This window comes from Citrobacter sp. Cpo091 (assembly GCF_030332645.1).
GTDB lineage: Bacteria > Pseudomonadota > Gammaproteobacteria > Enterobacterales > Enterobacteriaceae > Citrobacter > Citrobacter portucalensis.
The window spans coordinates 1-57,671 of the sequence record NZ_JAOWHL010000017.1; the positions used below are offsets into that span (position 1 = coordinate 1).

The following is a 57,671-nucleotide window of genomic DNA, read 5'->3' on the forward strand; positions in this document are numbered from 1 at the left end:
GCTTGTAATCCGTTGTTCCGTGTCAGTGGAGGCGCATTATAGGGAGTTATTTCAGGCTGACAAGGGGAAATTTAAAATAACTTTCCGAGTGCGTGTTTTTTCACCAAAACAACCATTAACATGCCATAAAATAAGCAAATTGCCGTTTTTGCAGCCGCAATCACACTTCCAGGTGGCATACTAATGAATAAGAAAAAGAGTAAGGAAGAACATTCATGCCGTTAAATGCCCAACAGCTAGCCGCACAGAAAAACTTGTCCTACGTTCTGGCCGAAAAGCTGGCTCAGCGAATATTAAAAGGTGAATACGCGCCGGGTGCGATATTGCCTGGCGAAATAGAGCTGGGCGATCAGTTTGGCGTGAGTCGCACCGCGGTAAGAGAGGCGGTAAAAACATTAACGGCAAAAGGTATGGTATTACCGCGCCCACGTATTGGCACACGCGTCATGCCGCAAGCAAACTGGAACTTCCTTGACCAGGAGCTACTCACCTGGTGGATGACGGAAGATAATTTCCCGCAGGTCATTAAACATTTTCTGGTGATGCGTATCAGCCTGGAGCCTCAGGCGTGCTTACTGGCAGCGACCATAGGTACGGCTGAACAGAAAGCGCACCTCAACACGCTGATGGAAGAGATGGTCGAGCTGAAAAGAAACTTCAGACGCGAACGCTGGATTGAGGTTGATATCGCCTGGCATGAGCACATCTATGAAATGAGTGCGAATCCGTTCCTTATTTCCTTTGCATCTCTGTTCCATTCGGTTTACCAGACCTACTTTACCTCTATTACCTATAACGATGTGGTGAAACTGGATTTGCACCAGGCCATTGTCGATGCAATAAATGATAACGATGGCGATCGCGCCTTTGCTGCCTGTCAGGCATTGCTGATAGCACCGAACGTGCTACCGGATAAATAATATGTCAGAAAAGAAATCTCGCAGTATGGCCGGGCTACCGTGGATAGCAGCCATGGCCTTTTTTATGCAGGCACTAGACGCCACGATCCTCAATACCGCCCTACCCGCAATAGCACATAGTCTTAACCGCTCTCCACTCGCCATGCAGTCGGCCATTATCAGCTATACCCTGACTGTCGCGATGCTGATCCCGGTAAGTGGTTGGCTGGCAGACCGATTTGGTACCCGACGCGTCTTTATGATTGCCGTTAGCCTGTTTACGTTGGGATCGCTGGCCTGTGCGCTGTCCAGTTCCTTAAGCGAGCTGGTGATTTTCCGTGTCATTCAGGGGATCGGTGGCGCCATGATGATGCCCGTTGCCCGTCTGGCGTTATTGCGTGCTTACCCCCGCAGCGAACTGCTTCCCGTGCTTAACTTCGTCACCATGCCAGGACTTGTGGGGCCGATTTTAGGTCCGGTATTGGGCGGTGTACTGGTTACATGGGCCAGTTGGCACTGGATCTTCCTGATTAATATTCCAATTGGCATTGCCGGTATCTTCTATGCCCGCAAATATATGCCGAACTTCACCACGCCACGCCGCGGTTTTGATATGACCGGTTTCTTTCTGTTTGGTTTGAGCCTGGTGTTGTTTTCCAGCGGCGTTGAATTGTTCGGTGAGAAGCTTGTCGAGACCTGGGTCGCACTCGGTATTATTCTTGCCAGTGTGTTGTTACTACTCGCCTATATTCGCCATGCGCGTCGCCACCCAACGCCGCTGATATCGCTTCCGATATTTAAGACTCGGACCTTTTCTGTTGGGATCGCCGGAAACCTCGCCACTCGCCTGGGCACAGGCTGCGTGCCCTTCTTAATGCCGCTGATGTTGCAGGTAGGATTTGGATATCCGGCTCTGATAGCCGGCTGCATGATGGCGCCAACAGCGTTGGGTTCAATTCTGGCAAAATCCATGGTGACGCAGGTTCTGCGCAAACTCGGCTACAGGACCACATTGGTGGGTGTTACGGTATTTATCGGCCTGATGATTGCGCAGTTCGCTTTGCAATCTCCTGTCATGCCGATCTGGATGCTAATCCTGCCGTTGTTCATTTTAGGTATGGCGATGTCCACCCAGTTTACTTCAATGAATACCATCACTCTGGCGGATCTGACCGATGAAAATGCCAGCAGCGGCAACAGCGTATTGGCTGTTACTCAGCAGTTATCAATCAGTTTAGGGGTTGCCATCAGCGCCGCCGTTCTGCGTATCTATGAAGGTATGGAAGGAACCAATACGGTCGAACAGTTCCACTACACCTTTATGACGATGGGCGCTATCACGGTAATATCCGCGCTGATGTTCATGCTGCTAAAAGCCAAAGATGGACGTAACCTGATCAAAGATCGGCACAAACCTAAACCGACCCCCGCTCCATCAGAACAGGAGTAAGCTGCAAACGCTGTTGCTGTAATGCGGGCTGCGCCATCCGGTGAATTAATACATCGATGGCCAGTTCGCCCAATTCATCTTTTGGTTGGTGGATGGTCGTCAGGGGCGGCGTCATATAGCGCGCCAGCTCGATATCATCGTAACCCACCACAGCCATATCCTGCGGAATGCGCAATCCTGACTGGTACAGAGCCTGATACGCGCCAACTGCCATTGCATCATTGCCGGTAAAAACGGCCTGCGGTCGCTGTTTATGCGACAGCAACGTTTGCATAGCTTCAAAGCCGCCGCCGAACTCAAAGTCACCGGTAATCTCATAGCCTTCCGGGACAGGCAACCCCGCCCGCTTCATTGCTGCCCGATATCCTTCCAGACGCAAACGCGCCGGGGTTTTATCCAGCGGCCCGGTGATGCAGGCAATGCGCGTAAACCCTTTTTCGATAAGATGTTGCGTGGCTAAATCCCCGCCCAGCAAGGAGTTATCCTGAATCAGATCGCTTTCACCATCAAAAGGCGACCAGTCCATCATCACGGTCGGTATAGAAGGATAACGCTGCATTATCTCTCTGGAAGGCTGATGTGTTTCGGTGCAGAGCAGCAACAAGCCGTCCACACGTTTTTGCATCAGAGTTTCCAGGTTACGGTTCATGCGCTGTTCATCGCCTTCGGTATTGCACAGCACCAGGCTGTAGCCGCGCTCAAAACAGCTACGTTCAACGCCGCGCACTAGTTCAGAATAGAAGGGATTGGTACTGGCAGTGATTAACATGCCAATCGTGCGGGTCTGGTTTAACTTGAGGCTACGCGCCAGCGCGGAGGGCGCGTAGTTAAGCGCTTTAATTGCAGCTTCTACTTTGTCAGTGACGGACTCACTGACAAAGCGATCTTTATTAATGACGTGAGAAACCGTCGACGTGGAAACACCCGCCAGGCGGGCGACGTCCTTCATTGTAGCCAAGCGTTACCTCTGTTGACTTAAAAACGCTTCTATTTCTTCGCGCCACGGAACGGAAGGCTGTGCGCCTTTACGGGTAACCGCAATCGCCGCAGCGGCATGCGCAAAGCGGATCGCTTCAGGCAGCGGAGTCTCTTCCAGCAACGCTGTAATTAACGCGCCATTAAAGGTGTCTCCAGCGGCAATAGTATCAACGGCTTCCACTTTAAAACCGGGCACACGCTGACCTTCACCATTAACGCTGGCCCACACACCGCGACTACCTAAAGTAATCAGTACAGTATGGATACCTTTAGCGTGCAATGCCTGCGCCGCTTTGGCCGCGTCTTCATCATTTTCGACCCGGATCCCCGTCAGCTTTTCAGCCTCGGTTTCATTCGGGGTAATAATATCCACCAGCGCCAGCAGTTCATCAGAAAGTTCACGAGCCGGTGCCGGGTTCAGGGCGACCATGGTCTTATTTTGATGTGCAATCTTTGCTGCAGTCAGTACGCTTTCGATCGGCGATTCTAACTGCATCAGTAAGGCGGAGGCCTGCGCAATGCGATCGCGCTGTGCTTCCACCAGCGCTGGCGAAAGAGCTGCGTTTGCACCGGCGTGAATGCCGATAACGTTCTCACCTTCACCATTCACAAAAATCAGTGCCACACCGGTCGATTCCCCCGAAATTACGCTAATCGGCGCAATATCGATGTTGTCTTTGGCTAACTGTTTACGCACACTTTCGCCAATATCATCATCGCCCGTACAGGCAATGAATGCGATATTCGCGCCACTACGACCCGCAGCAACAGCCTGATTCGCGCCTTTACCGCCAAATGCGACCTGATAATGGCTACCTGTTACGGTTTCGCCAGGTGTCGGGAAAGAGTTAAGGTTAAGGATGTGATCGGCATTGATACTGCCAAGAACAACGAGGTTGCCTGCGGTTTTCATATTTGGTGTTCCAAGTCAAAGTGCGCCACCGGGTTAGGGTGGCGCGTGCCCTGCTTTTCTTTTTACGCTTTCATCCCCGAAACCAGATACGGGGATAGCGTATTTATGTCTCCATCAGGCCGCGAGCGACCTGAATCGGTATTACTGCTTGATGACCAGCTTCAGGTCAACCGGATATTTAGCCTGAACCTTCTCGCCTTTCAGGACTTTATCTGCAGTCTCAACGCCTTTCGCGCCGATCTGATCCGGCAACTGAGCAATGGTCGCAGCCAGTTTGCCATCATTTACTGCTTTTTCGCCATCTGGAGTGCCGTCAAATCCAACCACCATCACATCAGATTTACCCGCGGTTTGCAGTGCGCGCAGCGCACCCAGCGCCATTTCATCGTTCTGGGCAAATACGGCCTGCACATCAGGATGAGCGGTCAGCAGGTTCTGCATGACGTTCAGACCTTTGGTGCGGTCGAAATCTGCCGGCTGGCTGGCCAGTACGTTAAATTTGTGTGCCGCAACGGCCTGCTGGAAACCTTCGCCACGCTCACGCGCCGCTGAAGTTCCGGCAATCCCTTGCAGTTCGATAACTTTCGCGCCTTCACCTGCTTTCTTCGCGATGTAATCACCCGCAATTTTGCCACCCAACACGTTATCAGACGCGATGTGGCTTACCACTTCGCCTTTGGAGGCAACACGGTCAAGGGTAATAACCGGAATTTTTGCCTGGTTAGCCATCTTCACAGCATTACCAACGGCATCAGAGTCAGTCGGGTTGATCAGCAGAATTTTAGTTCCACGAACCGTTAAGTCCTGAACGTTAGCCAGCTCTTTCGCCGGGTTGTTCTGCGAGTCCAGAATCACCAGGTTGTAACCCAGCTTATCCGCCTCTTTTTGCGCCCCATCCTTCAGAGAAACAAAGAACGGGTTGTTGAGGGTGGAGACCACCAGCGCAATGGTATCTTTCGCCATCGCATTCGCGCTCACGGTGGCGCTCAGCGCAACAGCAGAAACCAGGGTAGCCAGTTTTTTCATGTTCATATTTAAGATGTCCTGTAATCGTTGTTACTGCTTTTTGTTGTCTACCAGTACCGCCAGCAAAATCACCACCGCTTTGACGATCATCTGGTAATAGGAGGATACACCTAACAAATTCAAACCATTATTGAGGAAACCAAGAATCAATGCGCCGATCAGCGTCCCAACAATACGTCCTTTACCACCCGACAGGCTGGTACCGCCTAACACCACCGCTGCGATAGCATCCAGCTCATAGCCAGTACCTGCCGTCGGTTGTGCGGAGGAGAGTCGCGCGACTTCAATGATGCCCGCCAGCGATGCCAGAAGACCGCACAGTGAGTAAACGATAATTTTGATTTTACTGACGCTGATACCAGACAAACGCGTTGCCGCTTCGTTACCGCCCAGCGCGTAGATATAACGGCCCAGACGAGTGTGGTGCAGCATGTACCACGCCGCGAGGAAGACAATCCCCATGATCCACACTGGCGTAGGGATGCCTAACGGACGACCAATACCAAACCAGCCAAACAGATCGGCATTGTCAGTAAACCCGGTATTAACCGGACTGCCGTTGGTGTACACCATGGTCACGCCGCGCAGCAACAGCATCATCACCAGCGTTGCAATAAACGCCTGCACCCGGCCTTTCGCAACAATCACCCCGGTGACTGCGCCAATGGCAGCGCCGAGCGCCAGGGCTGCAGCAACAGCCACCAGCGCATTGACCTCAATCCCTACAATTGAAGCCGCAACCGCGCCGGTAAGCGCCAGCAAGGAACCGACGGACAGATCGATACCCGACGTCAGGATAACCAGCGTCATGCCAACGGCCATGATGGCGTTCACCGACGTTTGCTGGAGAATGTTGAACAGGTTATTAACGGTAAAAAAGTTAGGGCTCATGGTGGAAACAATCGCGATCAGCACTAACAGAGCGATGAGCGACTTTTGCTCCAGAAGCCATGCTTTAGTGAAATAACGGCGACCAGAAACAGCCTGGGTAGTCATCTTTTTTACTCCTGATTCACGCGATTAAGCTTGCCCACAGCGGCAGCCATTAATACTTCCTGAGTGGCCTGCTCGCGAGTGAACTCACCGCCGAGATGCCCTTCATGCATAACGATAATTCGATCGCTCATGCCCAATACTTCTGGCATCTCAGAGGAGACCAGAATGATACTCAGCCCGTCAGCCTTAAACTGGTTGATAAGCTGATAGATTTCTTTCTTGGCTCCAACGTCAACGCCGCGCGTTGGTTCATCAAGGATCAGCACCTTTGGCCGGGTCATCAGACCGCGCGCAATCGCCACTTTCTGCTGGTTACCACCGGAAAGCAGGCCGATAGCCTGTTCCATTGATGGTGTTTTAACATTGAACAGACGAATAAAATCACCCACCGCCTGCTGCTCATCTTTATGTTTCAGGCTTCCACCGGCGCGGCTGAAATAACGCAGCGCGGTCAGTGACATGTTCTCTTTCACCGACATACCCAGCACTAAGCCATCGCGTTTACGGTCTTCAGAAATATAGACGATGCCGTTAGCCAACCCATCCTGCGGCGAACGGGTAACCACTTCATGGCCATCAAGCGTGACGTAACCGCTGGTGCGCGGCAATGCGCCGTACAACACTTTCATCAGTTCGGTACGTCCGGCCCCCATCAGCCCGGATACGCCAAGGATCTCGCCTTTACGCAGCGTGAACGAAACATCGTTTACGCCAGGACCGCACAGGTTATCGACCTTCAGGCGAATATCACCCGGCGCTTTTTCCAGGCGCGGGTACTGATCTTCCAGCTTACGTCCCACCATCATTTCAATCAGCGAGTCTTCAGTCAGCGAGGCAACTTCACGTTCGGCAATAAACTGCCCGTCACGGAAGACGGTTACGTCGTCGCAAATCTCGAAAATCTCTTTCATACGGTGAGAAATATAGACAATGCCGCGTCCCTGGGATTTCAGTTCGCGGATGACGCGGAACAGGGATTCGGTTTCGGTATCGGTGAGGGCATCCGTCGGTTCATCCATAATGATGACCTTCGATTCAAAGCTCAGCACTTTGGCAATTTCGACCATCTGCTGATCGCCAATCGACAGCTCACCAACCAGTCTGTCGCTTTTAAAGCGCAGATTCAGTTTGGCGAGCAGCAGATCGGCTTCGGCGTACATCTTCTTCCAGTCAATTTTGCCAAAGCGATTCACAAACTCACGGCCAAGAAAAATGTTCTCGGCGATAGTGAGTTGCGGGATCAGGTTCAGCTCCTGGTGGATGATACCGATTCCGGCTTCCTGGGAGGATTTCGGGCCGTTAAAGGTGGTCTCTTTCCCCAGCCACAATAAAGAACCGGCATCACGGGTATAGATCCCGGTCAGCACTTTCATCATGGTGGATTTGCCCGCGCCGTTTTCGCCCACCAGCGCCATTACGCGGCCAGGGTAGACATTCAGCGCGGCGCCGGATAGCGCTTTTACGCCCGGGAACGCTTTATCGATCCCTTTGAGTTGCAGTAATGCGTTCATGATGGCCTCAGAACGTGACGCCAGCACAGAGAATGATATTCGCATACGGAGAACATTCTCCGCTGCGAATTACCGCCTGACTGTCTGCGGTTTGTTTTTTGAATTGTTCATGCGTGGTGTAACGAATTTCTATGGTGTTTCCCTGGTGTTGTTGCAGTTGCTCAATGTGGCTGAGCAACGTTTCGTGGAGTTGCGGATTATGTTGTTTAATTTCCGACGCGAGAATGGCTGCCTCGACCTGCATTTCACGTGTGACCACATCCAGTACCTGCATAAAAGAAGGTACGCCCTGGGTTAATGCCATATCAATACGCGTTGTGCTGTTCGGGATGGGTAAACCTGCATCACACACCACCAGCGTATCGGTATGCCCCAGACGGGAGATCACCGTTGAAATTTCAGAGTTGAGTACCGTGCCTTTCTTCATTTTCTTTCCCCACTAGCGAAACGTTTCGCTGGAGATAAGTGTAGTGCGAAGAGTGGACAGAAAACCACCGCGACGTTACGAAAATGTGATCGCCATCGAAACGTTTCGCAAGGATTATCATTTGATGAAATGAAAACTGAGAGGGGCAAAACAAAACGCCCCCTTTCGCGATGAAAGAGGGCGTCGATGAGATTAAATCTCTACCTGAGTACCAAGCTCAATAACCCGGTTCGGTGGGATTTCAAACTGGTCCGGCGCGCGCAGCGCGTTGCGCTGTAGCAGCAGATACAGCTTGCCGCGCAGACGCAGGTACCATGGCCGCTTGCCTACAATCAACGACTCATGCGACATGAAGAAGGACGTTTCCATCATCCGACAGCTTAAGCCTTCCAGACCGCAGCGATGGAACACTTCCTCCACGTTCGGCGTTTCGCGCCAACCGTAGCTGGCCACCACGCGCCAGAAGGTGGGCGATAACTGCTCAATCTGCACCCTACGCACGTTGTGAACATAGGGTGCATCTTCCGTGCGCAGCGTCAGCAGAATAACGCGCTCATGCAGCACCTTGTTATGCTTGAGGTTATGCAGAAGCGCAAACGGGATGACGTTCAGTGCGCGGGACATATACACCGCCGTTCCCGGCACGCGTACCGGTGGCGATTTCTCCAGAGAAGCAATCATCGCCTCCAGAGAGTTACCGTGCTCATGCATGCGACGCAGCAGACGGAAGCGTTCGCTTTTCCAGGTGGTCATGATGGTGAACATCACCAGACCCAGCGTCAGAGGCAGCCAACCGCCGGAAATAAGCTTATCGAGGTTCGCAGAGAACAGCGGAACATCGACGCACAAGAACGCCACCAGGATCAGGAAGACGAAGTATTTATTCCAGTGCCAGTTTTTGCGCGCCACGGTGGTAGACAGAATAGATGTCAGTACCATCGTCCCCGTTACCGCAATCCCATACGCCGCGGCCAGATTACTGGAGTGTTCAAAGCTCACAATCACGATAACTACCGCAAAATAGAGCATCCAGTTAACGAAAGGAATGTAAATCTGGCCCGATTCCATTTCCGAGGTATGGATGATACGCATCGGCGATAAATACCCCAGACGTACGGCCTGACGCGTCAGCGAGAAGACGCCGGAGATAACCGCCTGAGAGGCGATAACCGTTGCCAGCGCGGCGAGGATCAACAATGGAATTAATGCCCAGTCCGGCGCCAGCAGGAAAAACGGGTTTTTGATCGCTTCAGGATGCTTTAACAGCAACGCGCCCTGCCCAAAATAGTTCAGCACCAGTGAAGGCAATACCACGGAGAACCATGCCAGACGAATCGGCAATTTACCGAAGTGGCCCATATCCGCATACAGCGCTTCAACACCGGTAATCGACAGCACCACCGCACCCAGCGCGATAAAGGACAGCGTTTTGAATTCGAGGAAGAAATGCACCGCCCAATACGGATTGAGCGCCTGCAGCACTTCCGGATTGCCAATAATACTGCGCACACCTAATACCGCGAGCGTCAGGAACCATAGCAGCATAATCGGCGCAAACAGCTTACCGACCATGCCGGTACCGTGTTTTTGAATCAAAAACAGCAGGGTCAGCACAATTATTGAGAGCGGAACAATCCAGGTATCCAGTTGCGGGGCAACTATCTCCAGACCTTCAATTGCAGACATCACCGAAATAGCTGGCGTAATCACCACTTCACCATAGAAGAAGCTGCCGCCTATCAATCCCATAATGACCAGCATGGAGGTTGTTCGCGCCGAGGTATTGCGCCCGGCCAATGACATCAGCGTCAGGATCCCGCCTTCTCCGGCGTTATCTGCGCGCATGACAAACGTCAGGTATTTAATGGAGACAACAAAGATCAGCAGCCAGAAAATCAGCGAGAGAAAACCAAATACGGCATCACGTTCAACGCCAAAACCAAACTGGCCGGACAAACATTCACGAAGCGTATAAAGTGGGCTGGTACCAATATCACCGTAGACAACCCCAATGGCCGCAAGGGTAATCGCAGACAATGATTGTTTATTATCAGTGCTCATAGACTCGTCTTTCGTTTATACACATCATCTCTCAAGCCACTCCGTGTGGGCTGCATTCGTTATTCCCCCCATCCCAGAAGAAAACTCCATTGCCGCCTTGGTGCAGCTTGATTGATTTGGTGTATATATAAGAAATGTGTGCGTCGTCCCTTGGCCCACAAAAAGGCGCACAGTATGCACGATTAATCACAAAATCGTACCCCTAAATGAGACCAGATTAATCTGGCTCAAAGAAAAATAAGCGCACCTTCAGTCTATTACTGCAATGGTGTGAAGCATCTATACTCGCAGTTTATGCAGTACATTTGGCGAAAGGACGCCACTTCATTATGGCTCACCCACATTTATTAGCGGAAAGAATTTCCCGTCTGAGCAATGCGCTGGAAAAGGGACTTTATGAACGTAGCCACGCCATTCGTCTGTGTCTGCTGGCAGCACTCAGCGGCGAGAGCGTTTTCTTATTAGGCCCCCCGGGGATCGCAAAAAGCTTAATTGCCCGCCGACTGAAGTTTGCCTTCCAAAACGCACGCGCCTTTGAATACCTGATGACGCGCTTCTCTACGCCCGAAGAGGTGTTTGGTCCGCTGTCCATTCAGGCATTAAAAGATGAAGGTCGCTATGAACGCTTAACGGCGGGCTATCTTCCTGAAGCTGAAATCGTTTTTCTCGATGAAATCTGGAAAGCAGGCCCGGCAATCCTTAACACCCTGTTGACCGCCATTAACGAACGTCACTTCCGTAACGGCGCGTATGAAGAAAAAATTCCAATGCGTCTGCTGGTGGCGGCTTCCAACGAACTGCCTGAAGCCGACAGCAGCCTGGAAGCGCTGTACGACCGTATGCTGATTCGTCTGTGGCTGGATAAAGTTCAGGACAAGGCCAATTTCCGCTCCATGCTGTTAAGTCAGCAGGATGAAAGCGACAATCCGGTCCCGGCATCATTGCAGGTGACGGATGAAGAGTATCACCAGTGGCAAAAAGACATTGGTGCCATCAAGCTTCCCGATCGCGTGTTTGAGCTCATTTTCACGCTGCGCCAACAGTTGGACGTGTTACCGAATGCTCCTTATGTGTCCGATCGTCGCTGGAAAAAAGCGATCCGCTTACTCCAGGCCAGCGCTTTCTTTAGCGGACGCGATGCGGTAGTACCTATCGACCTGATCCTGCTGAAAGATTGCCTGTGGTACGACGCACAAAGCCTGAATCTGATGCAACAGCAGCTTGAAATATTGATGACCGGACACGCCTGGCAACAGCAAGCCATGCTGACGCGCCTGGGCAGCATTGTGCAGCGCCGCATTCAGCTCCAGCAGCAGCAAAGCGATAAAACGGCGTTCACGGTGATCCGCCAGGGCGGAATGTTCAGCCGTCGTCCTCATTATGATTTACCGCCAGAAGCCTCGTCTTCTGTCGTGACATTACTGCTGCAAAAGCCTTTAAAACTGCATGATATGGAAGTTATCCATATAGCTTTCGAACGTGGTGCGCTGGAACTGTGGCTAACAAAAGGCGGTGAGATCCGCGGAAAACTAAACGGGATCGGCTTTGCCCAAACGCTGAATATGGAAGTCGATAGCGCACAGCATCTGGTTGTACGCGATGTCAGTTTACAAGGTTCTCGCCTGGCGCTGCCGGGTGCTTCGCAAGAGAGTATGCCCGCAGAGATAAAACAGGAGCTTGAAGCGCTCGATAATGAGTGGCATCAGCAGCACAGCGCATTCAGCGAACAGCAAAAATGCCTGTTTATTCATAGCGACTGGTTAGGCCGCATTGAGGCCAGCCTGCAGGATGTCGGGGCGCAAATCCGCCAGGCGCAACAATGCTGACCCTTGATACGCTCAACATCATGCTGGCAGTCAGCGAAGAGGCAATGATCGAAGAGATGATCGTCGCCCTGCTGGCTTCCCCAAAGATGGTGGTATTTTTTAAAAAATTTCCTCGCCTTAAAAAAGCGATCACTGACGACATTCCCCGCTGGCGTGAATCATTGCGTAGCCGCCTCAAAGATACCCATGTACCGCCGGAGCTGATGGAGGAGGTTATGTGCTATCAACAAAGCCAGCTCCTCTCTCATGCGCAGTTTATCGTTCAGCTACCGCAAATATTATCGCTATTGCACCGCCTTCATTCGCCTTGGGCCGGGCAAGCGCAGCAACTGGTCAATGACAACAGCACCTTTACGCCCGCACTACATACGCTTTTTCTCCAGCGCTGGCGCCTGAGCCTGGTGGTGCAAACCACAACGCTAAATCAGCAACTGCTGGAAGAAGAGCGCGAGCATTTGCTCAGTGAAGTACAAGAACGGATGACCCTCAGCGGGCAACTGGAACCTGTACTGGCAGAAAATGACAACGCAGCAGGCCGGTTGTGGGATATGAGCGCGGGCCAAATCAAGCGCGGTGATTATCAGTTGATGGTGAAATACGGCGAATTTCTGACGCAACAACCCGAACTCCAGCGCCTGGCCGAGCAGTTAGGTCGTTCCAGAGAGGCGAAATCCGTGCCGCGTAAAGATGCGCCAATGGAAACCTTCCGTACCCTGGTGCGCGAACCGGCAACCGTCCCGGAGCAGGTGGATGGCATCCAGCAAAGTGACGATATCCTGCGCCTGCTACCGCCAGAGCTGGCCACGCTGGGCATTACCGAACTGGAATACGAGTTCTACCGACGGCTGGTGGAAAAGCAACTGCTCACCTACCGCCTGCACGGCGAAGCATGGCGTGAGAAAGTAACGGAACGTCCGGTGGTGCATCAGGATTTTGACGAGCAGCCGCGCGGGCCTTTTATCGTCTGCGTTGATACCTCGGGATCGATGGGCGGATTTAATGAGCAGTGTGCGAAAGCCTTTTGTCTGGCGCTAATGCGCGTCGCCCTTGCCGATAACCGGCGCTGTTTCATTATGCTGTTTTCAACAGAAGTGGTGCGCTATGAGCTTTCCGGTCCGGAGGGCATCGAACAGGCGATCCGCTTTTTAAGTCAGCGCTTTCGTGGCGGCACTGATATTGCCAGCTGTTTTCGCGCCATAATTGAGCGCATGCAGGGTCGGGAATGGTTTGATGCAGATGCGGTGGTAATCTCAGATTTTATCGCTCAGCGATTGCCCGATGAGGTCGTCAATAAAGTGGGTGAATTACAGCGGGTGCACCAGCACCGTTTTCACGCGGTGGCGATGTCAGCACATGGCAAACCCGGCATCATGCGCATTTTCGATCATATCTGGCGCTTTGATACCGGGATGCGAAGCCGCCTGCTCAGACGCTGGCGGCGTTAATTGTTACAGCAGAGATGCGACGCTTTCACGTACCTGGGCTGGCCATACGCCACACTGAACCTGACCAATGTGAGGTAATTGCAGCAACAGCATGGTCAGACGCGACTGCCCAATGCCGCCACCAATTGTCTGCGGCATTTCACCGCGCAGCAGCGCCTGGTGCCACTCCAGACTCAGGCGATCTTCATCACCGGTCAGAGACAGCTGGTGTTTCAGGGCGTCAGCATCCACACGAATCCCCATAGAAGACAGCTCAAACGCATCTTCCAGAACCGGGTTCCAGACCAGAATATCACCGTTCAGACCGGCATGACCCAGCTCGGACGCTGAACTCCAGTCGTCATAATCCGGCGCACGTACGTCATGACGGTGACCGTCACTGAGCTTACCGCCGATCCCCACCAGGAATACCGCACCCAGCTCTTTAGCGATCGCACGTTCACGACCTTTTGCATCAAGATCCGGATAACGAGATAACAGCTCCTGGCTATGAACAAAGTGGATCTGCTCTGGCAGGAACGGTGCCAGACCAAACTCTTTGCTAACCGCAGCTTCGGTGGCCTTAATTCCCGCCCAGATAGCCTCTACCGTGCTTTTCAGAGTGGAGAATTGACGCTCACCGTCACCCATCACGCGCTCCCAGTCCCACTGGTCAACGTACACTGAGTGCAGCGGGGAGAGGCGATCTTCATCGGGACGCAGGGCTTTCATGTGCGTGTACAGCCCCTCGCCTGCGCTAAAGTCGTGTTGTCCTAACGTTTGACGCTTCCACTTCGCCAGTGAATGAACCACTTCGAATTGAGCGTCTGGCAATGCTTTAACCTTCACCTGCACCGCTTTTTCACAGCCCGACAAGTTATCCTGCGTACCATCTCCAACGCGGCTGAGGATCGGCGCCTGAACTTCGATCAGGCCTAAACGCTCTTCCAGCTGGCGAGAAAAATGAGATTTTACGAAGCTAATTTGACGTTGTTTGGCAATGTAAGCGGTTTTCATTATGTGTACTCCTGTGTCCTGTTGCCTATGATTAAGCAACAGAATGGAGGTAATATTCAATAATCAACAAACAAAAAGCCGACTTCGATTTTGATTCGTTAAAAATTAAGTCTAAAATAGAGGGAATCATTAATCTACATAAGAAAAACCTATGGAAAATTATCAGATCGACAATCTGGACCGCGGCATTCTTGACGCCTTAATGGAAAATGCTCGTACCGCCTACGCAGAATTAGCCAAACAGTTCGGCGTCAGCCCAGGAACAATTCACGTTCGCGTAGAAAAGATGAAGCAGGCGGGGATCATTACCGGCGCGCGGATTGATGTCAGTCCCAAACAATTGGGTTATGACGTCGGCTGCTTTATCGGCATCATCCTGAAAAGTGCGAAAGACTATCCGTCAGCGCTGGCCAGACTGGAAAGCCTCGATGAAGTGACCGAAGCGTATTACACCACCGGGCACTACAGCATCTTTATTAAGGTGATGTGTAAGTCGATCGACGCATTGCAGCAGGTACTTATCAACAAGATCCAAACAATTGACGAAATTCAGTCCACGGAAACTCTGATCGTCCTGCAAAACCCGATCATGCGTACCATCAAGCCGTGATCGCTTTTTTTAATACCCTGGTTTTCCACAGGTAGATCCCAGCTCGCTCACAGCGTACAATACGCCCTCTTTATAAAGGTGGGCGATCATGGCAGACATCACTCTTATCAGCGGTAGTACGCTTGGCAGTGCGGAATATGTAGCAGAGCATCTGGCTGAAAAGCTGGACGACGCCGGTTTTTCCAGCGAAATACTGCATGGGCCAATGCTTGAAGAGGTTCCGACTGACGGGATCTGGCTGATTATCAGCTCCACGCACGGTGCGGGAGATATTCCTGACAACCTGCAGCCTTTATATGATGCGTTACGCGAGCAAAAGCCGGACCTGTCACACGTACGCTTTGGTGCAATCGGGATCGGTAGTCGTGAATATGACACCTTTTGCGGCGCAATCGACAAACTGGAAGCCGAATTGAAGGCCTGTGGGGCAAAACAGATCGGCGAAACACTCAGGATCAACGTGCTGGAACATGAAATTCCGGAAGATCCGGCAGAAATTTGGCTGGGATCGTGGCATCCGTTGCTCAGAGATTTGTAAAGATCGTACTTTTTTATGTGGATAACTCTGGTTAAAAGCTTGGATCAACCGGTAGTTATCCCAAGAACAACCGTTGTTCAGTTTTTGAGTTGTGTATAACCCTTCATTCTGATCCCAGCTTATACGGACCAGGATCACCGATCATTCACAGCTAATGATCCTCAGCAACCTGTTGATCTTACTTAAAGGATCGTCCTTATCCACAGAAAGGTGCGATCCTAATAAGAGATCACAATAAAACAGATCTCTAAATAAAAAGATCTTCTTTTTAATACCCAGGATCCCAGGTCTTTCTCCATCGACTAAAGTTGAGTAGAATCCACGGCCCGGGCTTCAATCCATTTTCACACCGCGTTATGCGAGGCAATTACCATGTTTTATCAGGATCCTTTTGACGTCATCATCATTGGCGGGGGTCATGCAGGCACCGAGGCCGCAATGGCCGCGGCGCGAATGGGTCAACAGACTCTGCTTTTGACACACAATATCGACACTCTGGGGCAGATGAGCTGCAACCCGGCGATCGGCGGTATTGGGAAGGGACACCTGGTAAAAGAAGTGGATGCGCTTGGTGGGTTGATGGCAAAAGCGATCGACCACGCGGGTATCCAGTTTAGGATACTAAACGCAAGCAAAGGGCCAGCTGTTCGCGCTACCCGAGCTCAGGCCGATCGTGTGCTCTATCGCCAGGCGGTACGCACTGCGCTGGAGAATCAACCTAACCTGATGATCTTCCAGCAGGCGGTTGAAGATCTGATTGTTGAAAACGATCGCGTTGTGGGTGCAGTAACCCAAATGGGACTGAAGTTCCGTGCCAAAGCGGTCGTATTAACTGTGGGGACTTTCCTCGACGGCAAAATTCATATTGGTCTGGATAACTACAGCGGTGGCCGCGCTGGCGATCCGCCATCCATCCCGCTGTCACGCCGTCTGCGTGAACTGCCGCTGCGCGTCAGCCGCCTGAAAACCGGTACACCGCCGCGTATCGATGCGCGCACGATTGATTTCAGCGTGCTCGGCCAGCAAAACAGCGATAACCCGATGCCGGTCTTCTCATTCCTGGGCGATGCTTCTCAACATCCGCGCCAGATGCCGTGTTACATCACTCATACCAATGAGAAAACCCATGACGTGATCCGCAATAACCTCGATCGTAGCCCAATGTACGCTGGCGTGATCGAAGGTATCGGCCCACGCTACTGCCCGTCGATCGAAGACAAAGTAATGCGCTTTGCCGATCGTAACCAGCATCAGATCTTCCTCGAACCGGAAGGACTGACCTCTAACGAAATTTACCCGAATGGCATCTCCACCAGCCTGCCGTTCGATGTGCAGATGCAAATTGTCCGCTCCATGCAGGGGATGGAAAATGCCAGAATCGTCCGCCCAGGCTACGCGATTGAGTATGATTTCTTCGATCCGCGTGACCTGAAACCTACTCTGGAAAGCAAATTCATCCAGGGTCTGTTCTTTGCGGGCCAGATTAACGGTACAACCGGTTATGAAGAAGCCGCTGCACAAGGCATGTTGGCAGGTCTGAACGCCGCACGCTTGTCTGCCGAAAAAGAGGGTTGGGCACCGCGTCGCGATCAGGCTTATCTTGGCGTGCTGGTGGACGACCTGTGTACGCTGGGTACCAAAGAACCGTACCGTATGTTCACATCTCGCGCTGAATATCGTCTGATGCTGCGTGAAGATAACGCCGACCTGCGTCTGACCGAAATTGGTCGTGAACTGGGTCTGGTGGACGATGAGCGCTGGGCTCGCTTCAACGAGAAACTGGAGCGTATCGAACAGGAACGCCAACGTCTTAAATCAACCTGGGTGAATCCGTTAGCGGAGTCCGCAGCAGAAGTGAATGCTCACCTGGCTACACCTCTGTCACGTGAAGCGAGCGGTGAAGATCTGCTGCGTCGCCCGGATATGACCTATGCTCAGTTGACCTCTTTATCTGCGTTCGCACCCGCGCTTGATGATGCTCAGGCCGCGGAACAGGTTGAGATTCAGGTGAAATATGAAGGGTATATTGCCCGTCAGCTGGAAGAAATTGAAAGACAACAGCGCAATGAAAACACCCTGTTGCCTGCAACGCTGGATTATCGTCAGGTCTCTGGCTTGTCGAATGAAGTTATCGCTAAGCTGAACGATCACAAACCCGTCTCGATCGGTCAGGCATCGCGTATTTCCGGCATAACGCCTGCCGCCATCTCCATTCTGCTGGTATGGCTGAAAAAACAAGGTATGCTGCGCCGCAGCGCTTGATAACACTATTTTGGCGGGAGCGCTTCGCTTGCCCGCCGTACAAATTTGTAGGCCCGATAAGCGAAAGCGCATCGGGCATTTGATTATTAACAGGTAACGACCGTGCTCAACAAACTCTCTCGTCTGCTGGCTGATGCCGGTATTTCTCTTACCGATCACCAGAAAAATCAGCTGATTGCGTATGTCGATATGCTGCACAAATGGAACAAAGCCTACAACCTGACGTCGGTGCGGGATCCAAACGAAATGCTGGTACGCCATATTCTGGACAGCATTGTCGTTGCACCGTATCTGAAGGGTGAGCGTTTTATCGATGTAGGTACGGGACCGGGCCTGCCGGGAATTCCGCTTTCTATAGTGCGTCCAGAAGCGCATTTCACACTGCTCGATAGCCTGGGAAAACGCGTTCGTTTCTTGCGTCAGGTGCAGCATGAGCTTGCGCTTACTAACATCACTCCTGTGCAAAGTCGGGTTGAAGAATTTCCTTCAGAACCGCCGTTTGATGGGGTGATTAGCCGTGCTTTCGCTTCACTCAATGATATGGTGAGCTGGTGTCACCATTTGCCGGGCCAGAATGGGCGTTTTTATGCGCTAAAAGGGCAGTTGCCTGCAGATGAAATTGATTCGCTGCCAGCAGAATTCAGCGTTGAGTCCGTCGAAAAATTACGCGTTCCGCAGTTGGATGGTGAACGTCATTTGGTGGTTATTAAGCCAAACAAAATTTAATTTTTATCAAAAAAAATAGAGAAAAAACGGCTTTTCAGGTGTTAAAAGTCATAGGTAATAGTGTGGTTAAATGTCGTTACATTTCACTAGTGCCTTACGGTTTTGCATCATAACTATAACGTACCGTTTTTTGTTAAAAGCGAAACAAGTCAGCTGTGAAAATATCAGTCTGCTAAAAATAGAACGTAAGAATCACCGTTCGTGTTAATTTTTTATTATAAATGTCAATGAGCGGTTTTTTTGTTGTTAGGCGTTGTTTTTGAAATAGTGGCTATTTTTACGCTTAAATATCAAAAAGATGAAAAGGCATCAATTGCCACGTAAATAAATTATGCGAAGGTGAATATGTTCAATATGTGATCTGGTGCACGCTTTGACGCCAGTGTTTTCGCGGCATTTGCAGTTTTGCATGATCGTTCACAGTTTGCCTAAAAGTAATAAATGTGGGGCAGCGAAAAATATTTAAACATTTATTCACTTTTTAGCTACTTATTGTTTGAAATCACGAAGGCGCACCGTATAATTTGTCCGCTTTTTGATGCTTGACTCTAAGCCATAAAGAACGTTTTATACGACACGCGGCATACCTCGAAGGGAGCAGGAGTAAAAACGTGATGTCTATGTCGCTCTTGAGTCGAAACGTTGCTCGTAAGCTTTTGCTCACACAGCTTCTGGTTGTAATAGCAAGTGGATTGCTGTTTAGCCTCAAAGACCCTTTCTGGGGCATCTCCGCGTTGTGTGGAGGATTGGCAGTGTTACTGCCTAATGTGTTGTTTATGATATTTGCCTGGCGTCACCAGGTACATACACCAGCGAAGGGCCGAGTAGCCTGGTCGTTCGCTTTCGGCGAAGCCTTCAAGGTATTAGCGATGCTGGTGTTGTTGGTGGTGGCGTTGGCTGTTTTGAAAGCGGTATTCATGCCGCTGATCGTTACGTGGGTTTTGGTGCTGGTGGTTCAGATACTGGCGCCGGCTGTAATTAACAACAAAGGGTAAAGGCATCATGGCTTCAGAAAATATGACGCCGCAGGATTACATAGGACACCATCTGAATAACCTTCAGTTGGACCTACGTACATTCTCGCTGGTGGATCCGCACAACCCCCCAGCCACCTTCTGGACGCTCAATATTGACTCCATTTTCTTCTCGGTGGTTCTGGGTCTGTTGTTCCTGCTTATGTTCCGTAGCGTAGCCAAAAAGGCGACCAGCGGCGTACCAGGTAAATTTCAGACCGCGATTGAGCTGGTAATCGGCTTTGTGCATGGTAGCGTGAAAGACATGTACCATGGCAAAAGTAAGCTGATTGCTCCGCTGGCCCTGACGATTTTCGTCTGGGTATTCCTGATGAACTTGATGGATTTGCTGCCTATCGACCTGCTGCCGTACATCGGTGAGCATATCTTTGGCCTACCGGCTCTGCGTGTGGTTCCGTCTGCTGACGTGAACATCACCCTGTCGATGGCGCTGGGCGTATTTATCCTCATTCTGTTCTACAGCATCAAAATGAAAGGCATCGGTGGCTTCGCGAAAGAGTTGACGCTGCAGCCGTTCAATCACTGGGCGTTCATCCCTGTCAACTTAATCCTTGAAGGGGTAAGCCTGCTGTCCAAACCAATCTCTCTTGGTCTGCGACTGTTCGGCAACATGTATGCCGGTGAGCTGATTTTCATTCTGATTGCTGGTCTGTTGCCGTGGTGGTCACAGTGGATCCTGAATGTGCCTTGGGCCATTTTCCACATACTGATTATCACGCTGCAAGCCTTCATATTTATGGTTCTGACGATTGTCTATCTGTCGATGGCATCTGAAGAGCATTAATTTACCAACACTACTACGTTTTAACTGAAACAAACTGGAGACTGTCATGGAAAACCTGAATATGGATCTGCTGTACATTGCTGCCGCTGTGATGATGGGTCTGGCGGCAATCGGTGCTGCGATCGGTATCGGCATCCTCGGGGGTAAATTCCTGGAAGGCGCAGCGCGTCAACCGGATCTGATTCCTCTGCTGCGTACTCAGTTCTTTATCGTTATGGGTCTGGTGGATGCAATCCCAATGATCGCTGTAGGTCTGGGTCTGTACGTGATGTTTGCTGTCGCGTAGTAAGCGTTGCTTGAATTAAGAGCAATATCAGAACGTTAACTAGATAGAGGCATTGTGCTGTGAATCTTAACGCAACAATCCTCGGCCAGGCCATCGCGTTTGTCCTGTTCGTTCTGTTCTGCATGAAGTACGTATGGCCGCCATTAATGGCTGCCATCGAAAAACGTCAAAAAGAAATTGCTGACGGCCTTGCTTCTGCAGAACGAGCACATAAGGATCTTGACCTTGCAAAGGCCAGCGCGACCGACCAGCTGAAAAAAGCGAAGGCGGAAGCTCAGGTAATCATCGAGCAGGCGAACAAACGCCGTGCTCAGATCCTGGACGAAGCTAAAACTGAAGCAGAGCAGGAACGTACTAAAATCGTGGCACAGGCGCAGGCGGAAATTGACGCCGAGCGTAAACGTGCTCGCGAAGAGCTGCGTAAGCAAGTTGCTATCCTGGCTGTTGCTGGCGCCGAGAAGATCATCGAACGTTCCGTGGATGAAGCTGCTAATAGCGACATCGTGGACAAACTTGTCGCTGAACTGTAAGGAGGGAGGGGCTGATGTCTGAATTTATTACGGTAGCTCGCCCCTACGCCAAAGCAGCTTTTGACTTTGCCGTTGAGCACCAAAGCATTGACCGTTGGCAGGATATGTTGACGTTCGCCGCTGAGGTGACAAAAAACGAACAAATGGCAGAGCTTCTCTCTGGCGCGCTGGCGCCGGAAACGCTCGCTGAGTCGTTTATCGCCGTGTGCGGTGAGCAGCTGGACGAAAGCGGCCAAAACCTGATTAGGGTTATGGCTGAAAATAACCGTCTGAATGCGCTCCCGGATGTTCTTGAGCAGTTTATTCACCTGCGTGCAGCCAGTGAGGCTATCTCTGAGGTAGAAGTCACTTCTGCCAATGCACTGAGTGATGAACAGCTTACGAAGATTAGTGCTGCGATGGAAAAACGTCTGTCACGCAAAGTTAAGCTGAATTGCAAAATCGATAAGTCTGTAATGGCAGGCGTAATCATCCGAGCGGGTGATATGGTCATTGATGGCAGCGTACGCGGCCGTCTTGAGCGCCTTGCAGACGTCTTGCAGTCTTAAGGGGACTGGAGCATGCAACTGAATTCCACCGAAATCAGCGAACTGATCAAGCAGCGCATTGCTCAGTTCAGTGTTGTGAGCGAAGCTCATAACGAAGGTACTATTGTTTCTGTAAGTGACGGTGTTATCCGCATTCACGGCCTGGCCGATTGTATGCAGGGTGAGATGATTTCCCTGCCGGGTAACCGTTACGCTATCGCACTGAACCTGGAGCGCGACTCCGTAGGTGCAGTTGTGATGGGTCCATACGCTGACCTCGCCGAAGGCATGAAGGTTAAGTGTACGGGTCGTATTCTGGAAGTTCCGGTTGGCCGTGGCCTGCTGGGTCGTGTGGTGAACACTCTGGGTTCCCCGATTGACGGTAAAGGTCCGGTTGATAACGATGGCTTCTCGCCAATCGAAGTTATCGCACCAGGCGTAATCGAACGTCAGTCCGTCGACCAGCCAGTACAGACCGGTTATAAATCTGTTGATGCCATGATCCCAATCGGTCGTGGCCAGCGTGAGCTGATCATCGGTGACCGTCAGACAGGTAAAACTGCGATGGCAATCGATGCCATCATCAACCAGCGTGATTCCGGCATCAAATGTGTGTACGTGGCTATCGGCCAGAAAGCGTCCACCATTTCCAACGTGGTTCGTAAACTGGAAGAACACGGCGCACTGTCCAACACCATCGTTGTTGTGGCGACCGCGTCTGAATCTGCTGCACTGCAATACCTGGCACCATATGCCGGTTGCGCAATGGGCGAATACTTCCGTGACCGCGGTGAAGATGCACTGATCGTTTATGATGACCTGTCTAAACAGGCTGTTGCTTACCGTCAGGTTTCCCTGCTGCTGCGTCGTCCGCCAGGACGTGAAGCATTCCCGGGCGACGTATTTTACCTCCACTCCCGTCTGCTGGAACGCGCATCCCGCGTAAACGCGGAATACGTTGAGAAGTTCACCAATGGTGAAGTTAAAGGTAAAACCGGCTCCCTGACCGCTCTGCCGATTATCGAAACCCAGGCGGGTGACGTTTCTGCGTTCGTTCCGACTAACGTAATTTCCATTACCGATGGTCAGATCTTCCTGGAAACCAACCTGTTTAACTCCGGTATTCGTCCGGCAGTTAACCCGGGTATCTCCGTATCTCGTGTTGGTGGTGCAGCGCAGACCAAGATCATCAAGAAACTGTCCGGTGGTATTCGTACCGCTCTGGCACAGTATCGTGAACTGGCAGCGTTTTCTCAGTTCGCTTCCGACCTGGATGAAGCTACTCGTAAGCAGCTGAGCCATGGTCAGAAAGTAACTGAACTGCTGAAGCAGAAACAGTATGCGCCAATGTCTGTTGCACAGCAGGGTGTGGTGCTGTTTGCGGCTGAACGCGGTTACCTCGAAGATGTGGAACTGGCGAAAATCGGTAGCTTCGAAGCCGCTCTGCTGGCTTACGTTGACCGTGACCACGCTCCGCTGATGCAAGAGATCAACCAGTCCGGTGGCTATAACGATGAAATCGAAGGCAAGCTGAAAGCTATCCTCGATTCCTTCAAGGCAACCCAGTCCTGGTAACGTCTGGCGGTCTGCTTTAGGGCGGACCGCAAGGCATTGAGGAGAAGCTCATGGCCGGCGCAAAAGAGATACGTAGTAAGATCGCAAGCGTCCAGAACACGCAGAAGATCACTAAAGCGATGGAGATGGTCGCCGCTTCCAAAATGCGTAAATCGCAGGATCGCATGGCGGCCAGCCGTCCTTATGCAGAGACCATGCGCAAAGTGATTGGTCACCTTGCGAATGGTAATCTGGAATATAAGCACCCTTACCTGGAAGAACGCGACGTTAAACGCGTGGGCTACCTGGTGGTGTCGACCGACCGTGGTCTGTGCGGTGGCTTGAACATTAACCTGTTCAAAAAGCTGCTGGCGGATATGAAAACATGGTCCGATAAAGGCGTTCAGTGCGATATCGCAATGATTGGCTCTAAGGGCGTGTCTTTCTTTAACTCCGTTGGCGGAAACGTGATCGCTCAGGTAACCGGCATGGGGGATAACCCTTCCCTGTCCGAACTGATCGGTCCGGTTAAAGTGATGCTGCAGGCCTACGATGAAGGTCGTCTGGACAAACTGTACGTTGTCAGCAACAAATTTATTAACACCATGTCTCAGACGCCAACCATCACTCAACTGCTGCCTCTGCCGGCATCAGATGATGATGAATTGAAGCGTAAATCCTGGGATTACCTGTATGAGCCAGACCCGAAAGCGCTGCTGGATACCTTGCTGCGTCGTTATGTCGAGTCTCAGGTTTATCAGGGCGTGGTAGAAAACCTGGCCAGCGAGCAGGCCGCACGTATGGTGGCGATGAAAGCCGCGACCGACAATGGCGGCAGCCTGATTAAAGAGCTGCAGTTGGTATACAACAAAGCTCGTCAGGCCAGCATTACTCAGGAACTCACCGAAATCGTCGGTGGTGCATCCGCGGTATAACCAGGTTAATTCGTAGAGGATTCAAGATGGCTACTGGAAAAATTGTCCAGGTAATCGGCGCCGTGGTTGACGTCGAATTCCCTCAGGATGCCGTACCGCGCGTGTACGATGCTCTTGAGGTTATGAATGGTAAAGAGAGCCTGGTGCTGGAAGTTCAGCAGCAGCTCGGCGGCGGTATCGTACGTACCATCGCCATGGGTTCTTCCGACGGTCTGCGTCGTGGTCTGGAAGTTAAAGACCTCGAACACCCGATCGAAGTCCCGGTAGGTAAAGCAACCCTGGGTCGTATCATGAACGTCCTGGGTCACCCGATCGACATGAAAGGCGATATCGGTGAAGAAGAGCGTTGGGCTATCCACCGCGCAGCACCTTCCTACGAAGAGCTGTCCAGCTCTCAGGAACTGCTGGAAACCGGCATCAAAGTTATCGACCTGATGTGTCCGTTCGCTAAGGGCGGTAAAGTCGGTCTGTTCGGTGGTGCGGGTGTAGGTAAAACCGTAAACATGATGGAGCTGATCCGTAACATCGCGATCGAACACTCCGGTTACTCCGTGTTTGCGGGCGTAGGTGAACGTACTCGTGAGGGTAACGACTTCTACCACGAAATGACCGACTCCAACGTACTGGACAAAGTGTCCCTGGTATATGGCCAGATGAACGAGCCGCCGGGAAACCGTCTGCGCGTTGCACTGACCGGTCTGACCATGGCTGAGAAGTTCCGTGACGAAGGTCGTGACGTTCTGCTGTTCGTTGATAACATCTACCGTTACACCCTGGCCGGTACAGAAGTATCTGCACTGCTGGGTCGTATGCCATCAGCGGTAGGCTACCAGCCGACCCTGGCGGAAGAGATGGGTGTTCTTCAGGAACGTATCACCTCTACCAAAACCGGTTCTATCACCTCCGTTCAGGCGGTATACGTACCTGCGGATGACTTGACTGACCCGTCCCCAGCAACCACCTTTGCTCACTTAGATGCAACCGTGGTACTGAGCCGTCAGATCGCTTCTCTGGGTATCTACCCGGCAGTTGACCCGCTGGACTCCACCAGCCGTCAGTTGGATCCGCTGGTTGTTGGTCAGGAACACTACGACACCGCGCGTGGCGTACAGTCCCTGCTGCAGCGTTATCAGGAACTGAAAGACATCATCGCCATCCTGGGTATGGATGAACTGTCTGAAGAAGATAAACTGGTGGTAGCACGCGCGCGTAAGATCCAGCGCTTCCTGTCCCAGCCGTTCTTCGTTGCGGAAGTATTCACCGGTTCTCCGGGTAAATACGTTTCCCTGAAAGACACCATCCGTGGCTTTAAAGGCATCATGGAAGGCGAATACGACCACCTGCCAGAGCAGGCGTTCTACATGGTTGGTTCTATCGACGAAGCCGTGGAAAAAGCCAAAAAACTTTAACGCCTTAATCGGAGGGTGATATGGCAATGACTTACCACCTGGACGTCGTCAGCGCAGAGCAACAAATGTTCTCTGGTCTGGTCGAGAAAATCCAGGTAACGGGTAGTGAAGGTGAACTGGGTATTTTCCCGGGTCACGCACCGCTGCTCACCGCCATTAAGCCTGGTATGATCCGCATCGTTAAACAGTTCGGTCATGAAGAGTTTATCTATCTGTCCGGCGGCATTCTTGAAGTGCAGCCTGGCAGCGTGACCGTACTGGCTGATACCGCGATTCGCGGACAGGATCTCGATGAAGCGAGAGCCCTGGAAGCGAAGCGTAAGGCTGAAGAGCACATTAAGAGCTCTCATGGTGACGTGGATTACGCTCAGGCATCTGCGGAACTGGCCAAAGCGATCGCGAAACTGCGCGTTATCGAGTTGACCAAAAAAGCGATGTAACACCGGCTTGAAAAGCACAAAGGCCAGTCTGGTTTCCAGGCTGGCTTTTTTTATGGCTTGGTTACAGGAAATATGTAAATAAAAAGCAGTTTTATTGTTTCGTGATTTAGATCATAAAAATATTGATTGGTTAAAAAATGAGGCGTAGACTCTTTTTTATGTGATGTATGTCACATAATGAACTCAGATAAAAAAAGAGATACCAACATGAAATTGATCAACAAAATCATCGCCCTGTTCAGCAATATGAGTTTTTAGTCTTTCCCCGCCAGCTCTGTGGCGCGAAGCTTAATGCGGTTTATCAGCTAGCGCCATCGTTATTAAATCCCCCCTCCTTCGCTGTATCATTTGTTCTCTATCATTCCTCCCCTCAATTTTCCCAACCCATTTTTCTGCTTCTCACTGAATCACATAAATAAAATCGTTCTATGCTGATGTAATGCTTTATTCATGCGGTAAAAAAATAGCAAAAACATTAACCTAAGGCTTTAATAAGAGCAGACTCCAGGTTTTTGGGAGACAAAAGACGCAGATATAGACGAAAATAGTGAGTTATCAGATGGGGAATCACCCCTGTTGAACGTTTTATCTTCGGTCCATTTCACGCTGAAAAAAATGTAGTATTTTCAATGTGAAACGGTATAAATTCGTTCTCAAATTACAGTCAGGACGTGTATGTTGAATAATGCTATGAGCGTTGTGATCCTTGCCGCAGGCAAAGGCACGCGTATGTACTCCGATCTTCCTAAAGTGCTGCACACCCTCGCAGGAAAGCCGATGGTTCAGCATGTCATTGATGCAGCTAATGAATTAGGTGCGACTCATGTACACCTTGTCTACGGACACGGTGGCGATCTGCTTAAGCAAACGCTGAAAGATGGCAATCTGAATTGGGTTCTGCAGGCTGAGCAGTTGGGTACCGGCCATGCAATGCAGCAGGCGGCGCCATTCTTTAGTGATGACGAAGACATTTTAATGCTCTATGGAGATGTGCCGCTGATCTCTACCGATACCTTACGTCGCCTGCGTGAAGCCAAACCGCAGGGTGGTATCGGTTTGTTAACGGTAAAACTGGACGACCCATCCGGCTATGGGCGTATTACCCGTGATAACGGCAAAGTTACTGGCATTGTTGAGCATAAAGATGCAACCGACGAGCAGCGTCAAATCCAGGAAATCAACACTGGCATTCTGATTGCCAACGGCGCTGACATGAAGCGTTGGCTGTCTAAACTGACCAACAACAACGTGCAGGGTGAATACTACATCACCGATATCATCGCGATGGCGTATCAGGAAGGACGTGAAATTGCGGCAGTACATCCGGCACGAATCAGTGAAACGGAAGGGGTAAATAACCGCCTTCAGTTATCCCGTCTGGAACGTGTTTATCAGTCCGAGCAGGCAGAAAAACTGCTGCTGGCGGGCGTGATGCTGCGCGATCCTGCACGTTTTGATCTTCGCGGTACGCTGATTCACGGGCGCGATGTTGAAATTGATACTAACGTTATCATTGAAGGTAACGTAACCGTTGGAGATCGCGTCAAGATTGGCGCTGGCTGCATCATCAAAAACAGCGTGATTGGTGAGGGTTGTGAGCTTAGCCCGTACAGTGTGGTGGAAGATGCCCATCTGGAAGCCGCTTGCACCATCGGTCCATTCGCGCGTCTGCGCCCGGGTGCTGAGCTGCAGGAAGGCGCACACGTGGGTAACTTCGTCGAAATGAAAAAAGCGCGTCTGGGTAAAGGCTCTAAAGCTGGTCATTTGACCTATCTGGGCGATGCGGAAATTGGCGATAACGTGAATATCGGCGCGGGTACGATCACCTGCAACTACGATGGTGCCAATAAGTTTAAAACCATTATTGGTGATGATGTGTTTGTGGGTTCTGATACTCAGCTGGTGGCACCTGTCACCGTGGGTAAAGGTGCGACGATTGCCGCAGGAACCACCGTAACGCGTAATGTCGCCGATAACGAATTGGTATTAAGCCGTGTACCTCAGGTCCATAAACAGGGCTGGCAGCGTCCGGTGAAGAAGAAGTAATTTATTTTTGCCGGATGGCGGCTTTGCCTTATCCGGCCTACGTGCGGTGACGTTCTGTAGGCCTGATAAGCGTGAGCGCCATCAGGCAGACAAGAGATGAGGGGATAATATAATCCTCCGCTCAACAAGCAGTACCTATAAAAATAACCCCACTCTCTACAAGGCTCGGGGCGCCCGAAATACGGGTATCAGGTTGACCGACAACGACAGGCTAATGCCTAAATTCGGAATCAAAAAATATGTGTGGAATTGTTGGCGCTATCGCGCAGCGTGATGTAGCTGAAATCCTTCTCGAAGGTTTACGTCGTCTGGAATATCGTGGTTATGACTCTGCTGGTCTGGCCGTTGTCGATGCTGAAGGCAACATGACCCGTCTGCGTCGTCTGGGTAAAGTGCAGATGCTGACTGCTGCTGCGGAAGAACATCCGCTGCATGGTGGTACTGGTATTGCTCACACCCGCTGGGCGACACACGGTGAACCTTCAGAAGCGAACGCGCATCCCCATGTTTCTGAACACATTGTTGTGGTGCATAACGGCATCATTGAAAACCATGAACCACTGCGTGAGCTGTTGAAAACGCGTGGCTACACCTTTGTTTCTGAAACCGACACCGAAGTGATTGCTCACCTGGTGCACTGGGAGCTGGAACAGGGTGGTACGTTACGTGAAGCCGTGCTGCGTACTATTCCGCAGCTGCGCGGTGCCTACGGCACGGTGATCATGGATACCCGTAACCCGGAAACCCTGCTGGCGGCCCGTTCTGGCAGCCCGCTGGTGATTGGTCTGGGTATGGGTGAGAACTTTATCGCTTCCGATCAGCTGGCACTGCTGCCGGTAACCCGTCGCTTCATCTTCCTGGAAGAGGGCGACATCGCGGAAGTAACCCGTCGTTCGGTCTCTATTTTCGACAAGTCTGGCGTGGAAGTGAAACGTCAGGATATCGAATCTAATCTGCAATACGATGCGGGCGAAAAAGGTATTTATCGCCACTACATGCAGAAAGAGATTTACGAACAGCCGAACGCAATTAAAAACACGCTGACCGGCCGTATCAGCCACGGTGAAGTGGATTTAAGCGAGCTGGGTTCGCATGCCAACGAGCTGCTGTCTCAGGTTGAGCATATCCAGATTATCGCCTGCGGTACGTCGTACAACTCCGGTATGGTGTCCCGCTACTGGTTTGAATCGCTGGCTGGCATTCCTTGTGATGTCGAAATTGCTTCCGAATTCCGCTATCGCAAATCCGCCGTGCGTCGTAACAGCCTGATGATCACCCTTTCCCAGTCTGGTGAAACGGCAGATACCCTGGCGGGTCTGCGCTTATCCAAAGAGTTGGGCTATCTGGGCTCGCTGGCTATTTGTAACGTACCGGGCTCTTCTCTGGTGCGCGAATCCGACCTGGCGATGATGACCAATGCCGGTACCGAAATCGGCGTGGCCTCCACGAAAGCATTTACCACTCAGCTGACCGTTCTGCTGATGCTGGTGGCGAAACTGTCTCGTCTGAAAGGCCTGGATGTGGCTATTGAGCAGGAAATCGTTCACGGTCTGCAGGCGCTGCCGAGCCGTATTGAGCAGATGCTGTCTCAGGACAAACGCATTGCCGCTTTGGCTGAAGGATTCTCTGATAAACACCATGCGCTGTTCCTGGGCCGTGGCGATCAGTACCCGATTGCGCTGGAAGGCGCGCTGAAGCTGAAAGAGATCTCTTATATTCACGCTGAAGCTTATGCCGCAGGCGAACTGAAACACGGTCCGCTGGCGCTGATTGATGCCGATATGCCGGTTATCGTGGTTGCGCCGAACAACGAACTGCTGGAAAAACTGAAGTCCAACATTGAAGAAGTTCGCGCCCGTGGTGGTCAACTGTACGTCTTTGCTGACCAGGATGCTGGCTTTACCAGCAGCGAAAACATGCACATCATTGAGATGCCGCATGTGGAAGAGGTGATTGCACCGATCTTCTATACCGTTCCGCTGCAGCTGCTGGCGTATCATGTGGCACTGATTAAAGGCACCGACGTGGATCAGCCGCGTAACCTGGCGAAGTCGGTTACCGTAGAGTAATCCGTACCTAACTGAACTGAAAATGCCCTGCTATAAGCGGGGCATTTTTTTAAACTTGTTCTGTTTTTAATCAATTATCCCGCCTGTTTTATGTGACAAACCGTCATCTTCAGCTACTGTTTGCAGTGTCATAAAAAGAAAATTTTAGCGAAATGTTATTGTTATGGTAATAGATAACATTTTGTTTTAAATGAATTTTTAGACAAATAACTTCCCGTGTTTTTCATTGTCATAAAACTGTCATATTTCGTACATTTAACTGTCACCTGTTTGTCCTATTTTGCTCACAGTAGCAACTCAAACAACGATTTACGAAAACCGTGCAGGAGACATTATGAAAGTTATGCGTACCACTGTCGCAACTGTTGTCGCCGCGACCTTATCCATGAGCGCGTTCTCTGCGTTTGCAGCAGTGAGCCTGACAGGTGCAGGTGCAACCTTCCCTGCGCCAGTGTATGCCAAATGGGCAGATACCTATCAGAAAGAGACCGGTAGCAAAGTAAACTACCAGGGTATCGGCTCCTCCGGTGGTGTAAAACAAATTACGGCCAATACCGTTGATTTCGGCGCTTCTGATGCCCCGCTGTCTGACGAGAAACTGGCACAAGAAGGCCTGTTCCAGTTCCCGACCGTTATCGGCGGTGTGGTACTGGCAGTCAACATCCCTGGACTGAAATCCGGCGAGCTGGTGCTTGACGGTAAAACGCTGGGCGACATCTACCTCGGTAAAATTAAGAAGTGGGATGACGAAGCCATCACCAAACTGAACCCAGGTCTGAAGCTGCCTTCGCAAAATATCGCCGTTGTGCGTCGCGCTGATGGTTCTGGTACTTCCTTCGTCTTCACCAGCTACCTGGCGAAAGTGAACGAAGAGTGGAAATCTAAAATTGGTTCCGGCTCTACCGTTAACTGGCCGACCGGTCTGGGCGGTAAAGGTAACGACGGTATCGCCGCGTTCGTACAGCGTCTGCCGGGTTCTATCGGTTACGTTGAGTACGCTTACGCTAAACAGAACAACCTGGCGTACACCAAGCTGGTCTCTGCTGATGGTAAACCGGTAAGCCCGACCGAAGAAAACTTTGCCAACGCCGCTAAAGGCGCTGACTGGAGCAAAACCTTCGCTCAGGATCTGACGAACCAGAAAGGTGACGATGCGTGGCCAATCACTTCCACCACCTTCATCCTGGTCCATAAAGAGCAGAAGAAGCCTGAGCAGGGCGTTGAAGTGCTGAAATTCTTCGACTGGGCATACAAAAATGGTGGCAAACAGGCTAATGACCTGGATTACGCCAGCCTGCCGGACAGCGTGGTTGAGCAGATTCGTGCTGCATGGAAGACCAACGTGAAAGACAGCAGCGGTAAAGCGCTGTACTAATAGAATATCTTTAACGAGTTGGCGGATGGCGCTACGCTTATCCGCCCTACAGTTCCGACTGTAGGCCCAATTTGTAGGCCGGATAAGCGTAGCGCCATCCGGCAGGGCAATTTCGTAAACGCGTTTAACTTAAAGAGTGATTTATGGCTGCAACCAAGCCTGCTTTTAACCCACCGGGTAAAAAGGGTGACATGATATTCAGCGCGCTGGTAAAACTGGCTGCGCTGATTGTGCTATTGATGTTGGGTGGCATTATTGTCTCTCTGGTTATCTCCTCCTGGCCAAGCATTCAGAAATTTGGTTTCTCCTTTTTGTGGACCAAAGACTGGGATGCGCCGAACGATATCTACGGCGCGCTGGTACCGATTTACGGTACGCTGGTCACCTCGTTTATTGCATTGCTGATTGCCGTTCCGGTGAGTTTCGGCATTGCGCTGTTCCTGACTGAACTTGCACCTGGCTGGCTGCGTCGCCCGTTGGGTATCGCTATTGAACTGCTGGCAGCAATTCCGAGTATCGTATACGGCATGTGGGGCCTGTTTATCTTTGCCCCGCTGTTTGCGACGTACTTCCAGGAGCCGGTCGGAAACATCCTTTCCAACATTCCGTTTGTTGGCGCACTGTTCGCTGGCCCGGCGTTTGGTATCGGTATTCTGGCGGCTGGTGTGATCCTCGCTATCATGATCATTCCGTACATTGCTGCGGTTATGCGTGATGTGTTCGAACAAACGCCGGTGCTTATGAAAGAGTCAGCCTACGGCATCGGCTGTACCACCTGGGAAGTTATCTGGCGTATCGTCCTGCCGTTCACCAAAAATGGTGTGATCGGCGGTGTGATGCTGGGTCTGGGCCGCGCGCTGGGTGAAACCATGGCGGTCACCTTTATCATTGGTAACACCTACCAGCTCGATAGTGCCTCGCTGTACATGCCGGGCAACAGTATTACCTCTGCGCTGGCGAATGAATTTGCCGAAGCGGAATCTGGCCTGCACGTTGCTGCGTTGATGGAACTGGGTCTGATTCTGTTTGTGATCACCTTCATCGTACTGGCGGCGTCTAAGTTCATGATCATGCGCCTTGCGAAGAACGAGGGGGCACGCTAATGGCTACGCTTGAAATGCAAAACACCACTGCGCTGGCGGAGTCCCGCCGTAAAATGCAGGCACGTCGCCGTCTGAAGAACCGCATCGCGCTGACGCTCTCTATGGCGACCATGGCGTTCGGTCTGTTCTGGCTCATTTGGATCCTGATGTCCACGATCACCCGTGGTATTGACGGTATGTCGCTGGCGCTGTTCACCGAAATGACGCCTCCGCCGAATACGGCGGGTGGTGGTCTGGCGAACGCCCTGGCCGGTAGCGGACTGTTAATTCTGTGGGCGACCGTGTTTGGTACACCGCTTGGCATTATGGCGGGTATCTACCTGGCAGAGTACGGACGTAAGTCCTGGCTGGCTGAGGTTATCCGCTTTATCAATGACATTCTGCTGTCTGCGCCATCAATCGTAGTCGGTCTGTTCGTTTACACCATTGTGGTAGCAAAAATGGAACACTTCTCTGGCTGGGCGGGCGTTATCGCGCTGGCGCTGCTGCAGGTGCCCATTGTTATTCGTACCACGGAGAACATGCTCAAGCTGGTGCCGGATAGCCTGCGTGAAGCTGCCTATGCACTGGGTACGCCGAAATGGAAGATGATTTCTGCAATCACCCTGAAGGCGTCTGTCTCGGGGATCATTACAGGCGTTCTGCTAGCGATTGCTCGTATCGCAGGTGAAACGGCTCCGCTGCTGTTTACGTCGCTCTCCAATCAGTTCTGGAGCACCGACATGATGCAGCCTATCGCCAACCTGCCGGTCACTATCTTTAAGTTTGCGATGAGCCCGTTTGCTGAGTGGCAGCAACTGGCCTGGGCCGGGGTACTGATTATTACCCTGTGCGTACTGCTGCTGAACATTCTGGCGCGCGTCATTTTCGCGAAGAAGAAACACGGTTAATTTTTACGGCGTGGCTGATGCGGCGCCGGATGAGGAAGAGATTGAAATGAGTATGGTTGATACTGCCCCAGGTAAGATTCAGGTTCGTGATTTGAACTTCTACTATGGCAAATTCCATGCCCTGAAGAACATCAACCTGGATATTGCTAAAAACCAGGTAACGGCGTTTATCGGGCCGTCAGGCTGTGGTAAATCAACGCTGCTGCGTACGTTCAACAAAATGTTTGAACTGTACCCGGAGCAGCGTGCGGAAGGTGAAATCCTGCTGGATGGCGACAATATTCTCACCAATACCCAGGATATCGCTCTGCTGCGTGCCAAAGTGGGCATGGTATTCCAGAAGCCGACGCCGTTCCCGATGTCCATCTACGACAACATTGCTTTTGGCGTACGTCTGTTTGAGAAACTCTCGCGTGCGGATATGGACGAGCGTGTGCAGTGGGCATTGACCAAGGCCGCATTGTGGAACGAAACCAAAGATAAATTACACCAGAGCGGGTACTCTCTCTCGGGTGGTCAGCAGCAGCGTCTGTGTATTGCGCGTGGTATCGCCATTCGCCCGGAAGTGCTTCTGCTTGATGAGCCATGTTCAGCGCTCGACCCTATTTCTACCGGGCGTATCGAAGAGCTGATCACTGAGCTGAAAGAGGATTACACCGTCGTTATCGTTACCCACAACATGCAGCAGGCTGCGCGTTGTTCCGATCACACGGCATTTATGTACCTGGGCGAGTTGATTGAGTTCAGCAACACGGACGATCTGTTCACCAAGCCCGCGAAGAAACAAACTGAAGATTACATCACCGGTCGTTACGGCTGATTCAGGAGCTTGTTGTGGATAACCTTAACCTTAATAAACATATTTCCGGCCAGTTCAATGCAGAGCTGGAAAGCATCCGTACCCAGGTGATGACCATGGGCGGCATGGTCGAGCAGCAGCTTTCTGATGCAATCACGGCGATGCACAACCAGGACAGCGAGCTGGCAAAACGCGTCATTGAAGGCGATAAGAACGTCAACATGATGGAAGTGGCGATCGACGAAGCCTGCGTGCGTATCATCGCCAAGCGTCAACCGACAGCGAGCGACCTGCGTCTGGTGATGGCGATTATCAAAACCATCGCTGAGCTGGAACGTATTGGCGACGTGGCGGACAAAATTTGCCGTACCGCGCTGGAGAAGTTCTCGCAACAGCACCAGCCGCTGCTGGTAAGCCTGGAATCACTGGGCCGCCACACCGTACAAATGCTGCATGACGTGCTGGATGCGTTTGCGCGTATGGATCTGGACGAAGCAGTGCGTATTTATCGCGAAGATAAGAAAGTTGACCAGGAATATGAAGGCATCGTGCGTCAGCTGATGACTTATATGATGGAAGACCCACGTACCATTCCAAGCGTGCTGACCGCGCTGTTCTGCGCACGTTCCATCGAACGTATCGGTGACCGCTGCCAGAATATCTGCGAATACATCTTCTACTTCGTGAAGGGACAAGACTTCCGTCACGTGGGCGGGGATGAGCTGGATAAGCTGCTGGCGGGCAAAGATCCGAAGGAATAAGCAGCTTGTTGCGTGCGCCGGGATCCCCCGGCGTCGCTATTGTAGGCCGGATAAGGTGTTACGCCGCATCCGGCATTCTGCGCCATTCGCCTGATGGCGCTTTGCTTATCGGGCCTACTGTTTATTCGACGATATTCCAACCCCGCGCTTTCCACAATTCCGGCAACTGTGCCAGATCGGTAAACGTCGTCACTTTTGGATGATCGATCGGTTTGTTATGCGGATCGGCGCAGAAGTAGAACACTTCCATCCCGGCGGCAATCCCCGCCTGCGCACCTGCGCTGGAATCATCAACCAGAATGCAGTTCTCAACGTTAACGTCCATCGCTTTCGCCGCATGGAACATCAGGGCCGGATCGGGCTTCCAACGCTGAATATCGTAGCCGCTGAACAGTAAATCAGGGAAATGGTGCAACATGCCCAGCTTACCCAGCGAATGCTGCATTTTGCTGACTGGACCGTTAGAGACCACACACATTGGTACGGCCATGCTGTCCAGTAGCGCATTGGCACCGGCAATCACCTCCAGTTCCGTATCGAACAGACGTGCGACCTCAGCGCGATAAACCGGTTCTAAATCGGCTTTTGCCAGTTCGACACCGTGCTCCTCGTTGATAATGTCGATGATCTCGTACAGCTTTACCCCCTTGAAGCGTTTGAAAATTTCTTCAAGATCGAGCGTAATGCCAAACGCCTGGAACATGCTGACATACGCGCGAGAACAAATCACTTCACTGTCGACAAGGGTACCGTCACAGTCAAAAAATACGGCTTCTATCTGGGACATGTCATTTCCGTTTTAACAAGTTTAACGTTTTCGTAATGCATTATTGGGCGACGCAATCGTTGCCGTATAAGCAAAATCAATGAAAAAAGTTGCTCATAACCCAACCCTATTGTCGCATTTTGGTATAGGATAGCGACGAATTTTCCCTCCTTGTTCGGAAATTGATAATGAGTCAACAACACACAACCCAGGCTTCTGGCCAGGGGATGCTGGAACGCGTGTTCAAACTGCGCGAACATGGCACGACGGCACGGACCGAAGTGATCGCCGGTTTAACGACCTTCCTGACGATGGTGTATATCGTTTTTGTTAACCCGCAAATTCTTGGCGTGGCTGGCATGGATACCAGCGCTGTCTTTGTTACCACCTGCCTTATTGCTGCATTTGGTAGCATCCTGATGGGCCTGTTTGCCAACCTGCCGGTCGCACTTGCGCCTGCTATGGGCCTGAACGCATTCTTCGCTTTCGTGGTCGTTGGCGCGATGGGGCTGTCATGGCAGATTGGTATGGGCGCTATCTTCTGGGGCGCTGTTGGTCTGCTGCTGCTGACGATTTTCCGCGTTCGTTACTGGATGATTGCCAATATCCCGGTTAGCCTGCGTGTGGGGATCACCAGCGGTATTGGTCTGTTCATCGGCATGATGGGGCTGAAAAACGCCGGTGTTATCGTCGCCAACAAAGACACGCTGGTGTCTATCGGTAACCTGACGTCCCACAGCGTACTGCTCGGTATCCTGGGCTTCTTTATCATCGCGATTCTGGCGTCACGTAACATTCACGCGGCGGTGCTGATTTCTATCATCGTAACCACGCTGCTGGGTTGGATGCTGGGCGATGTTCATTACAACGGTATCGTTTCTGCGCCACCGAGCGTGATGTCCGTTATCGGACATGTCGACCTGGCCGGTTCATTTAACATTGGCCTGGCGGGTGTGATTTTCTCGTTCATGCTGGTTAATCTGTTCGACTCCTCCGGTACGCTGATTGGCGTTACGGATAAAGCCGGTCTGGCGGATGCGAAGGGCAAGTTCCCGCGCATGAAGCAAGCGCTGTATGTGGATAGCGTGTCGTCGGTTACCGGGGCGTTTATCGGGACTTCTTCCGTTACTGCGTATATCGAATCTTCTTCCGGGGTTTCGGTCGGTGGACGTACCGGTCTGACCGCCGTGGTCGTTGGTCTGCTGTTCCTGCTGGTTATCTTCCTGTCGCCGCTGGCGGGGATGGTACCGGGCTATGCAGCAGCAGGTGCGCTGATTTACGTTGGCGTCCTGATGACATCAAGCCTGTCGCGCGTGAAGTGGGATGACCTTACAGAAGCGGTTCCGGCGTTTATTACTGCCGTGATGATGCCATTTAGCTTCTCAATTACCGAAGGTATTGCGCTGGGCTTTATTTCTTACTGCGTGATGAAGATTGGTACCGGACGTTTCCGCGATCTCAGCCCGTGCGTCATCATTGTCGCGCTGCTGTTTGTGCTGAAGATTGTGTTTATCGACGCGCACTAATCGCTGTTTATTTGCCCATATATCAACAAGCCCGGCATATCGCCGGGCTTTTTCTTTTACGCTTTCACGCGCTGAATGTAGTCGCCAAATGCGGTCAGTTGACCGGTCAGATGGTCCAGCGTGCTTTGGTCGATCACTTCACCTGTCTGCGGGTCTACTTTATTCTGAATGACGCCGCCCATAAATTCCGGCTTGTTCATTACCATGGCGTCGAGGAATACCAGGATCTGACGCAGATGATACTGGCAGCGCGCGCCGCCAATAGCGCCCATAGAACTGGTCTGGATCAGCACCGGCTTACCCGATAATGGCTGATCGGGCAGGCGGGACAGCCAGTCGATGGCGTTCTTCAGTCCGCCCGGAACAGAATAGTTATATTCAGGTGTGACGATGACGACACCGTCAGCCTTTCTGATTTGCTCAGCCAGTGCTTCTACGCTGGCCGGAAAACCTTCTTCCTGTTGGAGGTCGGCATCGTACAGAGGGATATCACCAATCGACGGCAGCGCGTTCACTTCCATTCCTGCTGGAGCAATCTTGGGCAGCGTACGGGCAACCATTCCATTAAACGAACCTTTGCGCAGACTTCCCAGTAACGTAACAACATTCAATGTTTCAGACATGGTGGCTCCTGTTTCATCATGAAGGTTAAATCAAAGCGTATGGCTCTTCGCTGCACATAATTGAGAGAACCGGATCAGACGACCCGTTGGCTCATTGGCGCGAGTCTGGATATCGGGCAAACTTTTCCAGTCCTGTTTACCATCAAACTCCCAAACCTTGAGTTTTTCAATGGTTGGCGTAACCGCAACTGACCACACCAGTACATCTTCCGCATCGCAAATGGCTTCAACCTGCGCCACATGGGCACATTTCAGGCGCCCTGCGCCGGGTAAAAGCTGGAGCTCGCGCGGATCGTCATTGCACACATCGCCAGTGAGTTTGAGTACGCTCTGGCGCAATGTAATGAGCTGCGCGCGTGCTTCGTTGGGGTCGTTTTGGTTATTGATCCACAGGTTTTCGTTACTGGAGAAGCGCCACGTTTCCGCTGAATTTGGATTGTGAAATCCGCGGGTGGCCCGCTGAAGTTCCATATCCAGGCCGCACGTTCCTTCAGTTGTTAGCACAACACCGACGATATTCCCGGCATAGGAAATCGAAAAACCCGGCAGGTTCTTATCGCGAAAAACGGGCTTACCTTTGGCCTGAGTAACAATTTCGGGCAGCGTGCTGGTGCCGTAAAGCATAAACATCAGTTCAGCGAGAAGACTTCGGGAAGCCAGGAAACGTGTCCGGCGATGAGCGGGTAGATCTCTTGCTTCGATATGACATGGAGAAGGGAGGCGAGCTGAAACCAGGTGTCCCTCCGTAAGAATCCCTCTGGCAAAATGTGTCGCCATTTGTCGCTCCGTGATTAATGGTCCGTGATTATTACCAGAGTAACATTTACACGGCTTCCGGGCAGGCTTTGCTGCCCAAAAACTAAGCGAAAATGGGAGACATTACGCGATATTTACATTTCTGTTGCCAGAATGGTCGATTTAGCAACACCAAAATGAAGGATCGTCAGGAGATATCGCGATAAAGCGCCTTGATCGTGTCTTTTAGCCAGACGATCTTAGGATTGTGGCTGTTGCGTTTATGCCAAAGAAGAGTGAACGGTACGCGCATTTTTTCCAGTTGCGCCGTATCAAATGGCATTGGCCGTGCAACGAGTGGAAGCTGGTGGAGTTGGTTATAACGCTGGCAATAGACCGGTGCGGTGGCTATCAGCGCGTGATCCGGCTGCGCGGCCATAAACAGCGATTGCTCAAAACCGGGCAGACATAACGCGATATTGCGTGCGCGTCCCATTTCTTGCAGGACTTCATCCAGCGCCCATGTATCGCTTTGCTCCCAGCTAATGCTGATGTGCGGATAGCGCAGAAAGGTGTCCAGATTCCACTCTTCCTGCAGTGCGGGATGATCTTCACGTAGCCAGACGCAGGGCAGATCGGAAAACAGCACTTCATGGTCGATCGACAATGGCAACAAACTCAGCAGTTCGCGCGAACGCGGATGACTTTCGCGCCCGGTAAAGCCAATATCCACTTCACCGCGAATAATGGCATCCAGCGAGTCATAGTCCCAGTTGCGTATTTTGATTGTTGCCTGGGGATAGCGCTGATAAATCTGCTGGGAGAGCGCATTGAACATGATCATCACTAACGGCGTTTCGGCCGCCAGATCAAACTTCAGCCCGCGTGGAGACTCATGGTGCGGCTTATCGAGCAACTGATTGCCCATCTGCATCCATTCAGCAAGGCTCTGCTCCATGCTGACCATCAGCGGCGTCGGCGATAGCCCCAGCGGGGTGTTCACAAACAAGGGATCATCAAACCAGGTCCGCAGCTTCGACAGCGACTTACTGACCGCCGACGGTGTGACGTTCATCCGTTTGGCGGTTTTAGTGACGCTGCGTTCCTGCATCAACAGCTGCAGGCAGAGCAATAAATTAAGATCGAGACTGCTGAGGGATTTCTTCATGAGTTGGCGCGGACCGGTTAGGTGCAACAGTGATAATCAGCATGATACTCACTATGCTACAGCCAATCAGAATCCCGATCAGCATATTCAGCGCATCAAGGCCAAGAACCGCCGCCAGCCAAATCCACAGCGAGGAACCGCAAACCTGCGCAATACCTAATGCCGAGCTGGCGACGCCCGCGCGCAGCGAGAACGGCCCAAGCGCCTGGCTCATCGCAACACCGAAGCCGACCGAGAATCCGGCGCAGATTAACGTCAGCCCGAAAAGCGTTACTGCGTGTGAAGTGGCAAGGGTTAACACCACGCCGGCACACAGAAACAGCACCTGTGAGGTCAGCATCAGAACGCGAGGCTTAAATACGCTCAGAGCAAATGGCGTAGAGAAAGAGACCGCCATACTGATGCCTGCGGTCATGGCCATCGTGGTGGCGTACTCACCACGGTCGAAGCCCATCACTTCCATCAGCAGCACCGGAGACGTATTCACAAAGGTCAGGATCACCGACACGCTGAGGGTGGTAATGGCCAGACGGCTTAAGAAAAAGCGGTTTACCAGTGATTCGGTCGTGTGGTTCTTTTCCGTCGTCGCCATAAGCGTTGCTGGGCGCGATTCTCGCAGGACAAACACCGATAGCAGGCAAACAGCCACACCCATTCCCATCATCGTGTAGAACAGGCTCTGCCACGGGTATTTGAGCATGATCAGATGCCCCATCACTGGAGCCAGCACCGGCACAATACAGGTAATTCCGTTCAACAACGACAGTACCTTCGCCCGACGGCGATCGTCGAGCGTATCGCGCAGGATGGCGAAAGCCACCACGTAGCAACAGCCCGCACCTAAGCCCTGAATAAAACGACCTATGAGGAATGGCGTACCGCTTTCGGCGAAAGAACATAGCGCAGAGGCGAAAATAAAGATGAGTGCGCCGACTATGGCGACCGGTTTGCGACCTGACTGGTCGGCAATTTTACCGGCGAACAGCATCGCCGTCGCCATTCCTGCCAGATAAACCGAAAACGCGATATGCAGTTGCGCCTCGCTGGCCTGTAAATCGGCAGCAATACGGGGCAGCCCCACCAGATACATATCAATACCGGCAGGATAAAGAAGAACCAGGGCGAAACTGCAGATTAGAAAGCGTGTCATAGCGACCTCATAAGAAATGTGGCGCTAAGCATACGGTCAGAGAGTCAACTGCACGAGTTGCCATTTGGACAACAGTGATTTCCACATGGGAAATAGTTGTTGCCGGATGGCGGCGTAAACGCCTTATCCGGCCTACGGGGCCTGTAGGCCCGGTTAGCATCGCGCCACCGGGCAACACAACGTTACTTACCAATACAGAAGCTGGAGAAAATCCGTCCCAGCAGATCGTCGGAGGTAAATTCTCCGGTGATCTCACTGAGGTTCTGCTGCGCCAGGCGTAGCTCCTCAGCCAGCAATTCTCCGGCCCATGCTCCGAGCAGTTGGGCTTTACCCTGCTCGAGATGCTCCGCCGCTTCTGCCAGCGCCTGCAGGTGACGACGACGGGCCAGGAAGCCGCCTTCCATATTGGTTTCAAAGCCCATGCTCTGTTTGAGATGATTACGCAGTACGTCAACGCCTTCACCGGTACGCGCGGAGAGGCGAACCAGTGAGTGGCCATTTACTTCGCTAAGGCCCAGCGTCTCACCGGTAATATCCGCTTTGTTACGCACCACGGTGATCGGCAGTTTGGCTGGCAGACGGGCAATAAAGTCTGGCCAGATATCTGCCGGGTCCACGGCGTCGGTGGTGGTGCCATCAACCATAAACAGTACACGGTCGGCCTGTTCAATTTCCTGCCAGGCACGTTCGATACCGATGCGTTCAACTTCGTCGCTGGCATCGCGCAAACCGGCGGTGTCGATGATGTGTAGCGGCATACCGTCGATATGAATATGCTCACGCAGCACGTCGCGGGTAGTCCCGGCGATATCGGTGACAATGGCCGCCTCACGGCCAGCCAGCGCGTTCAGCAGGCTTGATTTCCCGGCGTTTGGCCGACCGGCAATCACCACCTTCATCCCTTCGCGCAGCAGGCTGCCCTGACGCGCTTCCGCACGCACGGCATCAAGATCGCTGATAACGCTGTTGAGTTGCGCTTCAATCTTGCCGTCAGACAGGAAGTCGATTTCTTCATCCGGGAAGTCGATCGCTGCTTCAACATAGATGCGCAGGTGAGTGAGCGCTTCCACAAGATGATTTACCCGTGCGGAAAATGCGCCCTGCAACGAGTTCAGCGCCGAGCGAGCGGCTTGCTCTGAGCTGGCATCGATCAGGTCGGCAATCGCCTCGGCCTGGGCTAAATCGAGCTTATCATTGAGAAACGCTCGCTCGGAGAATTCACCCGGTCTGGCAATGCGCAGCCCGGGAATGGTCAGAATACGTTTGAGCAGCAGGTCAAGAATCACTGGACCGCCGTGGCCCTGAAGCTCTAAAACGTCTTCGCCGGTAAAGGAGTTTGGGCCGGGGAACCACAAGGCAATCCCCTGATCCAGCGCGCTGCCATCCGCGTCTTTGAACGGCAGATAATCGGCATAACGCGGTTTGGGCAGTTTCCCCAGTACGGTTTCTGCGACCTCACGCGCTTTCAGGCCGGAGATACGCAGGATACCCACGCCACCACGTCCCGGTGGGGTGGCCTGAGCGACGATGGTGTCGTTATGGCTCATGGTTTGTCTCTTCTTAATGCAATAAAAAAGGCGGTCTAATGACCGCCCTTTACTTTATGTTCCGTTTGCCGGATGGCGGCTTCGCCTAATCCGGCCTACACCGAATCAGGAGTTTTTCTTCTCGCGGCTATGCAGGCCACGTTTCTCCAGACCACGGTAAATCAGCTGCTGCTGAATAATGGTTACCAGGTTGCTGACGATATAGTACAGCACCAGACCTGACGGGAACCACAGGAAGAACACGGTGAAGATGACCGGCATGAAGGTCATGATCTTCTGCTGCATCGGGTCGGTTACGGTGGTCGGAGACATCTTCTGAATGAAGAACATCGTCACGCCCATCAGAATCGGCAGGATGTAGTACGGGTCCTGTGCCGACAGGTCATGGATCCACAGGGCGAACGGTGCATGACGCAGTTCAATGGAGCCCATCAGCATGTAGTACAACGCCAGGAAGATTGGCATCTGGATGATCAGCGGGAAGCAGCCGCCCAGCGGGTTTACCTTCTCAGCTTTGTACAGGGCCATCATTTCCTGGCTCTGACGCTGTTTGTCATCGCCCAGACGCTCACGCATAGCCTGAATCTTCGGCTGCAGCATACGCATCTTCGCCATGGAGGTGTACTGCGCTTTGGTCAGCGGGTACATGATGCCACGAACGATAAAGGTGATAACGATGATGGAGAAGCCCCAGTTACCCAGGAAGCTATGGATCCACTTCAGCAGTTTAAACAGCGGCTGAGAAATGAACCACAACCAGCCGTAGTCCACGGTCAGATCCAGGTGCGGTGCAACGGCCGCCATTTTATCCTGAATTTCCGGGCCGACCCACAGGGTGCTGGTCATCGCGCCAGTCTGGCCAGGCTGTACCAGTACCGGCTGTGATTTATAGCCGATAGCGGCAATGCCGTTACCCAGGTTAGCGGTATAGAAGTTGTTGGTGCCGTCGTTACGCGGAACCCATGCCGTTGCGAAATACTGTTGCAGCATTGCGACCCAGCCGTCTTTAGCATTGACGTTCAGGTTTTCGTTTTCAGCAATGGTGTCGAATTTGTATTTCTCATACTTCTCATCCGGCGTGGAGTACGCCGCGCCACGGAAGGTGTGCAGCGCAAAGTTGCTGCTACCGGTGTCACGATGAGATGGCAGATTGATGGATTGCTTCAGCTGACCAAAGGTGGAGATTTCCAGCGGTTTTTCGCCGGCGTTCTGCACGCTGTAGTTAACGTTGACAGCATATTCACCACGCTTAAGAACAAACGTTTTAGTGAATGTGTTACCCGCTGCGTCAGTATAGGTCATCGGGATCTGCAGTTCGTTCTGACCGTCAGCCAGTACAAACGCGTCTTTATCGACGTTGTACAGCGGACGTGGGCCGTTAGCCGGGTTATCCGGGCCGTCACGACCTGTCAGGCCACTCTGTGCCTGGTAGATGAACTGTGGCGTAGTTTCCAGTAACTGGAACGGTTCGGTAGAACCGAGTTCTTTCGGGTAAGCTGGCAGTGAAGCCTGTTCCACATCACCACCACGGGTGTTGATGGTCAGATCAAGCACGTCAGTTTTAACCGTAATCAGTTTCCCCTGGCCACTGGCCGGTACGCCCTGGTCTGCGGCGCTACCCGCTGCGGTGGTCGTTGTCTGCGTGGTCTGTTGGGCCTGAGGTTGCGGGTTTTTATCCTGCTCCCAGGCTTGCCAGATCATGAAAGACACGAACAGCAAAGCGATGACTAAAAGATTGCGTTGCGAATCCATCGTTAGTGTTCTCTGGTATCAAATGGTCCGGGCGGGACGGGATCGTCACCACCAGGGTGTAAAGGGTGGCATTTTAATACGCGTTTCACCGTCAACCAACTGCCTTTTATCACTCCAAACCTGCGCAATGCCTCAATTCCGTAGCTCGAACAGGTTGGAGTGAAACGGCAATGCGGCCCAAGCAGCGGACTGATCAGGCGTTGATAGACCCGAATGAGGGCTATCAGGACCCGCGAGCCAGGCGACAATGGCGACGCCATAATTTTTCCAACGCTTCCGAGAGAGCACGGTTATCGAGGTCAGCAACCCCTTTTTTCGCCACCACCACGAAATCCATTGCTGGAAGCTCGTGCTGACGTAAACGGAAGCTTTCACGCGTCAGACGTTTAATCCGATTGCGTTCATGCGCACGTTTAACATTTTTCTTGGCGACTGTAAGACCGATACGGGGATGCCCCAGCGAATTCAGGCGGCCGAGGATGGTGATTTGCGGCGTGCCAGCCCGTTGTGGCTGCTGGAAGACGAATGTGAAATGAGTGGGAGTTAACAAACGTAACTCCCTGGGAAATGCGAGCTTAACCACTCAGGGGCTAGCTTTTATTACTTAGAAACGGTCAGACGAGAACGGCCTTTAGCACGACGACGTGCCAGAACCTGACGACCATTTTTATTAGCCATACGAGCACGGAAGCCGTGAGAACGGTTGCGCTTCAGTACAGACGGTTGAAAAGTGCGTTTCATGGCGATTTCTACCTAAACTTGAATAAATTCACTGACTTTTGCGTATACCCGAACGAATTTCGAACGACTTACGCCACAGTGTGGGTGATTAAAGAGGCCGGATTGTAATAATTGTACACTCCGGAGTCAATTCTCTTTCCTTATTTCCCGCTTTTTTCCGCATGGTTTCGCGTAAAAAACAGGCAGCGTTGACGCCGTAAGGCGACCGTTACTCGCTGGGGGTAAGAATTATACGGGCTGGTGGATAAAGCGCAAGGATCGCACGGGATCTTTATTAGATCGTTTAAGCAGTAAAGCATCTTTACTCATTAATTTTTTCAATATGCGCGCTAAAACCTGCAGCACTTCTCCAGGATCGTTTACACTTAGCCGATTCTGGATCATCCTGTGGATAAATCGGGAAGAATCTGTGAGAAACAGAAGATCTCTTTCTCAGTTTACGCTATGATCCGCGGTCCTGATCGTTTCAATGGATCCTGATCGGGTAAAAATTGCAGATAGCAATTCGCACGTCACCCTTTGCATAGGGTCTTGTCGATGTGCGTCAACAATCATGAATGTTTCAGCCTTTGTCATTTATCGACTTTTGTTCGAGTGGAGTCCGCCGTGTCACTTTCGCTTTGGCAGCAGTGTCTTGCCCGATTGCAGGATGAGTTACCAGCCACAGAGTTCAGTATGTGGATACGCCCGTTGCAGGCGGAACTGAGCGATAACACGCTGGCTTTGTATGCGCCAAACCGTTTCGTGCTCGATTGGGTAAGGGATAAATACCTTAATAATATTAATGGATTACTCAATAATTTCTGTGGAGCGGATGCCCCACAGCTGCGCTTTGAAGTCGGCACTAAACCCGTCACGCAAACGCTGAAAACGCCGGTCAACAACGTTGTTGCGCCCGCCCACGTGGCTCAGCAAGTGCAACCACAACGTGCTGCTCCGGCGGCTCGTCCAGGCTGGGATAACGTCCCGGCTCCGGCAGAACCTACCTATCGTTCTAACGTCAACGTCAAACACACGTTTGATAACTTCGTTGAAGGTAAATCTAACCAACTGGCGCGCGCGGCGGCACGTCAGGTGGCGGACAATCCTGGCGGCGCCTACAATCCGTTATTCCTATATGGCGGTACGGGTCTGGGTAAAACCCACCTGTTGCACGCTGTCGGTAACGGCATTATGGCGCGTAAGCCAAACGCCAAAGTGGTGTATATGCACTCTGAGCGTTTTGTGCAGGACATGGTCAAAGCCCTGCAAAACAACGCGATCGAAGAGTTTAAACGCTACTACCGTTCCGTTGACGCGCTGCTGATTGACGATATCCAATTCTTCGCGAATAAAGAGCGATCGCAGGAAGAGTTTTTCCACACCTTTAACGCCCTGCTGGAAGGCAATCAGCAGATCATCCTGACCTCGGATCGCTATCCGAAGGAGATCAACGGCGTTGAAGATCGTCTGAAATCCCGCTTTGGCTGGGGACTGACTGTCGCGATCGAACCGCCTGAACTGGAAACGCGTGTTGCGATCCTGATGAAAAAAGCCGACGAAAACGACATTCGTCTGCCGGGTGAAGTAGCGTTCTTTATTGCCAAGCGTCTACGCTCTAACGTACGTGAGCTGGAAGGCGCACTGAACCGCGTGATCGCCAACGCCAATTTTACCGGCCGGGCGATTACTATCGATTTCGTGCGTGAAGCGCTGCGCGATCTGCTGGCTTTGCAGGAAAAGCTGGTCACCATCGACAATATCCAGAAGACGGTGGCGGAGTATTACAAAATCAAAATTGCGGATCTGCTTTCTAAGCGTCGATCTCGCTCGGTAGCTCGTCCGCGCCAGATGGCGATGGCGCTGGCAAAAGAGCTCACTAACCACAGTCTGCCGGAAATTGGCGACGCGTTTGGTGGGCGTGACCATACTACCGTGCTTCATGCCTGCCGCAAGATTGAGCAGTTGCGTGAAGAAAGCCATGATATTAAAGAAGATTTCTCCAATTTAATCAGAACATTATCTTCGTGACGCTATGAAATTTACCGTTGAACGTGAACATTTATTAAAACCGCTTCAGCAGGTCAGCGGCCCGCTGGGTGGACGTCCTACACTGCCTATACTCGGAAACCTGCTGCTGCAGGTTGCTGACGGCACGCTTTCGCTGACCGGTACCGATCTCGAAATGGAGATGGTGGCGCGCGTGGCGTTGATCCAGCCCCATGAACCTGGTGCGACCACCGTTCCGGCACGTAAATTCTTCGATATTTGCCGTGGATTGCCGGAAGGCGCGGAAATAGCCGTTCAACTGGAAGGCGACCGCATGCTGGTACGCTCTGGTCGCAGCCGTTTCTCGCTGTCTACGCTGCCTGCCGCCGACTTCCCGAATCTGGACGACTGGCAGAGCGAAGTCGAATTCACCCTGCCGCAGGCGACGATGAAGCGCCTGATTGAAGCCACGCAGTTTTCGATGGCGCATCAGGACGTACGTTACTACTTAAACGGCATGCTGTTTGAAACCGAAGGGGAAGAGCTGCGTACCGTGGCGACCGACGGTCACCGCCTGGCGGTTTGTTCAATGCCTGTCGGTCAGCCGTTGCCAAGCCATTCGGTGATCGTACCGCGTAAAGGTGTGATTGAACTGATGCGTATGCTTGACGGCGGTGACAACCCGCTGCGCGTGCAGATTGGCAGCAACAATATTCGTGCGCACGTGGGGGATTTCATCTTTACCTCCAAGCTGGTAGACGGTCGTTTCCCGGATTATCGCCGCGTATTGCCGAAGAATCCGGACAAACATCTGGAAGCCGGTTGCGATATCCTCAAGCAGGCGTTTGCGCGTGCGGCGATCCTCTCGAACGAGAAATTCCGCGGCGTGCGTCTGTATGTCAGCGAAAATCAGCTCAAAATCACCGCCAACAACCCGGAGCAGGAAGAAGCAGAAGAAATTCTGGATGTCTCCTATCCTGGTACAGAACTGGAAATCGGCTTTAACGTTAGCTACGTGCTGGACGTTCTGAACGCGCTGAAGTGCGAGAACGTGCGTATTCTGCTGACCGATTCCGTATCGAGCGTACAGATTGAAGATGCAGCGTCACAATCTGCAGCCTATGTCGTCATGCCTATGCGCTTGTAAAGAATATCGGGCTATCTTACTTGTTATTCTGGCTCCGGGCAGTGCTCGCAATCCTCACGTACTTCAGTACGCTCCGGTTGCTGTGCGCTGGCCGTAACCAGACTAACTGCGACGATAACGCCCTGGTTATGAGTTGATATGTCGCTATCCCGACTGCTAATTAAAGATTTCCGCAATATTGAAAATGCGGATCTCGCTTTATCCCCCGGCTTTAACTTCCTGGTTGGCGCGAACGGCAGCGGCAAAACCAGCGTACTGGAAGCTATCTATACGCTCGGCCACGGTCGGGCGTTTCGCAGTTTGCAGATTGGCCGCGTGATTCGCCACGAGCAGGAGTCGTTTGTTTTACACGGGCGTTTGCAGGGTGAAGAACGTGAGACGTCGATTGGCCTGACGAAAGACAAACTGGGCGACAGCAAAGTGCGCATTGACGGCACTGACGGGCACAAGGTCGCAGAACTGGCGCACCTGATGCCGATGCAGCTGATCACGCCTGAGGGGTTTACTTTACTCAACGGCGGCCCCAAATACAGAAGAGCATTCCTTGACTGGGGATGCTTTCACAATGAAGTCGGTTTTTTCACCGCCTGGAGCAACCTGAAGCGACTGCTCAAGCAGCGCAATGCAGCGCTGCGCCAGGTGAGTCGTTATGAGCAACTGCGCCCGTGGGATAGAGAACTTATCCCGCTGGCGGAACAAATCAGCACCTGGCGCGCGGAGTACAGCGCCGGTATCGCGCAGGATATGGCGGATACCTGCCAGCAGTTTCTTCCCGAGTTTTCGCTCTCCTTCTCATTCCAGCGCGGCTGGGAGAAAGAGACTGATTATGCCGAAGTGCTGGAACGCAGTTTTGAACGCGATCGCATGTTGACCTACACTGCGCACGGCCCGCATAAGGCGGATTTCCGCATTCGCGCCGACGGTGCGCCGGTGGAAGATACGTTGTCGCGTGGGCAGCTAAAGCTGCTGATGTGCGCCTTACGTCTGGCGCAAGGGGAGTTCCTGACCCGTGAAAGCGGGCGGCGCTGCCTGTACCTGATAGATGATTTTGCCTCTGAACTGGATGACGCGCGTCGCGGACTGCTGGCCAGCCGCTTAAAAGCCACGCAATCTCAGGTCTTTGTCAGCGCAATAAGCGCTGAACACGTTATAGACATGTCCGATGAAAATTCGAAGATGTTTACCGTGGAAAAGGGTAAAATAACGGATTAACCCAAGATAAAATGAGCGAGAAACGTTGATGTCGAATTCTTATGACTCCTCCAGTATCAAAGTCCTGAAAGGACTGGATGCGGTGCGTAAGCGCCCGGGTATGTATATCGGCGACACGGATGACGGCACCGGTCTGCACCACATGGTATTCGAGGTGGTAGATAACGCTATCGACGAAGCGCTCGCGGGTCACTGTAAAGATATCGTGGTAACGATTCACGCTGACAACTCCGTGTCCGTTACCGATGATGGCCGTGGTATCCCAACCGGTATTCACCCGGAAGAGGGCGTTTCGGCAGCGGAAGTTATCATGACCGTTTTGCATGCAGGCGGTAAATTCGATGATAACTCCTATAAAGTTTCCGGCGGTCTGCACGGCGTGGGTGTTTCCGTCGTTAACGCCCTGTCACAGAAGCTGGAACTGGTGATTCGTCGTGAAGGCAAAGTGCATCAGCAAACTTACGTGCACGGTGTGCCGCAGGCGCCGCTGGCAGTAACCGGCGAAACAGAATTGACCGGGACTCAGGTCCGTTTCTGGCCAAGCCACGAAACCTTTACCAATGTTGTTGAATTTGAATACGACATTCTGGCGAAACGTCTGCGTGAGCTGTCATTCCTGAACTCCGGCGTCTCTATTCGTCTGCGCGACAAGCGCGACGGCAAAGAAGACCATTTCCACTACGAAGGTGGCATCAAGGCGTTTGTTGAATATCTCAACAAAAACAAAACGCCGATCCACCCGAATATCTTCTACTTCTCCACCGAAAAAGACGGTATCGGCGTTGAAGTTGCGCTGCAGTGGAACGATGGTTTCCAGGAAAACATCTACTGCTTCACCAACAACATTCCACAGCGTGACGGCGGTACTCACCTTGCAGGCTTCCGTGCGGCGATGACCCGTACCCTGAACGCCTACATGGACAAAGAAGGCTACAGCAAAAAAGCGAAAGTCAGCGCTACCGGTGACGATGCCCGTGAAGGCCTGATTGCCGTTGTTTCCGTGAAAGTACCGGATCCGAAGTTCTCCTCACAGACCAAAGACAAGCTGGTCTCCTCTGAGGTGAAATCGGCGGTAGAACAGCAGATGAACGAACTGCTGAGCGAATATCTGCTGGAAAACCCGTCTGACGCGAAAATCGTTGTCGGCAAAATTATTGATGCTGCGCGTGCTCGTGAAGCTGCACGTCGTGCGCGTGAAATGACCCGTCGTAAAGGCGCGCTGGACTTAGCGGGCCTGCCGGGCAAGCTGGCGGACTGTCAGGAACGCGACCCGGCGTTGTCCGAACTGTACCTTGTGGAAGGGGACTCCGCGGGCGGTTCTGCTAAGCAGGGCCGTAACCGTAAAAACCAGGCGATTCTGCCGCTGAAGGGTAAAATCCTCAACGTCGAGAAAGCGCGCTTTGACAAGATGCTCTCCTCTCAGGAAGTCGCGACACTGATCACCGCGCTCGGCTGTGGCATCGGTCGTGACGAGTACAACCCGGACAAACTGCGTTATCACAGCATCATCATCATGACCGATGCCGACGTCGACGGCTCGCACATTCGTACGCTACTGTTGACCTTCTTCTATCGTCAGATGCCGGAAATCGTTGAACGCGGCCACGTTTACATTGCACAGCCACCGCTGTACAAAGTGAAAAAAGGCAAGCAGGAACAGTACATTAAAGATGACGAAGCGATGGATCAGTATCAGATCTCTATCGCTCTGGATGGCGCAACGCTGCACACCAACGCCAGCGCACCGGCCCTTTCAGGTGAGTCGTTAGAGAAACTGGTTTCAGAATACAACGCGACGCAGAAAATGATTGGCCGTATGGAACGTCGTTTCCCGAAAGCGCTGCTGAAAGAGCTGGTTTATCAACCGACGCTGCCAGAAGCTGATTTGGCTGATGAAGCGAAAGTTACGGCCTGGGTTTCCCAGTTGGTTAACGTGCTTAATGAAAACGAAATGCACGGCAGCACCTGGAATAGCTTCGTGCGTAAAGACGCTGAACTGAACCTGTTCGAACCGGTGATCCGGGTGCGTACCCACGGTGTCGATACTGACTATCCATTGGAACATGAATTTGTGACCGGTGGCGAGTACCATCGTATTTGTACGCTTGGCGAGAAGCTGCGTGGGCTGATCGAAGACGATGCGTTTATCGAACGTGGCGAGCGTCGCCAGCCGGTTGCCAGCTTTGAGCAGGCGCTGGAATGGCTGCAGAAAGAGTCTCGTCGTGGCCTCGCTATCCAGCGTTATAAAGGTCTGGGCGAGATGAACCCGGAACAGCTGTGGGAAACCACCATGGATCCGGAAAGCCGTCGTATGCTGCGCGTTACCGTGAAGGATGCGATTGCTGCCGACCAGCTGTTCACCACGCTGATGGGCGATGCCGTTGAACCGCGTCGCGCATTTATCGAAGAGAACGCCCTGAAAGCGGCGAACATCGATATTTAAGCCAATCTGTAGGCCGGATAAGGCGGTTTACGCCGCCATCCGGCAAGACGTTGTATTGTGCCTGATGGCGCGTTGCTTATCAGGCCTACAAACGACAACCAATCTACAAAAAGGGGAATCTCGATTCCCCTTTCTATCCCCCTTTTCGTAGCTGTTTTTTGAGCGGAATCGCGTTAGCATGAGGACGGACTCATTTCATCCGGGGAACTCATGGCTATCAAACTTATTGCTATCGACATGGATGGCACACTTCTGCTACCCGATCACACCATTTCACCAGCGGTCAAAACGGCGATTGCCGCGGCACGCGCGCGTGGCGTGAATGTGGTGCTGACCACGGGACGCCCGTATGCCGGCGTTCACAGCTATTTGAAAGAACTACATATGGAACAACCCGGTGACTACTGCATTACCTACAACGGTGCGCTGGTGCAGAAAGCAGGGGATGGCAGTACCGTGGCGCAAACCGCGCTGAGCTATGATGATTATCGTTACCTGGAGCAGCTCTCCCGGGAAGTCGGCTCGCATTTCCACGCCCTCGATCGCAATACGCTGTATACCGCGAACCGTGATATCAGCTACTACACGGTACACGAATCGTTTGTCGCGACCATCCCGCTGGTGTTCTGTGAAGCCGAGAAAATGGATCCCGCAACCCAGTTCCTGAAAGTGATGATGATTGACGAGCCGGAGATCCTCGATAAAGCTATCTCTCGTCTACCTGTGGAAGTAAAAGAGAAGTACACCGTGCTGAAAAGTGCGCCGTATTTCCTCGAAATCCTCGATAAACGCGTCAATAAAGGGACGGGCGTAAAATCGCTGGCCGATGCGTTAGGCATTAAAGCCGAAGAGGTGATGGCGATTGGCGATCAGGAAAACGACATTGCGATGATTGAATACGCAGGCGTGGGCGTTGCCATGGATAACGCTATTCCATCAGTCAAAGAAATCGCCAACTTCGTGACGAAATCTAACCTTGAAGATGGCGTCGCCTGGGCGATAGAGAAATACGTCCTTTCCTGATGCGTGTTATGCCTGGCCTCGGCTGGGCAATAACATTAAGATGTTATAAAACATATATTTATATTATCAGATGTGAAACCGCACATTAATACCTCCACATAGTACGTAACTTCTATACTCTCCCTTCTTCTTTTATATCTGGGCAATTCCTGCCTGCTACTAAACTTTCTTATGACAAACACAAGCATCCGCGTGGTGTTGATAACGTCTTCCTGTCTGGTTTTTCATGCCAGTGCCGCGACGGATTCCAGCTCAACAATTACACCTCTCTTTGGCTATCAGGATAACGGTCTGTCTGCGCCTGTACCGGAAAAAACGACGGTTAAACCTGCCGAAAACCACACCATTTTGCCCTTTTTAGGCGATGAAGCGCGTAAGCGCGGATATGAACTACCGGCACCGTTTGGCGTGAATATTAACTACATGAATATCCGACAAAATATTAATGTGGATAGTATTAACTTCAACGGTCTTTCCCTCGGTGGCCGCTCACTGGATAACGCGTTTAAAATTAGCGTCGGCAATACGCGTGAACGCAGTAAAACCGAAACGCTGAAGCTGGATGCCTGGCTGCTGCCGTTTATGAATGTCTATGGCTTGATTGGCTATACCGATGGCCACTCCGTTTCGCAAATAGGCGTCGGGATAAAAGGCCCCCTTAAAGACCGCACACCAAGCAGTTTGCAGAATCTGGCGTTTCAGCTCGATTTTAAAGGCACCACCTACGGCGTAGGGACGACGCTGGTCGGCGGTGTAGGCAACTGGTTTACTGCTTTTGATGCCAACTACACCCAGACGCGGTTCGATATTCTGGATGGGAGTATTGACGCCTTAACTCTTTCTCCGCGCATCGGATATCGCTTTACCACCCCCAGTGTGGATGCGCTGCACCTGCCATCCGGAAAGTTGAATCTATGGGTTGGCAGTATGTACCAGGACGTGCAGCAAGAATTTAGCGGTAGCCTTAACGACCTCACCATGCCGTCTGAAACGCTGCAAAGACTCGTTGATATTGCCAACAAAGACGGTAATGGTCGCTTTGACGTTAAACAGCATCTGCAATCCCCCTGGAACGTGCTGGTGGGCGCACAGTATGAAATTACCCGGAACTTCAACGTCACGACCGAAATCGGCTTTGCTGAACGTAACAGTTTCTTCATGGCGGGAGAGTATCGCTTTTGAGCCGTCTTACCCTCTTCCTGCTGTTCAACATGCTCTCCTGTACAGTGCGGGCAGCGTTGCCGAGCCGAGGCGAAGTTGACGGTTGGCTAAATAAGTTGGGTGCCAGTGATAGCTTTGACGCCAGCAAAGGCATTGACTGGGGCGTAATGCCGGGACCGTTTTATACCCCGGAGCTGGGGTTAGGGATCGGTACAGCGGTGGTGGGGATGTATCGCCCTGACCCGAATGATACGGTAAGCCAAAACTCGACGCTGACGCTCAGCGGCTATTTTAGCTCAACTGGCGCATTCGGTATCACGATGCAAAATTACGCATTTTTTGCCGACGATCGGTGGCGATTCTTTCTCAATGGCGCATTAACGGATACTCCAACCTACTACTGGGGGCAAGGTTTTAGCGCTGGGGATAAAGATAACCAAAAACAGCAATACACCGCTCAGGTTCTGGAGTTGCGTCCAACGTTGTATCGCCAGTTGGCACCCAATGTTTATCTGGGGCTTGGCTGGTCGCTGAACGCCCAGCACGCTACCCAAATGGACGATAACGATCCGCCCAACATTGAGCATACCGGGCAGGGGGCGTCGGTTCTCAGCTCCGGAAGTAGTGTCGAACTCAGCTGGGACGATCGTGATTTCGTTCCCAACCCGCGTAAAGGACAGTATGCCGATGTCCGCTATACCCGATTCACACCAGAGGTGGGAAGCGATACGCGATTTGATGAATATCAACTGCACTACAGCCGCTATCACTCGCTGGACGAGAACAATGTGCTTGCCTGGGAGATGGACGGCGCGTTTACCCAGGGCGATGTGCCGTGGAGCATGATGCCGCTGCTTGGCAGCAATCAGCGTATGCGCGGATATTACGAAGGGCGCTATCGGGATAAAAACGCCGTCAGCGGGCAACTGGAGTATCGGCGGAAACTTGACTGGCGGCATGGCGTGGTTGGTTGGCTCGGTGCGGGCACGATGGGACCCTCTTTTCATGCGCTGGACGATGGACGCTGGTTACCGTCCGCCGGTGTGGGCTACCGCTTTGAATTTAAGCCCCGGGTGAATGTGCGTCTGGATTATGGGATTGGCAAAGGGAGCAGCGGTTTTTATTTTCAGGTTGGAGAGGCATTTTGATCAATAAGGTGGTGTTAATAGCGCTCTTATGGCTGGCAACGGCGATAGCCCGTGCGGCAATACCTGTAACTTTGCAGCTCGTTTCTACAGAGGATAAGGCCCAGGGTACTGCCTGGCCGGTAGTTTCGCCCCTCCCTGCACCTCAGGGATTACGTCCGTGCTGCGCGTTTGGCTACGACCTGCACGCACAGGTACTGCATATGCCGGTGCCATTTTATGAACTTGATAATGTTGTCACGATCGATAGCATCGGCGAGCACCGCTATAACGATAGCCTACTGTTAGGGCTAGCGAATCTGGCAGGGATCGGGCATGAGAATAACGGCATAGTGTATACCGCTCGCGGTGGCTTCATTGATACCGCACATGTCCGTGATACCGCAGACATGACGGCCTGGCTCTTTAGTCATCTTCTTCCACGACTTGGGCAAGCATTTACGCTGCGTCTGGATGATGAGCTTGCGCAACGGCATATCGTATTTAACGCTTTCACACCCCCCGCAGAGCCTGCTGAACGTTACGCGCTGGCGGCATGGATGGCCGCGCATCTGGCGTTTCAGCTCGCTGCCTGGCATGAAATTGCGCAATGGTATGGTTTTGAGTCCGTCCCTGGATTTTCAGAGGAGGTTTCTGCATTTTCCCCGGAAGATCTCTACTCAAATTTGTTGGGTGCCAGAATTGCGGTATCGCTGATCCTCAATGGGCAACTGGCAACAACGGAAATGTACGATGCGGCGATGAACAACGCGCTGCGCCAGGCGTTGATGCAATTGGGGGCAAAACCGGAAAAAATCACCCGCTTTCAGTTTGATATGCTGGATGGCAAATGGTGGAACAGCCAGCGTCGGGTACCAGAGAAATATTTGGTTCTGCACAGAAACTATGATGTGAGTGACTCGCGTTTACCGACGCCGGTACCGGGTGAACAAGCCTCGCCATTGAGACTGATGTTGCCACATCACTGGCGACAATATTCCCTTGATGCGTTGGCACAACTCGAACTTTGGCCTGGCCGTACAATGGAGCGGCTGCCTACGCCAGGTTCCTGGTACACCGTCGCCAACTTTCCCGCGCTGGCTACAGTGGCACAAGGCCGTGACAGCGAGGTGAACTCAGTCCCTTAAAAAAACGCGCCATAATGTCATAGCCATACTACGTTTTCTCTCACGTTTTTCTTTCGCTGGCGGGCGGCTTTCTGATTTTGCCAAGGGAATATGCGCAACGCCGCTGCGCATAATCCATTTACGGGAAAATGCCGACGTCAGGGCCCGGCTTTTCAGGATTTTGCCATACAGTTTGAGACGTAACTTGTGGGTGGCTTTACGGTAAGCGTGATTCATATCTGGCGTATCCCGCAGCAGTACCGATTTGAGGATCTCCGCGCTGTCCAGCGCATAGCTAATCCCTTCCAGCGAGCTGGCGCTGATAAAACCGGCCGCTTCACCAATCAAAAATGCGTTGTCCTCGCCGCAGACGAAGTCTTTCCAGCGTGAGGGGAATAGCACCGTACATTTTTCACTTTTCACCGGTTTGCCGAACTGGAAATGGAACGCTTCCAGCTTCTCTTTCAGCGCGTCAAAGCGTGCCTGTCCGTCCTTCATGGGGTAGGCGCCACCAAAGATAAAATAGCCATCTTTGCTGATACTCCAGGAATAACAGTCAGTTGCATCGTTATCAAAAATACAGGAATAGAACGGTGCGGCATGCTTTTCCACAAACCATTGTTGAATAGCGACATATTTACGGATTTGGTGCTGTGGATAGAGATGACGGCGCACCAGTGAGTTCGCACCGTCTGCCCCCACCAGATAACGTGCAGTTATCTGCTGCTCCCAACCGTCGGCGCGGAAGATAACATGCCATTTATCGCCCTCGCGCCAGATTTTCCGGCACAGGCTGTCGTGATAAACCTGCACATCATCAGGGATGAGAGATTTAAGCCATAAATCAAAAGCATGGCGGTTGATATTAATGTAGCTGCGCTGGTAGTTACGCGTCAAAGAAGCGGCAACATCAACCGTTTTAACGCTAAAAATCTGCGGGTTGGCGATAACATCAACGGGTAAGGTTATCCCGTCGCGGATAAACGAACGCTGGGCGTCCGGGGCCAGCAGACCGCCGCAGGGTTTAGTGAAACCTTCGTTGCCGCACTGGCGTTTTTTATCCAACGCAATCACGCGCATTTTTCCGCTCAACTGTCGCGCCAGCGCTGCGCCTGCCGGACCTAAACCGATAATCGCTACGTCAAAATGTTCCATCTTTCTGTCCGCAAAAATGAAGATGGCGATACGCTAAAGCCTGAAAGTGAAGTGCTTGTGAAGTATGATTGTTTTAATCGTCTTGTATCAGGGCATC

At 52.2% G+C, this 57,671-nt stretch carries 53 protein-coding genes; 33 read left to right on the top strand and 20 right to left on the bottom strand.

Annotation, left to right across the window (positions count from 1 at the left end):
- The first annotated feature begins 215 nt into the window (after positions 1-215).
- Together OGY04_RS00075 and mdtD are read left to right on the top strand one after the other, a co-directional pair.
- Entirely contained in the window at positions 216-920 is a 705-nt protein-coding gene (locus OGY04_RS00075) for a FadR/GntR family transcriptional regulator (protein WP_286584507.1), read from the top strand.
- 1 nt (position 921) lies between these two features.
- A complete protein-coding gene (gene mdtD, locus OGY04_RS00080; RefSeq protein WP_286584509.1) occupies positions 922-2,349 on the top strand; it encodes a multidrug transporter subunit MdtD in 1,428 nt (475 codons plus the stop codon).
- Here mdtD and rbsR read toward each other — a convergent pair.
- The 7 genes from rbsR to kup all read right to left on the bottom strand — a co-directional run bounded on the left by rbsR (position 2,315) and on the right by kup (position 10,261).
- On the bottom strand, positions 2,315-3,307 hold the full coding sequence (rbsR, locus tag OGY04_RS00085) for a ribose operon transcriptional repressor RbsR (protein ID WP_003023757.1): 993 nt from the start codon (positions 3,305-3,307) through the stop codon (positions 2,315-2,317). The genes mdtD and rbsR overlap by 35 nt on opposite strands.
- A 3-nt stretch (positions 3,308-3,310) precedes the next feature.
- Entirely contained in the window at positions 3,311-4,240 is a 930-nt protein-coding gene (gene rbsK, locus OGY04_RS00090; RefSeq protein ID WP_008786556.1) for a ribokinase, read from the bottom strand.
- A 141-nt stretch (positions 4,241-4,381) separates the two neighbouring features.
- A complete protein-coding gene (rbsB, locus tag OGY04_RS00095; protein WP_003023760.1) occupies positions 4,382-5,272 on the bottom strand; it encodes a ribose ABC transporter substrate-binding protein RbsB in 891 nt (296 codons plus the stop codon).
- 24 nt (positions 5,273-5,296) lie between these two features.
- Positions 5,297-6,262, bottom strand: a complete 966-nt coding sequence (gene rbsC, locus OGY04_RS00100) for a ribose ABC transporter permease (protein WP_137364211.1) — start codon at positions 6,260-6,262, stop codon at positions 5,297-5,299.
- A gap of 5 nt (positions 6,263-6,267) precedes the next feature.
- Positions 6,268-7,773, bottom strand: a complete 1,506-nt coding sequence (rbsA, locus tag OGY04_RS00105) for a ribose ABC transporter ATP-binding protein RbsA (protein WP_003023764.1) — start codon at positions 7,771-7,773, stop codon at positions 6,268-6,270.
- 7 nt (positions 7,774-7,780) lie between these two features.
- Positions 7,781-8,200, bottom strand: coding sequence for a D-ribose pyranase (gene rbsD, locus OGY04_RS00110; protein WP_003827001.1), 420 nt, complete (start codon positions 8,198-8,200; stop codon positions 7,781-7,783).
- A gap of 192 nt (positions 8,201-8,392) precedes the next feature.
- Complete coding sequence (kup, locus tag OGY04_RS00115) at positions 8,393-10,261, bottom strand: low affinity potassium transporter Kup (RefSeq protein ID WP_003827003.1); 1,869 nt, start codon at positions 10,259-10,261, stop codon at positions 8,393-8,395.
- A 329-nt stretch (positions 10,262-10,590) separates the two neighbouring features.
- Between kup and ravA the strand changes: the two genes are divergently transcribed.
- Both ravA and viaA read left to right on the top strand, forming a co-directional pair.
- Complete coding sequence (gene ravA / locus OGY04_RS00120; RefSeq protein ID WP_020996042.1) at positions 10,591-12,087, top strand: ATPase RavA; 1,497 nt, start codon at positions 10,591-10,593, stop codon at positions 12,085-12,087.
- Positions 12,081-13,532, top strand: a complete 1,452-nt coding sequence (gene viaA / locus OGY04_RS00125) for an ATPase RavA stimulator ViaA (protein ID WP_008786554.1) — start codon at positions 12,081-12,083, stop codon at positions 13,530-13,532. The genes ravA and viaA overlap by 7 nt, the downstream gene beginning before the upstream one ends.
- A gap of 3 nt (positions 13,533-13,535) precedes the next feature.
- On the opposite strand, the gene asnA is transcribed toward viaA, so the two are convergent.
- Positions 13,536-14,528 carry an aspartate--ammonia ligase gene (gene asnA, locus OGY04_RS00130; RefSeq protein WP_003827009.1) on the bottom strand — a complete coding sequence of 331 codons (993 nt, stop codon included), beginning with the start codon at positions 14,526-14,528 and terminating at the stop codon, positions 13,536-13,538.
- Between the two features lie 151 nt (positions 14,529-14,679).
- On the opposite strand from asnA, the gene asnC reads away from it, so the two are divergent.
- From asnC to phoU, 20 genes are all read left to right on the top strand, one after another.
- Positions 14,680-15,138, top strand: coding sequence for a transcriptional regulator AsnC (gene asnC / locus OGY04_RS00135; protein ID WP_003023780.1), 459 nt, complete (start codon positions 14,680-14,682; stop codon positions 15,136-15,138).
- Between the two features lie 88 nt (positions 15,139-15,226).
- On the top strand, positions 15,227-15,676 hold the full coding sequence (gene mioC / locus OGY04_RS00140) for an FMN-binding protein MioC (protein WP_111466311.1): 450 nt from the start codon (positions 15,227-15,229) through the stop codon (positions 15,674-15,676).
- A 372-nt stretch (positions 15,677-16,048) separates the two neighbouring features.
- Positions 16,049-17,938, top strand: coding sequence for a tRNA uridine-5-carboxymethylaminomethyl(34) synthesis enzyme MnmG (gene mnmG / locus OGY04_RS00145; RefSeq protein ID WP_003827014.1), 1,890 nt, complete (start codon positions 16,049-16,051; stop codon positions 17,936-17,938).
- Positions 17,939-18,040: 102 nt separating this feature from the next.
- Positions 18,041-18,664, top strand: a complete 624-nt coding sequence (gene rsmG, locus OGY04_RS00150) for a 16S rRNA (guanine(527)-N(7))-methyltransferase RsmG (protein WP_003827017.1) — start codon at positions 18,041-18,043, stop codon at positions 18,662-18,664.
- 614 nt (positions 18,665-19,278) lie between these two features.
- Entirely contained in the window at positions 19,279-19,659 is a 381-nt protein-coding gene (gene atpI / locus OGY04_RS00155; RefSeq protein ID WP_003827019.1) for a F0F1 ATP synthase subunit I, read from the top strand.
- A 7-nt stretch (positions 19,660-19,666) separates the two neighbouring features.
- On the top strand, positions 19,667-20,482 hold the full coding sequence (gene atpB / locus OGY04_RS00160) for a F0F1 ATP synthase subunit A (RefSeq protein ID WP_003023792.1): 816 nt from the start codon (positions 19,667-19,669) through the stop codon (positions 20,480-20,482).
- A gap of 46 nt (positions 20,483-20,528) precedes the next feature.
- Positions 20,529-20,768 (top strand): F0F1 ATP synthase subunit C, encoded by a 240-nt coding sequence (gene atpE / locus OGY04_RS00165; protein WP_003023794.1) that lies wholly within the window; start codon positions 20,529-20,531, stop codon positions 20,766-20,768.
- Positions 20,769-20,827: 59 nt separating this feature from the next.
- Positions 20,828-21,298, top strand: a complete 471-nt coding sequence (gene atpF, locus OGY04_RS00170) for a F0F1 ATP synthase subunit B (protein ID WP_003827022.1) — start codon at positions 20,828-20,830, stop codon at positions 21,296-21,298.
- A 14-nt stretch (positions 21,299-21,312) separates the two neighbouring features.
- Positions 21,313-21,846: a F0F1 ATP synthase subunit delta gene (atpH, locus tag OGY04_RS00175; RefSeq protein ID WP_003827024.1), complete on the top strand. Its 534-nt coding sequence runs from the start codon at positions 21,313-21,315 to the stop codon at positions 21,844-21,846.
- A 12-nt stretch (positions 21,847-21,858) separates the two neighbouring features.
- Positions 21,859-23,400: a F0F1 ATP synthase subunit alpha gene (gene atpA, locus OGY04_RS00180; RefSeq protein ID WP_003827026.1), complete on the top strand. Its 1,542-nt coding sequence runs from the start codon at positions 21,859-21,861 to the stop codon at positions 23,398-23,400.
- 50 nt (positions 23,401-23,450) lie between these two features.
- A complete protein-coding gene (atpG, locus tag OGY04_RS00185; RefSeq protein ID WP_006687765.1) occupies positions 23,451-24,314 on the top strand; it encodes a F0F1 ATP synthase subunit gamma in 864 nt (287 codons plus the stop codon).
- Positions 24,315-24,340: 26 nt separating this feature from the next.
- Positions 24,341-25,723, top strand: coding sequence for a F0F1 ATP synthase subunit beta (gene atpD / locus OGY04_RS00190; protein ID WP_003023806.1), 1,383 nt, complete (start codon positions 24,341-24,343; stop codon positions 25,721-25,723).
- Between the two features lie 20 nt (positions 25,724-25,743).
- Positions 25,744-26,163 (top strand): F0F1 ATP synthase subunit epsilon, encoded by a 420-nt coding sequence (locus OGY04_RS00195; protein WP_003023809.1) that lies wholly within the window; start codon positions 25,744-25,746, stop codon positions 26,161-26,163.
- Between the two features lie 675 nt (positions 26,164-26,838).
- On the top strand, positions 26,839-28,209 hold the full coding sequence (glmU, locus tag OGY04_RS00200; RefSeq protein WP_008786550.1) for a bifunctional UDP-N-acetylglucosamine diphosphorylase/glucosamine-1-phosphate N-acetyltransferase GlmU: 1,371 nt from the start codon (positions 26,839-26,841) through the stop codon (positions 28,207-28,209).
- Positions 28,210-28,448: 239 nt separating this feature from the next.
- Positions 28,449-30,278 carry a glutamine--fructose-6-phosphate transaminase (isomerizing) gene (gene glmS / locus OGY04_RS00205; RefSeq protein WP_267438569.1) on the top strand — a complete coding sequence of 610 codons (1,830 nt, stop codon included), beginning with the start codon at positions 28,449-28,451 and terminating at the stop codon, positions 30,276-30,278.
- A 334-nt stretch (positions 30,279-30,612) separates the two neighbouring features.
- A complete protein-coding gene (gene pstS, locus OGY04_RS00210) occupies positions 30,613-31,653 on the top strand; it encodes a phosphate ABC transporter substrate-binding protein PstS (RefSeq protein ID WP_286584514.1) in 1,041 nt (346 codons plus the stop codon).
- Between the two features lie 143 nt (positions 31,654-31,796).
- Positions 31,797-32,756: a phosphate ABC transporter permease PstC gene (gene pstC / locus OGY04_RS00215; protein WP_008786549.1), complete on the top strand. Its 960-nt coding sequence runs from the start codon at positions 31,797-31,799 to the stop codon at positions 32,754-32,756.
- Positions 32,756-33,646 (top strand): phosphate ABC transporter permease PstA, encoded by an 891-nt coding sequence (gene pstA, locus OGY04_RS00220; protein WP_003827037.1) that lies wholly within the window; start codon positions 32,756-32,758, stop codon positions 33,644-33,646. The genes pstC and pstA overlap by 1 nt, the downstream gene beginning before the upstream one ends.
- 46 nt (positions 33,647-33,692) lie before the next feature.
- Positions 33,693-34,466, top strand: coding sequence for a phosphate ABC transporter ATP-binding protein PstB (gene pstB, locus OGY04_RS00225; protein WP_003023821.1), 774 nt, complete (start codon positions 33,693-33,695; stop codon positions 34,464-34,466).
- Between the two features lie 14 nt (positions 34,467-34,480).
- The gene (gene phoU / locus OGY04_RS00230; protein WP_003023824.1) at positions 34,481-35,206 is read left to right on the top strand and encodes a phosphate signaling complex protein PhoU; all 726 of its coding nucleotides are present in this window, start codon (positions 34,481-34,483) and stop codon (positions 35,204-35,206) included.
- Positions 35,207-35,327: 121 nt separating this feature from the next.
- Here phoU and yieH read toward each other — a convergent pair whose 3' ends face one another.
- Positions 35,328-35,993 carry a 6-phosphogluconate phosphatase gene (yieH, locus tag OGY04_RS00235; protein ID WP_003827040.1) on the bottom strand — a complete coding sequence of 222 codons (666 nt, stop codon included), beginning with the start codon at positions 35,991-35,993 and terminating at the stop codon, positions 35,328-35,330.
- Positions 35,994-36,160: 167 nt separating this feature from the next.
- On the opposite strand from yieH, the gene adeP reads away from it, so the two are divergent.
- Positions 36,161-37,498: an adenine permease AdeP gene (gene adeP / locus OGY04_RS00240; protein WP_003827042.1), complete on the top strand. Its 1,338-nt coding sequence runs from the start codon at positions 36,161-36,163 to the stop codon at positions 37,496-37,498.
- Between the two features lie 56 nt (positions 37,499-37,554).
- Here adeP and OGY04_RS00245 read toward each other — a convergent pair whose 3' ends face one another.
- The 10 genes from OGY04_RS00245 to OGY04_RS23150 all read right to left on the bottom strand — a co-directional run bounded on the left by OGY04_RS00245 (position 37,555) and on the right by OGY04_RS23150 (position 45,598).
- Complete coding sequence (locus tag OGY04_RS00245) at positions 37,555-38,121, bottom strand: NADPH-dependent FMN reductase (RefSeq protein ID WP_003827046.1); 567 nt, start codon at positions 38,119-38,121, stop codon at positions 37,555-37,557.
- Positions 38,122-38,151: 30 nt separating this feature from the next.
- Positions 38,152-38,898, bottom strand: coding sequence for a 4'-phosphopantetheinyl transferase family protein (locus OGY04_RS00250; RefSeq protein WP_003827048.1), 747 nt, complete (start codon positions 38,896-38,898; stop codon positions 38,152-38,154).
- A 166-nt stretch (positions 38,899-39,064) separates the two neighbouring features.
- Positions 39,065-40,024, bottom strand: coding sequence for an HTH-type transcriptional regulator YidZ (gene yidZ / locus OGY04_RS00255; RefSeq protein WP_003827051.1), 960 nt, complete (start codon positions 40,022-40,024; stop codon positions 39,065-39,067).
- Positions 39,993-41,174, bottom strand: a complete 1,182-nt coding sequence (locus tag OGY04_RS00260) for an MFS transporter (RefSeq protein ID WP_286584516.1) — start codon at positions 41,172-41,174, stop codon at positions 39,993-39,995. Before OGY04_RS00260 ends, yidZ begins: the two co-directional genes overlap by 32 nt.
- 182 nt (positions 41,175-41,356) lie before the next feature.
- A complete protein-coding gene (gene mnmE, locus OGY04_RS00265) occupies positions 41,357-42,721 on the bottom strand; it encodes a tRNA uridine-5-carboxymethylaminomethyl(34) synthesis GTPase MnmE (RefSeq protein ID WP_032945460.1) in 1,365 nt (454 codons plus the stop codon).
- A gap of 105 nt (positions 42,722-42,826) precedes the next feature.
- Positions 42,827-44,473 (bottom strand): membrane protein insertase YidC, encoded by a 1,647-nt coding sequence (yidC, locus tag OGY04_RS00270; protein WP_003827058.1) that lies wholly within the window; start codon positions 44,471-44,473, stop codon positions 42,827-42,829.
- 2 nt (positions 44,474-44,475) lie between these two features.
- Complete coding sequence (gene yidD, locus OGY04_RS00275) at positions 44,476-44,733, bottom strand: membrane protein insertion efficiency factor YidD (RefSeq protein ID WP_003023846.1); 258 nt, start codon at positions 44,731-44,733, stop codon at positions 44,476-44,478.
- Positions 44,697-45,056, bottom strand: coding sequence for a ribonuclease P protein component (gene rnpA / locus OGY04_RS00280; RefSeq protein WP_003844432.1), 360 nt, complete (start codon positions 45,054-45,056; stop codon positions 44,697-44,699). The genes yidD and rnpA overlap by 37 nt, the downstream gene beginning before the upstream one ends.
- Positions 45,057-45,073: 17 nt before the next feature.
- Positions 45,074-45,214, bottom strand: a complete 141-nt coding sequence (gene rpmH / locus OGY04_RS00285) for a 50S ribosomal protein L34 (RefSeq protein ID WP_003023858.1) — start codon at positions 45,212-45,214, stop codon at positions 45,074-45,076.
- A 228-nt stretch (positions 45,215-45,442) separates the two neighbouring features.
- On the bottom strand, positions 45,443-45,598 hold the full coding sequence (locus tag OGY04_RS23150) for a hypothetical protein (protein WP_418657320.1): 156 nt from the start codon (positions 45,596-45,598) through the stop codon (positions 45,443-45,445).
- 222 nt (positions 45,599-45,820) lie between these two features.
- Here OGY04_RS23150 and dnaA point away from each other — a divergent pair, with 222 nt between their 5' ends.
- The 8 genes from dnaA to OGY04_RS00325 all read left to right on the top strand — a co-directional run bounded on the left by dnaA (position 45,821) and on the right by OGY04_RS00325 (position 56,440).
- The gene (dnaA, locus tag OGY04_RS00290) at positions 45,821-47,224 is read left to right on the top strand and encodes a chromosomal replication initiator protein DnaA (RefSeq protein WP_003827078.1); all 1,404 of its coding nucleotides are present in this window, start codon (positions 45,821-45,823) and stop codon (positions 47,222-47,224) included.
- Between the two features lie 4 nt (positions 47,225-47,228).
- Positions 47,229-48,329 carry a DNA polymerase III subunit beta gene (gene dnaN, locus OGY04_RS00295; RefSeq protein WP_003023863.1) on the top strand — a complete coding sequence of 367 codons (1,101 nt, stop codon included), beginning with the start codon at positions 47,229-47,231 and terminating at the stop codon, positions 48,327-48,329.
- A 138-nt stretch (positions 48,330-48,467) separates the two neighbouring features.
- A complete protein-coding gene (gene recF, locus OGY04_RS00300; protein ID WP_234096614.1) occupies positions 48,468-49,541 on the top strand; it encodes a DNA replication/repair protein RecF in 1,074 nt (357 codons plus the stop codon).
- A gap of 28 nt (positions 49,542-49,569) precedes the next feature.
- On the top strand, positions 49,570-51,984 hold the full coding sequence (gyrB, locus tag OGY04_RS00305; RefSeq protein ID WP_008786542.1) for a DNA topoisomerase (ATP-hydrolyzing) subunit B: 2,415 nt from the start codon (positions 49,570-49,572) through the stop codon (positions 51,982-51,984).
- Between the two features lie 210 nt (positions 51,985-52,194).
- Entirely contained in the window at positions 52,195-53,007 is an 813-nt protein-coding gene (gene yidA, locus OGY04_RS00310; RefSeq protein WP_286584518.1) for a sugar-phosphatase, read from the top strand.
- A 171-nt stretch (positions 53,008-53,178) separates the two neighbouring features.
- The gene (locus tag OGY04_RS00315) at positions 53,179-54,189 is read left to right on the top strand and encodes a hypothetical protein (RefSeq protein WP_286584520.1); all 1,011 of its coding nucleotides are present in this window, start codon (positions 53,179-53,181) and stop codon (positions 54,187-54,189) included.
- Positions 54,186-55,316: a BamA/TamA family outer membrane protein gene (locus OGY04_RS00320; RefSeq protein ID WP_008786539.1), complete on the top strand. Its 1,131-nt coding sequence runs from the start codon at positions 54,186-54,188 to the stop codon at positions 55,314-55,316. Before OGY04_RS00315 ends, OGY04_RS00320 begins: the two co-directional genes overlap by 4 nt.
- Positions 55,313-56,440 (top strand): DUF4056 domain-containing protein, encoded by a 1,128-nt coding sequence (locus OGY04_RS00325; RefSeq protein ID WP_286584526.1) that lies wholly within the window; start codon positions 55,313-55,315, stop codon positions 56,438-56,440. Before OGY04_RS00320 ends, OGY04_RS00325 begins: the two co-directional genes overlap by 4 nt.
- Here the strand turns inward: OGY04_RS00325 and cbrA are convergent.
- The gene (gene cbrA / locus OGY04_RS00330) at positions 56,429-57,574 is read right to left on the bottom strand and encodes a colicin M resistance lipid reductase CbrA (protein ID WP_286584529.1); all 1,146 of its coding nucleotides are present in this window, start codon (positions 57,572-57,574) and stop codon (positions 56,429-56,431) included. The two genes, OGY04_RS00325 and cbrA, sit on opposite strands and share 12 nt — an antisense overlap.
- Positions 57,575-57,671: the final 97 nt, after the last annotated feature.

Excerpts from the sequence above, each read along its gene's own strand:
- rbsC (WP_137364211.1), bottom strand. The coding sequence starts at position 6,262 with ATGACTACCCAGGCTGTTTCTGGTCGCCGTTATTTCACTAAAGCATGG.
- OGY04_RS23150 (WP_418657320.1), bottom strand. The coding sequence starts at position 45,598 with ATGATCCAGAATCGGCTAAGTGTAAACGATCCTGGAGAAGTGCTGCAG.
- OGY04_RS00245 (WP_003827046.1), bottom strand. The coding sequence starts at position 38,121 with ATGTCTGAAACATTGAATGTTGTTACGTTACTGGGAAGTCTGCGCAAA.
- mioC (WP_111466311.1), top strand. The coding sequence starts at position 15,227 with ATGGCAGACATCACTCTTATCAGCGGTAGTACGCTTGGCAGTGCGGAA.
- atpI (WP_003827019.1), top strand. The coding sequence starts at position 19,279 with ATGTCTATGTCGCTCTTGAGTCGAAACGTTGCTCGTAAGCTTTTGCTC.
- kup (WP_003827003.1), bottom strand. The coding sequence starts at position 10,261 with ATGAGCACTGATAATAAACAATCATTGTCTGCGATTACCCTTGCGGCC.
- pstC (WP_008786549.1), top strand. The coding sequence starts at position 31,797 with ATGGCTGCAACCAAGCCTGCTTTTAACCCACCGGGTAAAAAGGGTGAC.
- yieH (WP_003827040.1), bottom strand. The coding sequence starts at position 35,993 with ATGTCCCAGATAGAAGCCGTATTTTTTGACTGTGACGGTACCCTTGTC.
- OGY04_RS00195 (WP_003023809.1), top strand. The coding sequence starts at position 25,744 with ATGGCAATGACTTACCACCTGGACGTCGTCAGCGCAGAGCAACAAATG.
- mnmG (WP_003827014.1), top strand. The coding sequence starts at position 16,049 with ATGTTTTATCAGGATCCTTTTGACGTCATCATCATTGGCGGGGGTCAT.
- mnmE (WP_032945460.1), bottom strand. The coding sequence starts at position 42,721 with ATGAGCCATAACGACACCATCGTCGCTCAGGCCACCCCACCGGGACGT.
- OGY04_RS00315 (WP_286584520.1), top strand. The coding sequence starts at position 53,179 with ATGACAAACACAAGCATCCGCGTGGTGTTGATAACGTCTTCCTGTCTG.
- yidZ (WP_003827051.1), bottom strand. The coding sequence starts at position 40,024 with ATGAAGAAATCCCTCAGCAGTCTCGATCTTAATTTATTGCTCTGCCTG.
- yidA (WP_286584518.1), top strand. The coding sequence starts at position 52,195 with ATGGCTATCAAACTTATTGCTATCGACATGGATGGCACACTTCTGCTA.
- rbsK (WP_008786556.1), bottom strand. The coding sequence starts at position 4,240 with ATGAAAACCGCAGGCAACCTCGTTGTTCTTGGCAGTATCAATGCCGAT.
- adeP (WP_003827042.1), top strand. The coding sequence starts at position 36,161 with ATGAGTCAACAACACACAACCCAGGCTTCTGGCCAGGGGATGCTGGAA.
- yidC (WP_003827058.1), bottom strand. The coding sequence starts at position 44,473 with ATGGATTCGCAACGCAATCTTTTAGTCATCGCTTTGCTGTTCGTGTCT.
- recF (WP_234096614.1), top strand. The coding sequence starts at position 48,468 with ATGTCGCTATCCCGACTGCTAATTAAAGATTTCCGCAATATTGAAAAT.
- atpE (WP_003023794.1), top strand. The coding sequence starts at position 20,529 with ATGGAAAACCTGAATATGGATCTGCTGTACATTGCTGCCGCTGTGATG.
- OGY04_RS00075 (WP_286584507.1), top strand. The coding sequence starts at position 216 with ATGCCGTTAAATGCCCAACAGCTAGCCGCACAGAAAAACTTGTCCTAC.
- rbsB (WP_003023760.1), bottom strand. The coding sequence starts at position 5,272 with ATGAACATGAAAAAACTGGCTACCCTGGTTTCTGCTGTTGCGCTGAGC.
- mdtD (WP_286584509.1), top strand. The coding sequence starts at position 922 with ATGTCAGAAAAGAAATCTCGCAGTATGGCCGGGCTACCGTGGATAGCA.
- dnaN (WP_003023863.1), top strand. The coding sequence starts at position 47,229 with ATGAAATTTACCGTTGAACGTGAACATTTATTAAAACCGCTTCAGCAG.
- glmU (WP_008786550.1), top strand. The coding sequence starts at position 26,839 with ATGTTGAATAATGCTATGAGCGTTGTGATCCTTGCCGCAGGCAAAGGC.
- OGY04_RS00250 (WP_003827048.1), bottom strand. The coding sequence starts at position 38,898 with ATGGCGACACATTTTGCCAGAGGGATTCTTACGGAGGGACACCTGGTT.
- atpD (WP_003023806.1), top strand. The coding sequence starts at position 24,341 with ATGGCTACTGGAAAAATTGTCCAGGTAATCGGCGCCGTGGTTGACGTC.
- gyrB (WP_008786542.1), top strand. The coding sequence starts at position 49,570 with ATGTCGAATTCTTATGACTCCTCCAGTATCAAAGTCCTGAAAGGACTG.
- yidD (WP_003023846.1), bottom strand. The coding sequence starts at position 44,733 with ATGGCGTCGCCATTGTCGCCTGGCTCGCGGGTCCTGATAGCCCTCATT.
- pstB (WP_003023821.1), top strand. The coding sequence starts at position 33,693 with ATGAGTATGGTTGATACTGCCCCAGGTAAGATTCAGGTTCGTGATTTG.
- cbrA (WP_286584529.1), bottom strand. The coding sequence starts at position 57,574 with ATGGAACATTTTGACGTAGCGATTATCGGTTTAGGTCCGGCAGGCGCA.
- glmS (WP_267438569.1), top strand. The coding sequence starts at position 28,449 with ATGTGTGGAATTGTTGGCGCTATCGCGCAGCGTGATGTAGCTGAAATC.
- pstS (WP_286584514.1), top strand. The coding sequence starts at position 30,613 with ATGAAAGTTATGCGTACCACTGTCGCAACTGTTGTCGCCGCGACCTTA.
- OGY04_RS00260 (WP_286584516.1), bottom strand. The coding sequence starts at position 41,174 with ATGACACGCTTTCTAATCTGCAGTTTCGCCCTGGTTCTTCTTTATCCT.
- viaA (WP_008786554.1), top strand. The coding sequence starts at position 12,081 with ATGCTGACCCTTGATACGCTCAACATCATGCTGGCAGTCAGCGAAGAG.
- asnC (WP_003023780.1), top strand. The coding sequence starts at position 14,680 with ATGGAAAATTATCAGATCGACAATCTGGACCGCGGCATTCTTGACGCC.
- asnA (WP_003827009.1), bottom strand. The coding sequence starts at position 14,528 with ATGAAAACCGCTTACATTGCCAAACAACGTCAAATTAGCTTCGTAAAA.
- rbsD (WP_003827001.1), bottom strand. The coding sequence starts at position 8,200 with ATGAAGAAAGGCACGGTACTCAACTCTGAAATTTCAACGGTGATCTCC.
- atpB (WP_003023792.1), top strand. The coding sequence starts at position 19,667 with ATGGCTTCAGAAAATATGACGCCGCAGGATTACATAGGACACCATCTG.
- pstA (WP_003827037.1), top strand. The coding sequence starts at position 32,756 with ATGGCTACGCTTGAAATGCAAAACACCACTGCGCTGGCGGAGTCCCGC.
- atpH (WP_003827024.1), top strand. The coding sequence starts at position 21,313 with ATGTCTGAATTTATTACGGTAGCTCGCCCCTACGCCAAAGCAGCTTTT.
- ravA (WP_020996042.1), top strand. The coding sequence starts at position 10,591 with ATGGCTCACCCACATTTATTAGCGGAAAGAATTTCCCGTCTGAGCAAT.
- atpG (WP_006687765.1), top strand. The coding sequence starts at position 23,451 with ATGGCCGGCGCAAAAGAGATACGTAGTAAGATCGCAAGCGTCCAGAAC.
- atpA (WP_003827026.1), top strand. The coding sequence starts at position 21,859 with ATGCAACTGAATTCCACCGAAATCAGCGAACTGATCAAGCAGCGCATT.
- rpmH (WP_003023858.1), bottom strand. The coding sequence starts at position 45,214 with ATGAAACGCACTTTTCAACCGTCTGTACTGAAGCGCAACCGTTCTCAC.
- rbsA (WP_003023764.1), bottom strand. The coding sequence starts at position 7,773 with ATGAACGCATTACTGCAACTCAAAGGGATCGATAAAGCGTTCCCGGGC.